Annotated in this window: 46 protein-coding genes and 1 CRISPR repeat array (1 of these 47 running past the window's edge); of the genes, 15 read left to right on the forward strand and 31 right to left on the reverse strand. The window is 55.6% G+C overall.

Annotated features, from left to right (window positions below):
- Positions 1–1,113 precede the first annotated feature (1,113 nt).
- From OUO13_RS04745 to urtA, 13 genes are all read right to left on the reverse strand, one after another.
- Positions 1,114–1,653 carry a HupE/UreJ family protein gene (locus OUO13_RS04745; RefSeq protein WP_283172709.1) on the reverse strand — a complete coding sequence of 180 codons (540 nt, stop codon included), beginning with the start codon at positions 1,651–1,653 and terminating at the stop codon, positions 1,114–1,116.
- 31 nt (positions 1,654–1,684) lie between these two features.
- Complete coding sequence (gene ureG, locus OUO13_RS04750) at positions 1,685–2,320, reverse strand: urease accessory protein UreG (protein ID WP_283172710.1); 636 nt, start codon at positions 2,318–2,320, stop codon at positions 1,685–1,687.
- Positions 2,321–2,558: 238 nt separating this feature from the next.
- Entirely contained in the window at positions 2,559–3,257 is a 699-nt protein-coding gene (locus OUO13_RS04755; RefSeq protein WP_283172711.1) for an urease accessory protein UreF, read from the reverse strand.
- Positions 3,250–3,774 carry an urease accessory protein UreE gene (gene ureE / locus OUO13_RS04760; RefSeq protein WP_283172712.1) on the reverse strand — a complete coding sequence of 175 codons (525 nt, stop codon included), beginning with the start codon at positions 3,772–3,774 and terminating at the stop codon, positions 3,250–3,252. The genes OUO13_RS04755 and ureE overlap by 8 nt, the downstream gene beginning before the upstream one ends.
- 9 nt (positions 3,775–3,783) lie before the next feature.
- A complete protein-coding gene (gene ureC / locus OUO13_RS04765) occupies positions 3,784–5,490 on the reverse strand; it encodes an urease subunit alpha (protein WP_283172713.1) in 1,707 nt (568 codons plus the stop codon).
- Between the two features lie 45 nt (positions 5,491–5,535).
- The gene (locus tag OUO13_RS04770; RefSeq protein ID WP_283172714.1) at positions 5,536–5,841 is read right to left on the reverse strand and encodes an urease subunit beta; all 306 of its coding nucleotides are present in this window, start codon (positions 5,839–5,841) and stop codon (positions 5,536–5,538) included.
- 29 nt (positions 5,842–5,870) lie between these two features.
- Positions 5,871–6,173, reverse strand: coding sequence for an urease subunit gamma (locus tag OUO13_RS04775; protein WP_283172715.1), 303 nt, complete (start codon positions 6,171–6,173; stop codon positions 5,871–5,873).
- 27 nt (positions 6,174–6,200) lie between these two features.
- Positions 6,201–7,094 carry an urease accessory protein UreD gene (locus tag OUO13_RS04780; RefSeq protein ID WP_283172716.1) on the reverse strand — a complete coding sequence of 298 codons (894 nt, stop codon included), beginning with the start codon at positions 7,092–7,094 and terminating at the stop codon, positions 6,201–6,203.
- Positions 7,091–7,786: an urea ABC transporter ATP-binding subunit UrtE gene (gene urtE, locus OUO13_RS04785; protein ID WP_283172906.1), complete on the reverse strand. Its 696-nt coding sequence runs from the start codon at positions 7,784–7,786 to the stop codon at positions 7,091–7,093. Before urtE ends, OUO13_RS04780 begins: the two co-directional genes overlap by 4 nt.
- Before the next feature lie 10 nt (positions 7,787–7,796).
- The gene (gene urtD, locus OUO13_RS04790) at positions 7,797–8,627 is read right to left on the reverse strand and encodes an urea ABC transporter ATP-binding protein UrtD (RefSeq protein ID WP_283172717.1); all 831 of its coding nucleotides are present in this window, start codon (positions 8,625–8,627) and stop codon (positions 7,797–7,799) included.
- The gene (gene urtC, locus OUO13_RS04795) at positions 8,624–9,784 is read right to left on the reverse strand and encodes an urea ABC transporter permease subunit UrtC (RefSeq protein WP_283172718.1); all 1,161 of its coding nucleotides are present in this window, start codon (positions 9,782–9,784) and stop codon (positions 8,624–8,626) included. Before urtC ends, urtD begins: the two co-directional genes overlap by 4 nt.
- Before the next feature lie 3 nt (positions 9,785–9,787).
- On the reverse strand, positions 9,788–11,341 hold the full coding sequence (gene urtB, locus OUO13_RS04800) for an urea ABC transporter permease subunit UrtB (RefSeq protein WP_283172907.1): 1,554 nt from the start codon (positions 11,339–11,341) through the stop codon (positions 9,788–9,790).
- Positions 11,342–11,502: 161 nt separating this feature from the next.
- A complete protein-coding gene (urtA, locus tag OUO13_RS04805; RefSeq protein WP_283172719.1) occupies positions 11,503–12,798 on the reverse strand; it encodes an urea ABC transporter substrate-binding protein in 1,296 nt (431 codons plus the stop codon).
- A gap of 1,495 nt (positions 12,799–14,293) precedes the next feature.
- Here urtA and OUO13_RS04810 point away from each other — a divergent pair.
- The 11 genes from OUO13_RS04810 (at position 14,294) to OUO13_RS04860 (ending at position 34,481) form a co-directional block, all read left to right on the forward strand.
- On the forward strand, positions 14,294–14,731 hold the full coding sequence (locus tag OUO13_RS04810) for a hypothetical protein (protein ID WP_283172720.1): 438 nt from the start codon (positions 14,294–14,296) through the stop codon (positions 14,729–14,731).
- Positions 14,732–14,950: 219 nt separating this feature from the next.
- Entirely contained in the window at positions 14,951–18,364 is a 3,414-nt protein-coding gene (locus tag OUO13_RS04815) for an ATP-binding protein (RefSeq protein WP_283172721.1), read from the forward strand.
- Positions 18,354–19,268, forward strand: a complete 915-nt coding sequence (locus OUO13_RS04820) for a response regulator transcription factor (RefSeq protein WP_283172722.1) — start codon at positions 18,354–18,356, stop codon at positions 19,266–19,268. Before OUO13_RS04815 ends, OUO13_RS04820 begins: the two co-directional genes overlap by 11 nt.
- 381 nt (positions 19,269–19,649) lie before the next feature.
- A complete protein-coding gene (locus OUO13_RS04825; RefSeq protein ID WP_283172723.1) occupies positions 19,650–20,498 on the forward strand; it encodes a BrxR family helix-turn-helix transcriptional regulator in 849 nt (282 codons plus the stop codon).
- Positions 20,499–20,622: 124 nt separating this feature from the next.
- Positions 20,623–21,651 carry a type I-F CRISPR-associated endonuclease Cas1f gene (gene cas1f, locus OUO13_RS04830; protein ID WP_283172724.1) on the forward strand — a complete coding sequence of 343 codons (1,029 nt, stop codon included), beginning with the start codon at positions 20,623–20,625 and terminating at the stop codon, positions 21,649–21,651.
- Positions 21,648–25,076, forward strand: a complete 3,429-nt coding sequence (cas3f, locus tag OUO13_RS04835; protein WP_283172725.1) for a type I-F CRISPR-associated helicase Cas3f — start codon at positions 21,648–21,650, stop codon at positions 25,074–25,076. Before cas1f ends, cas3f begins: the two co-directional genes overlap by 4 nt.
- Before the next feature lie 53 nt (positions 25,077–25,129).
- A complete protein-coding gene (csy1, locus tag OUO13_RS04840) occupies positions 25,130–26,440 on the forward strand; it encodes a type I-F CRISPR-associated protein Csy1 (protein ID WP_283172726.1) in 1,311 nt (436 codons plus the stop codon).
- The gene (gene csy2 / locus OUO13_RS04845; protein WP_283172727.1) at positions 26,437–27,501 is read left to right on the forward strand and encodes a type I-F CRISPR-associated protein Csy2; all 1,065 of its coding nucleotides are present in this window, start codon (positions 26,437–26,439) and stop codon (positions 27,499–27,501) included. The genes csy1 and csy2 overlap by 4 nt, the downstream gene beginning before the upstream one ends.
- A 15-nt stretch (positions 27,502–27,516) precedes the next feature.
- Positions 27,517–28,542 (forward strand): type I-F CRISPR-associated protein Csy3, encoded by a 1,026-nt coding sequence (gene csy3, locus OUO13_RS04850; protein WP_283172728.1) that lies wholly within the window; start codon positions 27,517–27,519, stop codon positions 28,540–28,542.
- 9 nt (positions 28,543–28,551) lie between these two features.
- A complete protein-coding gene (gene cas6f, locus OUO13_RS04855) occupies positions 28,552–29,106 on the forward strand; it encodes a type I-F CRISPR-associated endoribonuclease Cas6/Csy4 (protein WP_283172729.1) in 555 nt (184 codons plus the stop codon).
- A 129-nt stretch (positions 29,107–29,235) separates the two neighbouring features.
- Positions 29,236–33,344: a CRISPR direct-repeat array (repeat unit 28 nt; unit sequence GTTCACTGCCGCACAGGCAGCTCAGAAA).
- 195 nt (positions 33,345–33,539) lie between these two features.
- Entirely contained in the window at positions 33,540–34,481 is a 942-nt protein-coding gene (locus tag OUO13_RS04860; RefSeq protein ID WP_283172730.1) for a DUF808 domain-containing protein, read from the forward strand.
- Positions 34,482–34,664: 183 nt separating this feature from the next.
- Here OUO13_RS04860 and fnr read toward each other — a convergent pair whose 3' ends face one another.
- From fnr to ccoN, 10 genes are all read right to left on the reverse strand, one after another.
- The gene (fnr, locus tag OUO13_RS04865) at positions 34,665–35,423 is read right to left on the reverse strand and encodes a fumarate/nitrate reduction transcriptional regulator Fnr (RefSeq protein WP_283172731.1); all 759 of its coding nucleotides are present in this window, start codon (positions 35,421–35,423) and stop codon (positions 34,665–34,667) included.
- A 93-nt stretch (positions 35,424–35,516) separates the two neighbouring features.
- The gene (locus tag OUO13_RS04870) at positions 35,517–36,176 is read right to left on the reverse strand and encodes a sulfite exporter TauE/SafE family protein (protein ID WP_283172732.1); all 660 of its coding nucleotides are present in this window, start codon (positions 36,174–36,176) and stop codon (positions 35,517–35,519) included.
- A gap of 67 nt (positions 36,177–36,243) precedes the next feature.
- Complete coding sequence (gene ccoS, locus OUO13_RS04875) at positions 36,244–36,441, reverse strand: cbb3-type cytochrome oxidase assembly protein CcoS (protein WP_283172733.1); 198 nt, start codon at positions 36,439–36,441, stop codon at positions 36,244–36,246.
- Between the two features lie 3 nt (positions 36,442–36,444).
- Positions 36,445–38,910 carry a heavy metal translocating P-type ATPase gene (locus OUO13_RS04880; RefSeq protein ID WP_283172734.1) on the reverse strand — a complete coding sequence of 822 codons (2,466 nt, stop codon included), beginning with the start codon at positions 38,908–38,910 and terminating at the stop codon, positions 36,445–36,447.
- Complete coding sequence (locus OUO13_RS04885) at positions 38,907–39,407, reverse strand: FixH family protein (RefSeq protein WP_283172735.1); 501 nt, start codon at positions 39,405–39,407, stop codon at positions 38,907–38,909. The genes OUO13_RS04880 and OUO13_RS04885 overlap by 4 nt, the downstream gene beginning before the upstream one ends.
- Before the next feature lie 255 nt (positions 39,408–39,662).
- Complete coding sequence (ccoG, locus tag OUO13_RS04890; protein WP_283172736.1) at positions 39,663–41,069, reverse strand: cytochrome c oxidase accessory protein CcoG; 1,407 nt, start codon at positions 41,067–41,069, stop codon at positions 39,663–39,665.
- Between the two features lie 231 nt (positions 41,070–41,300).
- A complete protein-coding gene (gene ccoP, locus OUO13_RS04895; protein ID WP_283172737.1) occupies positions 41,301–42,221 on the reverse strand; it encodes a cytochrome-c oxidase, cbb3-type subunit III in 921 nt (306 codons plus the stop codon).
- A gap of 2 nt (positions 42,222–42,223) precedes the next feature.
- A complete protein-coding gene (locus tag OUO13_RS04900; RefSeq protein WP_283172738.1) occupies positions 42,224–42,403 on the reverse strand; it encodes a cbb3-type cytochrome oxidase subunit 3 in 180 nt (59 codons plus the stop codon).
- A 5-nt stretch (positions 42,404–42,408) separates the two neighbouring features.
- A complete protein-coding gene (ccoO, locus tag OUO13_RS04905; RefSeq protein ID WP_283172908.1) occupies positions 42,409–43,014 on the reverse strand; it encodes a cytochrome-c oxidase, cbb3-type subunit II in 606 nt (201 codons plus the stop codon).
- 15 nt (positions 43,015–43,029) lie between these two features.
- Positions 43,030–44,466 (reverse strand): cytochrome-c oxidase, cbb3-type subunit I, encoded by a 1,437-nt coding sequence (ccoN, locus tag OUO13_RS04910; protein WP_283172739.1) that lies wholly within the window; start codon positions 44,464–44,466, stop codon positions 43,030–43,032.
- Between the two features lie 306 nt (positions 44,467–44,772).
- Here ccoN and OUO13_RS04915 point away from each other — a divergent pair, with 306 nt between their 5' ends.
- The gene (locus tag OUO13_RS04915; RefSeq protein ID WP_283172740.1) at positions 44,773–45,465 is read left to right on the forward strand and encodes an alpha/beta hydrolase family protein; all 693 of its coding nucleotides are present in this window, start codon (positions 44,773–44,775) and stop codon (positions 45,463–45,465) included.
- On the opposite strand, the gene OUO13_RS04920 is transcribed toward OUO13_RS04915, so the two are convergent.
- The 8 genes from OUO13_RS04920 to OUO13_RS04955 form a co-directional block, all read right to left on the reverse strand.
- Positions 45,457–45,876, reverse strand: a complete 420-nt coding sequence (locus OUO13_RS04920) for a roadblock/LC7 domain-containing protein (RefSeq protein ID WP_283172741.1) — start codon at positions 45,874–45,876, stop codon at positions 45,457–45,459. The genes OUO13_RS04915 and OUO13_RS04920 overlap by 9 nt on opposite strands.
- Positions 45,877–46,007: 131 nt before the next feature.
- On the reverse strand, positions 46,008–46,289 hold the full coding sequence (locus OUO13_RS04925) for an antibiotic biosynthesis monooxygenase family protein (protein ID WP_283172742.1): 282 nt from the start codon (positions 46,287–46,289) through the stop codon (positions 46,008–46,010).
- 92 nt (positions 46,290–46,381) lie between these two features.
- Positions 46,382–46,816 (reverse strand): roadblock/LC7 domain-containing protein, encoded by a 435-nt coding sequence (locus OUO13_RS04930; protein WP_283172743.1) that lies wholly within the window; start codon positions 46,814–46,816, stop codon positions 46,382–46,384.
- A 110-nt stretch (positions 46,817–46,926) separates the two neighbouring features.
- Entirely contained in the window at positions 46,927–47,334 is a 408-nt protein-coding gene (locus tag OUO13_RS04935; protein ID WP_283172744.1) for a hypothetical protein, read from the reverse strand.
- A gap of 86 nt (positions 47,335–47,420) precedes the next feature.
- Entirely contained in the window at positions 47,421–48,767 is a 1,347-nt protein-coding gene (locus OUO13_RS04940; protein WP_283172745.1) for a phosphatase domain-containing putative toxin, read from the reverse strand.
- Positions 48,767–49,297, reverse strand: a complete 531-nt coding sequence (locus OUO13_RS04945) for a GTP-binding protein (protein WP_283172746.1) — start codon at positions 49,295–49,297, stop codon at positions 48,767–48,769. Before OUO13_RS04945 ends, OUO13_RS04940 begins: the two co-directional genes overlap by 1 nt.
- A gap of 577 nt (positions 49,298–49,874) precedes the next feature.
- Positions 49,875–50,480 carry a hypothetical protein gene (locus OUO13_RS04950; RefSeq protein ID WP_283172747.1) on the reverse strand — a complete coding sequence of 202 codons (606 nt, stop codon included), beginning with the start codon at positions 50,478–50,480 and terminating at the stop codon, positions 49,875–49,877.
- Between the two features lie 1,026 nt (positions 50,481–51,506).
- The gene (locus OUO13_RS04955) at positions 51,507–53,204 is read right to left on the reverse strand and encodes a beta-ketoacyl synthase (RefSeq protein ID WP_283172748.1); all 1,698 of its coding nucleotides are present in this window, start codon (positions 53,202–53,204) and stop codon (positions 51,507–51,509) included.
- Positions 53,205–53,325: 121 nt separating this feature from the next.
- Between OUO13_RS04955 and OUO13_RS04960 the strand changes: the two genes are divergently transcribed.
- The 3 genes from OUO13_RS04960 to aceF form a co-directional block, all read left to right on the forward strand.
- The gene (locus tag OUO13_RS04960) at positions 53,326–54,315 is read left to right on the forward strand and encodes a GlxA family transcriptional regulator (RefSeq protein WP_283172749.1); all 990 of its coding nucleotides are present in this window, start codon (positions 53,326–53,328) and stop codon (positions 54,313–54,315) included.
- Positions 54,316–54,744: 429 nt separating this feature from the next.
- Positions 54,745–57,396: a pyruvate dehydrogenase (acetyl-transferring), homodimeric type gene (gene aceE / locus OUO13_RS04965; RefSeq protein WP_283172750.1), complete on the forward strand. Its 2,652-nt coding sequence runs from the start codon at positions 54,745–54,747 to the stop codon at positions 57,394–57,396.
- A gap of 15 nt (positions 57,397–57,411) precedes the next feature.
- Positions 57,412–57,671: the 5' end (the start) of a dihydrolipoyllysine-residue acetyltransferase gene (aceF, locus tag OUO13_RS04970; RefSeq protein ID WP_283172751.1), read on the forward strand. The gene runs 1,732 nt beyond the window's last position; the window shows 260 of its 1,992 coding nt (coding positions 1–260); it begins with the start codon at positions 57,412–57,414; its stop codon lies beyond the right edge, outside the window.

Below are 57,671 nucleotides of genomic sequence, written 5' to 3' on the forward strand. Positions count from 1 at the left end.
CTCATCTCAACGGCTGATCGCTTGAATTCCAGTGAGTACTGCTTTGTCTTTTTCTGGTTCTTGTAGGCTGGCATTGGGCACCTTCTGTAACGTCAAAAGGTGTCCGTTAAAACGGGGCAAGATCACTCCCATGCTCATTGACGCGGTTAGAAGGGCAGGTGTGCCATATTGTATGAATAGTAGCGGCGTAAGAATATGGGGTTACTTACGCCCCGGCGTCAGTCCCGAATGGGCCGGCACTTAACCAGGCGTTGCAGTGGATGGCCTACACTTCGCGCCTTCTTGCACAATGTGTTGCGCACATTTTATTGTGTAAGCTGGCACTCCGTTCCGGCCACCACTGAACTTGGCGTTAATTGTCTTTCTAAGTATGACTAATATTTGTGAGAAATTTGCGATTGTCTTGGCAATGATTATGTGTTTGCCAGTTTGTGTTGCTATTTCGGGGTTTGTTGCTTTCCTGAGTAAAGATAATCCAGTGTATTATGAGGGGTTGTATGTAGTTGGTTATATGGTTGTTTTTTCCTCGGTAATTTGGATTCCGTATCTAATATTGAGTGCATTAAAGTGGAGAATAATAAGTAGAAAAGTTCAGGTGGTAACATTTATACCTATTGGCTTAATGTTGGTTTTAGCTCTTTTGGCAGAAATCAATGGTGTGCCGTGGTAAAAATAATTAACAAACGCATGTTGGCTCAGCGGCTACGCCGCTTGGACCTCCGGTCCGTTGCACCGCAACTGCACTACGGCCCCAAATGCGGACGTTATAAGTCATGAATACGTATGCGTACTGCAATCACTAAAGGGCTTATTTTTCAGCATCAGTTCGTTCTGGCTTTTCATGGGGTGTGCCATAGCGTCATTGGTCATAATCCGCTTCTATCGTGGGAGTAAGAATGCCTTTTAACATCATAATCCAGCGGATCTTTGGCAAGCTGCGCTTAACTTCGTCCGGTGATTTTCAACGCTTCCCCCAAACCCAAATAACTCATAAGCAGTAAGAACCAAATCCTCGATTCACCATCCGCTCCTCAATCCCCCACATTCCGGCAACAGGCTGATCGAACAAAGATAAAACCCCGCTACCAGTCTCGGCCGGTAGCGGGGGAGGTATCAGTCTTTACGTACAACGGCCAGTTGCATGCGTTGTTTCAGGGCGAGGCGGGTGATGCCAAAGCCGCCGAGCATCAGCAGGCTGCTGGACAGTACGAGGCCTACGACGGCCATGGTCATGCCGGCGGATTCTGCGCCTTGTACCGCGCCGTGGGCGAGGCTGAACAGCAGGGCGGCGCCGATGGCGCTGTTCTGTACGATCTGGTTGCCGCGGTGGCTGATCAGCAGTACTGGCATGGCCAGCAGTGACAGGCCGAGCATAAATTCCAGTGCCAGCGCGGAGGTGGTCATGAGGCCGCCGATGGCGCCAGCGGCGACGGTGGCGATCAGGGCCAGCAGCAGCTGGTGGACTTTGCGAGTGGCTGCCAGTGCGGCCATGGCACCGAGGCCGGTGAGGGCGAGCATGTGGTCCATGCCGGTGAACGGGTGCAGCAGGCCGTTGAGCAGGGCATTGCCGGTCACTTCGTGGCCTGGGTGGGCCAGTGCCTGGGAAGAAATCAGGGTCAGGGAGCCCAGTGCGGCGTAAGTTGCAACTTTCATGTTCAGTCTCCTTGGGGCAGACAACAGCGGCTTATGCCGCTGGCAGGGTTACGTCGCGACGGGCCAGCATGCCCTCGGTGACAATAAAGTCGATGATGGTTTTAAGGCCATCAGCGCGGATCAGGTTGGTGAATACAAATGGCTTTTCACCACGCATCTTGCGGGCGTCGCGGTCCATGACATCCAGTGAGGCGTTTACCATCGGTGCCAGATCGGTCTTGTTGATGATCAGCAGGTCGGAGCGGGTGATGCCGGGGCCACCTTTGCGCGGAATCTTGTCGCCAGCACACACGTCGATCACGTACAGGGTGATGTCGGACAGCTCCGGGCTGAAGGTGGCGCTGAGGTTGTCGCCGCCGCTTTCGACCAGTACCAGTTCGAGGTCTGGATGGCGTTCCATCAGTTCGTCGATGGCGGCGAGGTTCATGGAGGCGTCTTCACGAATGGCGGTGTGCGGGCAGCCGCCGGTTTCTACACCCATGATGCGGTCGGCCGACAGGGCTTCGTTGCGCAGCAGGAATTCGGCGTCTTCCTTGGTGTAGATGTCGTTGGTGACCACGGCGATGTTGTAGTGATCACGCATGGCCAGACAGAGCTGGCGCAGCAGGGCGGTTTTACCTGAGCCCACTGGGCCACCGACTCCGACGCGCAGACATTGTGTACTCATGTTTTCTCCTCGCAGTTCCGGCCATGGCGCGTTGGCCAGTGCCTTTTCAATTGGGTTGTATTCGTTTGAGCGGGATGGGCCGCTCGTGCCGTCAATGTTGCTCCGAGTCGGATAACGCCTTCGGCGCTTCCGACCTGCGGGTTTATTCGTCGGATAACGCCTTCGGCTCTTCCGACCTACGGGTTTACCAGTCGGATGACGCCTTCGGCTGTTCCGACCTGCGGTTTGTGTTTTGGGGCTAGCTCCGGAACAACCGCGAATACTGGTATTCGTGGCGGGCGGAGGCCATTACCAGTCCCGGCAGGGTGTTGCCGATGTCGTCGTCCGCCAGCTGGCGGCTGAATTCACAGCTGCGCACCAGTACGGGCAACATGGTGTTTAACACCTGCTGGGCGTGGGTCTGGCCCAGCGGGATGGTTTTGCAGGCCACCAGCACCTGATTTTCCAGCCAGCCCCAGCACCAGCCGAGTTGGGCGGCGGCGATGCTGATGCCGCGCTGACTGGCTGCCAGTGCGTAGTAGCCGCAGTAGGTTGACTGTTCCGGCAGCTGGTCGGGCAGTTGGCCCAGCTGTTTCAGCAGGCGCTTGAAGGTGCCGCCGATCTGGGTTTCTTCGTCCAGCAGCTCGCGGGTTTCGCGGCTGGCCAATAACCACTGTTGCCAGTGATTGACACTGTCGACGTCGTGGCGCTGCCAGGCGTCGTAACAGCGCGCCATGATCGGTAATTCCAGCCAGGCCAACCCCTGTTCACAGACAGTGGTCAGCCAGGCTTGCAGCTCTTCGGCGTTGCTGACCTGGCCCTGATCAATCGCCGCTTCCAGACCCTGACTCCAGGCAAAGGCACCAATCGGCAGAGACGCACTGCTCAGCTGCAACAGCTGCAATAACTCCAGCGGGCTGGTGGTTGCTGCAGACAGGCACAGCAGGCTGTCAGTCATGACCAAATTCCTGTCCCAGATTCACCACGCCCTGAGAGCGTTGCTGGCCAAAGTCCATGCTGCCGACCGTATTGGTATCGTGATGATGGTGATGGCCGCCGCTGTAAGCGCCTTCTTCCGGGTTAAAACCGGCTTCAACACTGCTGGTTTGCAGGCCCAGCAGTTCCACCATTTCCTGCAGCACATGATCCGGCTGGAAGCGCACCCACAACTCGCCGATTTGCAGTGGCACATGGCGGTTGCCGAGGTGGTAACAGACCCGGCTGAAGGTTAACCAGTCGTTGGCGCGTGCTTCGGTAAGGCGTTCCGGACGTGCGCGCACCTGCAGCACCTTGCCGCATTCGGTTTGCAGCAGTTCACCTTCGCGTAACACGCCGCCGCGCGGCAGGAACACACCGGTTTCTTCACCCGCATCGGTAAAGGTGCGGAAGCGACCTTTCTGACGAATTTCCCACGGCAGGGTGAGAATGCCGCTGATCTCGGCCGGGCCGGTGTGTTTATCAATTACCTTGAGCATGAAAAATCCTCAGAACAGGCTGTACAGCTGTGCCAGCGGCAGACGTTCAGCCGGTTCACAAATCAGCGGAATACCGTTGGCCTTTACCTCGTAGGTTTGCGGGTCAACTTCCACGGTTGGGCGCCAGGCGTTGTGCACCATGTCTTCCTTGGTCACGGTACGGCAGCCTTTTACGGCTTCGAGCTGACGGTTCAGTTTCAGACGCTGGCCGAGGCCGTTATCAATGGCGGCCTGGCTGACAAACGCCAGCGAAGTTTTGCCCGCAGTCACTCCAAAACCACCAAACATCGGGCGGTAATGCACCGGTTGTGGGGTTGGAATCGAGGCGTTGGCGTCGCCCATCGGCGCGGCGGCGATAAAACCGCCTTTGAGGATCAGCGATGGTTTGACGGCAAAAAACGCCGGTTTCCATAGCACCAGATCCGCCAGCTTGCCGACTTCGATGGAGCCAATTACATGGCTGACACCGTGGGCGATGGCCGGGTTGATGGTGTATTTGGCGATGTAACGTTTGGCGCGGAAGTTGTCGCAACCCAGCGTCTGGTCTTCGTCGAGCAGGCCACGCTGCACTTTCATCTTGTGGGCGGTTTGCCAGGTACGAATGATCACCTCACCGACACGGCCCATGGCCTGGGAGTCGGAGGAGATCATCGAGAACGCGCCGAGGTCATGCAGGATGTCTTCGGCGGCAATGGTTTCCTTACGGATACGGGAATCGGCAAAAGCCACGTCTTCCGGAATCGCCGGGTCGAGGTGGTGGCACACCATCAGCATGTCGAGGTGTTCGTCGATGGTGTTGATGGTGTACGGCCGGGTCGGGTTGGTGGACGACGGCAATACGTTCAGCTCGGCACAGGCCTTGATGATGTCCGGCGCGTGGCCACCACCGGCACCTTCGGTGTGATAGGTGTGAATGGTGCGGCCTTTGAACGCGGCAATGGTGTCTTCCACAAAGCCGGATTCGTTGAGGGTGTCGGTGTGAATCGCCACCTGCACATCGTACTGGTCGGCCACGGTCAGGCAGCAGTCGATGGAGGCCGGAGTGGTGCCCCAGTCTTCGTGCAGCTTGAGGCCGCAGGCACCGGCTTCGATCTGTTCGGCCAGTGCTTCCGGCTGGCTGGCGTTACCCTTGCCCAGAAAGCCGACGTTCATCGGGAACACGTCAGTGCTTTCGAGCATACGCGCCAGATGCCAGGCACCCGGAGTACAGGTGGTGGCGTTGGTGCCGGTGGCTGGGCCTGTGCCACCACCAATCAGCGTGGTGGTGCCTGCCATCAGCGCTTCTTCGAATTGCTGTGGGCAAATAAAGTGAATGTGAGCGTCGATGGCTCCGGCGGTCAGAATCTGGCCTTCACCGGCAATCACTTCGGTGCTGGCACCGATGTCCATGGTCACGCCATTCTGGGTATCGCTGTTACCGGCCTTGCCGATGGCGGCGATTTTGCCGTCCTTGATACCAACGTCGGCTTTGACGATGCCCCAGTGATCGAGGATCAGGGCGTTGGTGATTACCAGATCCATGACCTCGGCGCGGGTCAGCTGGCCTTGGCCCATACCATCACGAATGACCTTGCCGCCGCCGAACTTCACTTCGTCGCCGTAAACAGTGAAGTCTTTTTCGACTTCGATAATGATCTCGGTATCGGCCAGACGCACACGGTCACCAGTGGTGGGGCCAAACATGTCGGCATAGGCCTGACGGGAAATGGTTACCATACAATTCTCCTTGAGCGGGTTATCCGGTTAGGGGCTGGGGGCAACTTACAGGTCGCCCATCACCTCGCCACGAAAGCCGAATACCCGGCGTTTGCCGCCAAGGGCAACCAGTTCAACGGTACGGGTCTGACCCGGTTCAAAACGCACGGCGGTGCCAGCGGCAATGTTCAGGCGCATGCCACGGGCAGCTGCGCGATCAAAATCGAGCGCCGGATTGGTTTCGAAAAAGTGGTAGTGCGACCCCACCTGAATCGGGCGGTCGCCGTGGTTGATCACACGAATGGTGCAGGTTGGCAGGCCTTCGTTCAGTTCGATGTCGCCACTTTGCAGAATGTATTCACCGGGAATCATGTTCGCTCCTTGTCCGTCGGGCCTGAGGCTTATTGCAGCGGGTCGTGGATGGTCACCAGCTTGGTGCCATCGGGGAAGGTCGCTTCCACCTGTACTTCGTGGAGAATGCCGCAGACTTCCGGCATCACCTGATCGCGGCCCAGAAACTCACGGCCCTCACTCATCAGTTGCGCCACGGTTTTGCCGTCGCGGGCACCTTCCAGTACCAGCATCGAGATGTAGGCGACGGCTTCCGGGTAGTTGAGTTTCAGGCCCCGGTTGAGGCGACGCTCGGCCACCATTCCTGCGGTGAACAGCAGCAGTTTGTCTTTATCGCGTGGTGAAAGCTCCATGCAGGGGCTCCTTGAAAAATGGGTTAATCAGGTGTTCCAGATACGCGGCGCGCAAGGTGGCTTGTGCCACAGCAAAGGCCGCAGCTGCGCCCATACCCGGCGCAGAATCTGGTTACCGTATTCACTGTTATTACCGAGATAACGCACCAGTAACAGGCCCAGACGTACGCTGATGCTGAACTGTTCCGGCTGCTTTAGGGCTGCCAGTTCGGGAATCTGTTCACGCAGGGATTCAGCGATTTGTTGAGGCTGGGGCAGACCGGCGGCCACCAGAGTGGCGGCAACGTGGCAGCCGTTAAAACCGGCCGCCTGTTGCCAATGCGGTTGATTGGCGTCGAGTAACAGGCGTTCGATCAGTACCGGTTTGCCGTCTTGCAGAATGTGCAGGCGCTGTTCGGCGCGGCCACTCAGAAACGGCAAGGCACTGTGCGGGCGGCCAATACAGATCATGTCGAGGCCAATAAAGCGGGCACCTGTGGCCAGTTCCACCCGGGTGGATAACTGGCCATTGGCACCGTCGTAAATCAGGGTTTCCATCGGCAGCCATTCGAGGCTGGCACCGGCTTCGAGAGTCAGCTGTACCTGTTGGCGCTGTTGGCCATTCTGGCTGTCGGAGCGGTAAATCTTGCCCGCAGAAGGGGTGGTGATCAGGCCGTGGGCACCAGCAGTGACATGAACATCAATGCCCAGGCGGTCACCGGATACCAGCCCGCCGGGCGGATGTAACAGATACAGATGGCAAACATCGCCTTCCGGATAAAAAGGGCGCTGAACCCGTAATGGGCCATGAAATGCCATACGGGCCAGACGGGTGCGTTGCTCGCCCGCTTCCAGACGCAAGTGCAGGGAAGCGGGCCAGCTGCGTTCAGCAACTTCGGGTACAGCAGGTGGCAGCTCGGCGGCTGCACTCAGCAGGGTCATACCGTGAGGTACTCCTTGACCAGGCGTTCATCCAGTTCATCCATTCGACCGGCGGCAACCGCGCGTCCACGGTCGAGGATGCAGAAGGTATCTGCCACCTTACGGGCAAATGGCAGCTTTTGCTCGACCAGAATCACGGTCAGGCCGATTTCGCGGTTAAGTCGGCGGATAATGTCGGCAATCTCGGCCACCACGTTGGGCTGAATCCCCTCCGTGGGTTCATCGAGAATCAGCAGCTTGGGATTAATGGCTAACGCCCGTCCAATTGCCAGCTGCTGCTGTTGACCGCCCGACAGGTCTCCACCACGACGATGCAGCATTTGCTGCAACACCGGGAACAATTCAAAAATAAACGGCGGAATGGTTTTCAGACCATCGCCACGGGCAGGCAGACCAATCAGCAGGTTTTCTTCTACGGTCAGTAGTGGAAAAATCTGGCGGCCCTGCGGCACAATCCCGATACCCAGCGGGGCGCGAGCCTCGGCGCTGAGTTTGTGAATGGGCTGCCCGTCAAACTCGATGGAGCCCGACGCCAGTGGCAACAAGCCCATGATGCTTTGCATCAGGGTGGTCTTGCCGACGCCGTTACGGCCCATAATGCAGATACAATCGCCTTTGTTGACCGTAAGGTCAAGATCCCAGAGGGTGTGGCTCTGTCCGTAAAACTGGTTCAGGCCCTTGATGGCTAACAAACTCATGCCGTTATTCCCCCAGATACACTTCAACAACTTTCGGATTGGACTGCACCTGATCCATGGTGCCTTCCGCCAGCACGCTGCCCTGATGCAGCACGGTAACGTGGCGGGCAATGGAGCGTACGAAGTCCATATCGTGTTCCACCAGCACAATGCTGTGCTCACCGGCGAGGCTGGTTAACAGCTCTCCGGTGCGGTCCATTTCCTGATGCGTCATACCCGCTACCGGCTCATCCACCAGCAGCAGACGCGGCTTTTGCATCAGCAACATGCCGATTTCCAGCCACTGTTTCTGGCCGTGTGAGAGGGCACCGGCATTCAGGAAACGCTGATCCTGCAGGCCGATCAGGGTCAGCACCTTGTTGATCTGGTCACGCTGTTCACCGTTCAGACGGGCTTTCAGGGTGGTGAACACGGTTTTTGGGGCGGCCATACAGAGTTCGAGGTTGTGCCACACCGACAGTTGCTCAAACACGGTCGGTTTCTGGAACTTGCGGCCAATTCCGGCTTTGGAAATGGCCGGTTCGTCCATTTCCAGCAGGTTGATGTTCTGGCCGAACCAGGCGCTGCCGCTGTCGGGGCGGGTTTTACCGGTGATGATGTCCATCATGGTGGTTTTGCCCGCACCGTTAGGGCCGATGATGCAACGCAGCTCGCCCTCGCGGATGTAGAGGTTGAGGTTGTTGATGGCCTTGAAGCCATCAAAACTGACACTGATGTCTTCCAGATACAGAATCACACCCTTGTCGATGTTGAGGTTGGTCGCCCCCTGCGGTTGCATGAAACTGAACACCTGATCGGTCTGGCGCAGTTCGTTAAACAGGCTGGAAACACTCATGCGGCTTTCTCCTCAACCTTGTCAGCACCACCGTTATTGCGGGCGGCTTGCTGGCGCATATCGCGGTACTGCTGCACCAGACCGGCAATACCTTTTGGCATAAACAGGGTAACCACCACAAACAGGGCTCCCAGTGCGAATAACCAGGCGTCGGGCAGGGCACCGGTCAGCCAGGTTTTGGCGTAGTTCACCAGCAGGGCACCAATCACGGCACCGTACAGCGTGGCACGACCACCCACGGCCACCCAGATCAGCATTTCGATGGAGTTCAGCGGCGAGAACTCCGACGGGTTGATAATGCCCACCTGCGGTACGTACAACGCACCCGCCACACCGGCCAGCATGGCCGACACACAGAACACAAACAGCTTGATGTGCTCGACCCGGTAACCAACAAACCGTACACGGTTTTCAGCATCCCGCACCGCCATGGCCACGCGGCCGAGGCGGCTGATGATGATTGCCCGGCAGATCAGATAACCCAGTGCCAGTGCCAGCACGGTCGCGCTGAACAGGGCAATGCGAGTGGTATCTGCCTGCAGGCTGAAGCCGAGAATGTCCTTGAAGTCGGTGAGGCCGTTGTTGCCACCAAAGCCCATTTCGTTACGGAAAAACGCCAGCAGCAGGGCATAGGTCAGGGCCTGGGTAATGATCGACAGATACACCCCGGTGACCCGTGAGCGGAACGCGAACCAGCCAAATACAAACGCCAGCACACCCGGTGCCACCAGTACCATCAGCATGGCAAACCAGAACTGGTCAAAGCCGTGCCAGTACCATGGCAGCTCGTTCCAGTTCAGGAACACCATAAAGTCCGGCAGGTCGGGGTTACCGTACACACCACGATCACCAATCTGGCGCATCAGGTACATACCCATGGCATAACCGCCGAGGGCAAAAAACGCACCGTGACCCAGGCTCAGAATGCCGAGGTAACCCCAGACCAGATCCACAGCCAGCGCCAGCAGCGCATAGGCCAGATACTTGCCCAGCAGGGTAACGGTGTAGGTCGACAGGTGCAGGCCACTGGATTCCGGCACCAGCAGGTTGAGCACTGGCACCAGTACACCCACGGCGATGAGCACCAGCAGAAAGCGCTGGCTGCCTTTATCCAGCAGACGCGGCTGGATCAGGTTGAGTTCGTTTGCTGCAGTCATGGATTAACCCTCCGCCGACCGGCCTTTTTGCGGGAACAGGCCACGCGGGAATTTCTGGATAAACAGAATGATAAAAACCAGCACCAGGATCTTCGCCAGCACCGCACCGGCCGTAGGCTCCAGCACCTTGTTGGCAACCCCCAGTGACAAACCGGCCACCAGCGTGCCCCACAAATTGCCGACTCCACCAAAGACCACCACCATAAAGGAGTCGATGATGTAGGCCTGGCCAAGGTTCGGACCAACGTTGGTGAGCTGGCTCAGCGCCACCCCGGCGACCCCGGCAATACCGGAACCCAAACCAAAGGTGAGTGCATCCACCCGCGCCGAACGCACACCCATGGCGCGCGCCATGGCACGGTTCTGGGAAACCGCACGCACCTGCAAACCGAGGCGGGTGCGCTTCAGCAGCACAAACAGCAGCGCAAATACCATCAGGCAGAAGATCAGGATGTAGATACGGTTCCAGGTCAGCGACAGCACCGGGCTCAGCTCCAGCGAGCCGGTCATCCAGTCCGGGGTTTGTACGGTGCGGTTTTGTGGTGACACAAAGGTGCGCACCAGCTGTTGCAGGATCAGGCTGATACCAAAGGTCGCCAGCAGGGTTTCCAGGGGACGGCCGTACAAAAAGCGGATCACCGACCGTTCAATCAGAATGCCCATCAGCCCCGACACCACAAACGCTGCCGGAATCGACACCAGCACCGACAGGCCGATATGGTCGGGCATCAGCAGCTGGATACCGTAGGTGGTGTAAGCGCCGAGCATGATGAGTTCGCCGTGCGCCATGTTGATGATGCCCATCACCCCGAAGGTAATGGCCAGACCAATCGCCGCCAGCACCAGCACCGAGCCGAGGCTCAGGCCAAAAAACAGGGTTTCGATATAACCGGACCACAGAATCTTGCGTTCGATATTGGCCAGCGATTTGGCCGCCAGTTTGCCTTCGGCCGCTGCCGGGTTGCGGTCGTGTAATTGCTGCAGGGCGTTACGGGCTTCCGGTTCGAGGCTGTCGCCCAGCACTTCAATGGCATTACGGCCCGGTTTGCTGGCGTTACGCACTTCGTTGATGGCCAGCGCTACGGTCATGGCGTCACGCACATCGCTATTGGTTTCCTGCAGCTGCAGGCTGGTCAGGCGTTCGGTCAGCGCCGGGTCGGGGCTGCCCATCAGTGAGCGCACGGCGGTCAGACGCACCTGACTGTCGGCGCTGGTGAGTGCCAGCGATGACAACGCCACCCGCAGTTCCTTGCGCAGGGCGTTGTTGATCATGATGCGTTTGAGATCACTTTTGCTGGAGCTATAGGTGCGGCCACTGACCAGCTCCTGCACGGAAAATTCGGGTTGTTCGGCCACCAGCAGAACCACCTGGTTGCTGGCTTTATCGGTATACAGATTGCCGTCGAGCAGGGCTTGCAGCCATACCGAGGTCTGGTCATGACCAACGCTCATCAGGTTCTGAACGGCGGTGGATTTGTCGTTGAAGCTGCCATTCAGCAACGCCACGGATTCATCCAGAGTGGCGGCGCGGCTGCCAAAACTCAGGCATAACAGCATCAGGGTGAGTACCAGCTGACGCCAGCCGGTGAGAGCAGGATAAGTCACAAGGGACCTCCTTCCAGGGTTTTTCCGAGGGTGTTGTCCGGCTTGAGCCGGGCTAACGAATACGCGGGTAAGCAGGGAAACGGCAGCCGCAGGGCGCGGCTGCCGGTGCCGGATCAGAAGTTCTGACCAGAGCAGGTTTTGGTAACGGTGTTGTAGTTGCCGCACTTGATTGGAGCAGTCCAGTCGGCAATCAGGTCTTTGGAGCCTGGCAGGAAGTCAGACCAGGCATCACCCGGAACCACACCTTCGGTTTGCCATACCACCGAGAACTGGCCATCGTCCTGGATTTCGCCAATCAGCACTGGCTTGCTCAGGTGGTGGTTCTTGTTCATCACCGCAGTGCCACCGGTCAGGTTTTTCACTTCCTGGCCAATCATGGCTTGCTCAACCTTTTCGACTTCAGTGGTCTTGGCTTTTTCAACGGCCTGGGCCCACATCTGGAAGCCGATGTAAGTGGCTTCCATCGGGTCGTTGGTTACGCGATCCGGATTCTTGGTGTAGGCCTGCCATTGCTTGATAAAGGCAGCGTTTTCCGGGGTATCCACGCTCTGGAAGTAGTTCCAGGCAGCCAGGTGGCCAACCAGAGGTTTGGTATCGATACCGGACAGTTCCTCTTCACCCACGGAGAACGCTACCACCGGAATGTCTTCGGCGCTGATCTGCTGGTTGGCCAGTTCCTTGTAGAACGGTACGTTGGCGTCACCGTTGATGGTGGACACTACCGCGGTTTTCTTGCCTTCAGAACCGAACTTCTTGATGTCGGAAACGATGGACTGCCAGTCGGAGTGACCGAACGGGGTGTAGTTCACCATGATGTCGGATTCCGGCACGCCCTTGGCTTTCAGGTAGGCTTCCAGAATCTTGTTGGTGGTACGTGGGTAAACGTAGTCAGTACCGGCCAGAACCCAGCGTTTTACGCCGACATCGTTCATCAGGTAATCCACGGCTGGAATGGCTTGCTGGTTAGGCGCCGCACCGGTGTAGAACACGTTTTTGGAAGACTCTTCACCTTCGTACTGAACCGGGTAGAACATCAGGCCGTTCAGTTCTTCCAGAACTGGCAGGGCTGATTTGCGGGATACAGACGTCCAGCAACCGAAGATCACATCGACTTTGTCTTTGGTCAGCAGCTCGCGGGTTTTTTCCGCAAACAGCGGCCAGTTGGACGCCGGGTCAACCACCACCGCTTCCAGTTTTTTGCCGAGCAGACCACCTTTCTTGTTTTGCTCTTCCACCATCATCAACACGGTGTCTTTCAGAGTGGTTTCACTGATGGCCATGGTGCCGGACAGTGAGTGCAGAACGCCCACCTTGATGGTATCGGCTGCTTCTACCAGGGTGCTGAACAGGGTGCCTGTCATCACAGAGGTCGCCAACAGCACGGACTGTACGGAAGTCTTCAATTTCATCCGGTAATTCCTCTTCTCGGTTGCGGTCTTTGCGTAAATAAGCGCGTGAATAGACGCGGAAATAGGCGTCTGGACTGCCTTCCCCACCGACCGTATGCGGGCGCATCAACACAGGAGCGCAGGAGTGTCGGGGGCAGAGCCTGCCGGTCGGGGCAGCCAGACTGTCGAGGTTCATAGTGAGGGGCAGGGCGGATTTACCCAATGCGCAGAAGACGCGCGGGGATGGGGTGATGTGCGTATACGTCAAATGACGTAGTTTGGTCGGGCCGCGATCGGATCTGGCGTCTGGTGTCTATCTCGTTCCAACGCTCCTGCGTTGGAATGCAACGGTGTCTGCGGGGTCATGTTTGATGTTGTTCGTCCGACTTCTGGCGGCCACTCGGCTTGTTAAATAGCCTGGCCGTTTGCCCTCTTGGGGGACCTTGTCCCCCGGCCGGGCGGGCCTCCCCCTGCTTTTGCCCTGCTGGGCTCGTGTCTCCGGTTTTCACCGACAACGGCGTTTCGACCCCGGCCCGATGGCACATCCCTGTGCCAACGGGCCTTGCGGGGCATCCATGCCCCTGCTGGGTCGGCCGTTGCGGTGAATCCCGGCTCGCCCAGATGGGCAATTAACGGCAGCCAGCTGCGCTGGGTGAAAGCGGTGTGCTGGTGGATGCTGTTCTTCCGACGTCCGGCGCTTTGCGGCTACTCGGCTTGTTAATTGGCCAGGCTGTTTGCCCTCTTGGGGGACCTTGTCCCCCGGCCGGGCGGGCCTCCCCCTGCTTTTGCCCGACTGGGCTCGTTTATCCGGTATTCCCCGACAACGGCGGTTCGACCCCGGCCCGATGGCACGTCCCTGTGCCAACGGGCCTTGCGGGGCATCCATGCCCCGGCTGGGTCGGCCGTTGCGGTGAATCCCGGCTCGCCCAGATGGGCATTCCGTAGCCAGTTGCGCTGGGTGAAAGCGGTGTGCTGGTGGATGCTGTTCTTCCGGCGTCCGGCGTCCGGCGTCCGGCGCTTTGCGGCTACTCGGCTTGTTAATTGGCCAGGCTGTTTGCCCTCTTGGGGGACCTTGTCCCCCGGCCGGGCGGGCCTCCCCCTGCTTTTGCCCGACTGGGCTCGTGTTTCCGGTTTTCACCGACAACGGCGTTTCGACCCCGGCCCGATGGCACGTCCTTGTGCCAACGGGCCTTGCGGGGCATCCATGCCCCGGCTGGGTCGGCCGTTGCGGTGAATCCCGGCTCGCCCAGATGGGCAATTAACGGCAGCCAGCTGCGCTGGGGAAATCCGGTGTTAATGGATGCTCTGTTGTAGTGTGGGCATTTATGCCCACAAGAACGGCCCCGATGCCCGATGCCCGATGCCCGATGCCCGATGCCCGATGCCCGATGCCCGATGCCCGATGCCCGATGCCCGATGCCCGACGCCCGACGCCCGACGTCCGACGGTTACTCGCTGTCAAACTGGCTGGGGCGTTATGATGGCGCCGTTTTTTCAGGAACCAATGGAGCGGGATATGGTTGGCAAGCTGGTGGGGGTGTTGTTGGGCAGTTTGTTTATGGTGGCTTGTGCGGGTAATCGCCCGGTCGAGACGCTTGCTGTCACTGTCGATAAACCGCTCGAAGCAACGGCCGATATGCTGTTTACACGGGGAATGTTGTGCTGGTCGCGGAACGAAAGCGATCGGGAAGGACGGTTGGTTCAATTGGTTGGTGTTTCAGCGAATGTCGCGTCGATTTCGGTATTGAACTACACCCGGGAAAATGGACCCGGAGACAGCGTATTCTCGATGAATCTGTCCCGTCAGGGCGATCGTTCCTCTCTGGCGATGTATGAAAATCGTCATGACTGCTCGTTGTTCAAAGGCTGTCAGACCGGAATTTACACGGCCGATGTCAAACGCTGGATCACAGGTGATGCCACTTGTTCGTCCATCGATTTGCCGCTTCGCTAAAAGAATGCGACTAAAGTACTTGTCTGGTTAACATCACTCTGCGTGGTTAATTTCGCTGCCAAAAATCCATTGCATAAGGTTTGTGCAATGCTTTTTTGATAATCAAAAGCCTTTTCTGAAACCCTGGTCAAATCACGGCTACGTTAAATAACGTAGTGACCGGATTGCGCTGGCGTTATTCCCTGCCACAGGCGTTAGAATCCGGATACCCAGGGCCATATGACTTCCGACTCCCGCATGAAAGCCAACACCGTGGTGGCGCCGCGGCGTACCTACAACAAACTCATCGCCAACGAGATGATGGAAGATTTTGCGCTGCGCTTTACTGCCCGGCGGGTTCGGCGCTGGTCGATGGGGTGGGTGGCGAACACCGCGTTGGGCACTGTTGCGTTTTTGGTGCTGGAGGCGCTGGGCGGGGCGATTACCCTCAGTTATGGTGTGCCGAATGCGCTGGCTGCCATTGCCGCGGTGAGCCTGATTGTGCTGCTGAGCGGTTTCCCGATCAGTTATTACGCCGCCCGTTATGGCGTGGATATCGATCTGTTAAGCCGGGGGGCCGGTTTTGGGTATTTGGGCTCGACCATCGCCTCGCTGATTTACGCCTCGTTCACCTTTATCTTTTTTGCCCTCGAAGCCGCGGTAATGGCGACGGCCTTACAGCTGTTGCTGGGGTTGCCGCTGGTGGCGGGGTATATCTTCAGTGCACTGGTGGTGATACCGCTGGTGACCCACGGTATTACCAACATTGGCCGTTTTCAGCAGTTGTCGCAGCCGCTGTGGTTACTGCTGCAGTTGGTGCCGCTGTATTTTGTGTTCACCCATCCCGACAGTGGTGTCGGCGAATGGCTGGATTACACCGGATTGGGTAGTCAGGAACAGGCGGCGCATTTTGATTTTCTGCTGTTTGGCGCGGCGTCGGCGGTGTTGTTGTCGATTGTGGCGCAGATCGGCGAGCAGGTGGATTTTCTGCGGTTTATGTCGCCAGCGCGGCCGGGGCGCGAGTGGCAATGGTGGGTATCGGTATTTGCCGCTGGCCCCGGCTGGATTGTGGTGGGTGCCGCCAAAATGGTGCTAGGGTCTTTCCTCGCTTATCTGGCCTTGCAGCATGGGCTGGCGGCGACCGAAGCCGGGCAGCCCGCCTATATGTACCAGATGGTGTTTGGTTACCTCACCGACAACAAAACCCTGGCGTTATGGCTGGCGGCCTCGTTTGTGATTGTGTCGCAGGTGAAGATCAACGTCGCCAACGCCTACGCCGGATCACTGGCCTGGTCGAACTGGTTTTCACGTATTACTCATAGCCATCCTGGCCGAGTGGTGTGGGTTCTGTTTAACGTCACCATCGCCCTGATGCTGATGTTGTTGGGCGTATACGAGGCGCTGGAACGCACCCTGCAGATTTATTCGGTGCTGGTGCTGGCGTGGATCGGCTCGATTGTGGCCGACCTTGTCATCAACAAACCCCTCGGCCTCAGCCCTAAACACATCGAGTTCAAACGCTCGTGCCTGTACGACATCAACCCGGTGGGGGTTGGTTCGATGCTGCTGGCATCGGTGGTCGGCCTGCTCGGACACCTGTCGGTATTTGGCGACACCTTCCGCGCTGCCGCCTCGTTTGTGGCGTTTTTCCTGCCCTTTGTGACTGCGCCACTAATCGCCTGGGCCACCGGCAGCCGTTATTACCTGTTGCCTCAAGCCCCCGAGCCAATTGCCACTGACAGCCCGATTCAGGAACAGACCTGCAGCGTTTGTGAGATGGCATTTGAACCGGAAGACATGCACGCGTGCCCGGCTTACGGCCAGCCGATTTGCTCCCTGTGCTGTTCGCTGGACGTGCGTTGCAACAACGGTTGTCGCACCGAAGCCACCGTTTCCAGCCAGTTCCGCCAGTTGCTCAGCCCGTGGATGCCAACACGCATCATGAGTTGGTTGTGGTCGTCGTCGGGGCAGTTTGTGATGATTCTGGGCGGCCTCAGCCTGCTGGTGGCCTTTATCCTGATGCTGGTATACGTACAGATTCCGCTGCCCATGGACGAACACCAGTTGCTGGGAGCGGCGTTTGTCAAAACCTTCTTCCTGCTCACCATCCTGATTGGTGTGGTGAGCTGGCTGTTTATTCTGGCGCGCAGCAGCAACCAGGCCGCCGTCAATGAATCGCGCCTGCAGACCATCCTGCTCAACCAGGAGATCGAAGCCCACGAACGCACCGCCGCCGAACTGCAAAAAGCCAAAGAGACCGCCGAAAACGCCAACCAGGCCAAGAACCGTTATCTGGCCGGGATCAGCCACGAGTTGCGTACACCGCTGAACATCCTGCTGGGGTATGCCCAGCTGCTCAAGAACGATGGCACGGTGACCACCGACAAACGCCAATTCGCCGACATCATTCATCGTAACGGTGAACACCTTGCCGATCTGATTGAAGGCCTGCTGGAGATTTCCAAAATCGAAGCAGGACGGCTGGAGCTGGAGCGCGATGATATTCCGCTGCGCAACTTTATCGACCAGATCGCCGACATGTTCCGCCTGCAAGCGGAGAGCAAAGGCCTGACCTTCGAGTACGTGCGTCCGCAGAACCTGCCGGAGCGGGTCAGTGGCGACAAAAAACGCCTGCGCCAGATTCTGATCAACCTGCTGTCGAACGCCATCAAGTTCACCCCCAAAGGCAATGTCAGCCTGCAGGTGCACTACCGCAACGAAATCGCCAGCTTTGTGGTGCGCGACACCGGTATTGGTATCGACCAACACGACCTCGACACCATCTTTGTGCCGTTTGCGCGGGTACGTTCGGAATCAACGCGGTCGATACCCGGCACCGGCCTTGGGCTGACCATTTCGCGGGCGTTATCGCACCTGATGGGTGGTGATATTGCCTGCCGTAGCGAAAGCGGCAAAGGCAGCGAGTTCACCCTGACCCTGTTGTTGCCGCGCCAGCTCAATACCCGCCAGCCGGTGATCAGCGACTTCAGCCGCATTACCGGCTACCTCGGACAACCGCAGACCCTGCTGGTGGTGGATGACGACCCGATACAGCGCCAGCTGGTGGCCGACATTCTCGAACCGCTGGGCTTTGTGATTGTGCAGGCCGAAGACGCCACCAGCGCCCTGAGCGTTCTGGAACAACGCAAAACCGAACACCCGATAGACCTGGCCTTGCTGGACGTACTGATGCCCGGCATCAACGGCTGGCAGCTGGCTATTCGGATACGCGAACTGGGCTACCGGATGCCGATAGTGATGCTGTCGGCCAACGCCACCGAAGCCGACCAGCACCAGCTGCGTGGCCGGTATCACAACCATTACCTGGCCAAACCGCTGGACATCAACCAGCTACTCGACACCCTCAGCACTTTCCTGAATATCGACTGGCAACTTCGTGCGCCGGAGCCGTCTGCCTCTGGCCAGCAGGCCGACCATCCGGTTAATCTGCAGGCACCCGATAGTCGCTATCTCAACGAACTGAAACGCTGGGCCGAGATTGGTTACCTGACCGCCTTTAATGAAAACCTCGACCAGCTCGAAGCCAGCCAGCGTTGCAGCCCGGAATTTGCCAGCTGGATGCGCAAACTGGCAGCCCAATGCGACTTTGAAAAAATCCTCAGCAGCCTGGATACCCTGATTGATGAACAATGACCCTTCACTCAGCACCATCGTACTGGTGGTGGACGACTCACCGGATTCTCTCGGCCTGCTGAACCAGACATTAAACGCCGCTGGCCTCACCGTACTGGTGGCCCTCAGTGGCCAACAGGCACTGGCGATCCTGCAACGCATCACCCCCGATGTCATCCTGATGGACGCCCTGATGCCGGGCATGGACGGTTTTGAAACCTGTACCCGCATCAAACAGCAACTGCCCATGGTGCCGGTGATCTTTATGACCGGCCTCACCGATGTTGAACACGTTGTGAAAGGGTTTGATGCGGGAGGGGTGGACTACGTCACCAAGCCGATCAAGGCCGAGGAAGTGCTGGCGCGCATTCGTGTGCACAGCCAGAACGCCCGTTTGATGCTGAGCGCCCACAACGCCCTCGACCAGGCTGGCCAGTTTCTGCTCTGTATCAACCAGACCGGACAGCTGTTATGGGCCACACCCCATGTGCACGGATTGGTCAGCCAGGCCGAAGGAGAAGACAGCGACCTGTGGTTATTCCTCGGCCAGCAGCTGGTGAACTGGTTACAACAAGGCCCACAACCGGCACCGGTATGGCTCGAAGGGTTCGGCAGCCCGGTGCAAGCGCACTTCGGCGGCGAACACCAGAACGGCCAGTATCTGGTACGCCTGGAAACCTGCTCCGACGAAGGCAAACCCGAACAACTACGTGAAAAACTCGGCATCACCCGCCGCGAATCAGAAGTGCTTTATTGGCTTTCTTACGGCAAAACCAACTGGGAAATCGCCCAGATCCTCAACATGAGCCCCCGCACCGTCAACAAACACCTCGAACTCATGTTCCGCAAACTCGGCGTCGACAACCGCACCGCCGCCGCCGCCATGTCGATCCGCATCCTCGGCGATAGCGCCGTTGACCTGTAAGAGCGGCGCAATAACCGCCGCTCTTCGGTACAGACAACTGTTCATGTGTAAGAGCGGCTGTTAGCCGCGAAAGTATTACGGCATTCACCGGCGTCGGTACAAACAACCATTCATGTGCAGGAGTGGCTGTTGGCCATGAAGGCGTTACGGCATTCACTGGCGTAGGTACAGCCAACCGCTCATGTGTAGGAGTGGCTGTTAGCCACGAAAGCGTTGCGGCATACACCGGCGTTGGCACAGACAACCGTTCGCCACTTTGGATGGACTGGCGCCCGCAACATTCCTTCTTCTGCCAACAACCAATCCGCTGATGTAAATCGTTGCCAGCGTAAAGAAAACACCGATACAGTGTGCTCTGGTTCACAACAAGGATGTGCTGAATTGACCACTGCCTCTGGCGCTAACGCGCCGCATGTAACCCCCAACCCGCGCTGGTGGTTGATTGAACTGCTCGCCTGGTGGGAAGGTGGTATCAACACCACACATATCACCAGCACCTTTGACATAGGCCGCCAACAGGCCAGCAAAGACATCAACACCTACCTCACCAGCTTTCCGCAACAGCTGTGGTACGACAACCGCAGTAAATGTTATCGCCCTGCACAGACGTTTCAGCCGGTGATCATCAGCGGTGACGTCGACGAATACCTCAACCATATCCATGGCTGGCAGCAGTTACCAACGCATACCAACCTGCCCATGGAAGCCTTGCCTGTCGCCAAACGCACCATACCGGTCGACGTCATCCGGCCAATGGTCAGCGCCCTGCGCCAGCAGCAACGCCTGGAAGTGGAATACCTGAGCGTCAGCAACCCGGAACCTCATGGACGGGTAATTGTTCCCACCTGTTTCGTCAAAACCGGCTTGCGCTGGCATCTGCGTGCCTGGTGCGAAAAAAGCAGCGACTACCGCGACTTTGTACTCAGCCGCTTTCGTGGCAACCCGGAGCTTTCCGGCCCGCCAATAGCGCCACTGCCAGCCGATGAACGCTGGAACACCTTGGTTGAAATTGTTCTCAAGCCCGACCCGCGACTACAGCCACTGCAACAAGAAGTCGTGTGTGTGGACTACAGCATGACCAACGGCGAACTGCGCATTCCAACCCGCGCCGCACTTGCTCATTACCTCCTTCGCGACATGCAGGTGAACTACAAAATGCTCGACGGCAACGCCGCCGCCCAGCAACTGGTGCTGGCCAACCTCAATGAAATCCGGCAGTGGCTGCCGTGAATGTAGTTTGGACGGTGTCGAGATGGGATGAGTTGGATATGTCGCCTGAAGCGACATGTGCAGACATACAGGATTGGCAGGAAGTTTAAGGTCGGCAACAGTAACGGAATATGAGGAGTACGAAATGGACGATTTCAGCCCATCAGAATTAAAAACCATCCTGCATTCAAAGCGGGCCAATCTGTATTACCTGCAGTATTGCCGGGTGTTGGTGAATGGCGGTCGTGTTGAATACGTCACCGAAGCTGGTAAAGAGTCTCTTTACTGGAATATCCCCATCGCCAACACCACGGTGATTCTGCTCGGAACCGGCACTTCGATTACTCAGGCCGCTGTGCGTGAGTTTGCCAAAGCGGGTGTACTGATCGGATTTTGCGGTGGAGGTGGAACACCGTTGTTTGCTGTGAATGAAGTACAAGTCGACGTGGAATGGCTGACCTCCCAAAGTGAATATCGTCCGACTGAGTACCTTCAGCTCTGGTGCCGGTTCTGGTTCGACGATGATTTGCGCCTCGATGCAGCCATTCACTTTCAGACCGAACGGTTGAAAAACCTCAAGGAAATCTGGGGCAAACTCTCGAAAAGCCGCGAGCTGGAGTTTCCGGTATCCCTGTCGCAACTCGACGGCGTTATCCAGTCCTTCGAGCAACGCCTGGCGGACTCCAACAACAGCAACGACGTGTTGAGTACCGAAGCCAGCATGACCAAGGCGCTGTACAAGCTGGTCTGTCAGGCCACCAATTACGGTGACTTTACCCGCGCCAAACAAGGCGGCGGCACCGACCTTGCCAATCGTTATCTCGACCACGGCAACTATCTGGCGTATGGCCTCGCGGCCACTGCCTGTTGGGTGTTGGGGCTGCCGCATGGCCTGGCGGTTCTGCATGGCAAAACTCGCCGGGGCGGCCTGGTATTTGACGTTGCCGACCTGATCAAAGACGCCATCGTTATGCCGATTGCTTTTACCTCGGCAATGGCTGGCCACGACGAAACAGAGTTTCGCCAGCAACTCGTCAGCCAGTTCCAGAAATACGATGTGCTTGACCGCATGATCGACGCCATCAAGGCCGTTGCGGAGCAAACTGGCAAGACAGAGCAAACTGGAAAGCCAGAGCAAGCTGGCAAGCCCGAGCAAGGAAGCAGCAAAGCATGATCGTTACCATCAAATCCCAATGCGGTAAAAAAGCCCTGATCGAAACCCGTCGCGTGCTTGATCAGTTTTTTGAACGGGCAGGTGACCGTACCTGGGAAGGGCCGGTCACTCTGGAAGGGCTGCAAACCGTACGTATGCTGCTGCGCAAAACCGCCCGCAGAAATACCGCCGTTGCCTGCCACCGGGTTCGCGGCACCCAGCAACTGGAGCTGGAATGGATTGTCGGCAACGCCCGCAGATTCAACGCACAGGGCAGGGTGCCGACCAACTCGACGGAGAGGGATGTGTTGAAATCCGATTCTGAAAACCAGTGGCACACCGCCGAAGTCATTGCCTTGCTGGCGGGCATTGCCGGGTTATTTCATGATTTTGGCAAGGCCAATGCGTTGTTTCAGCTCAAGCTGCGTGGACAACGTGGAATGCAGGAGCCTTTGCGTCATGAATGGTTATCGCTGCTGATGTTTGTGGCCTTTGTACGTGGCAAATGTGACCAGCAATGGCTGGCTGCTCTGGCCAGTGTTCAAACCGCTGACGACCAACGGTGTCTGGATCAGCTGGCTGAGTTCCGGAAAAATCGTGAAGCCGCCCTGAAAAATCCGTTTGTTCAGCTGGAAGGCAAACCTTTGGCGCAGACCATTGGCTGGTTGATTCTCAGTCATCATCGTTTGCCGGTATATCCAACTCGTGAAGCCAGCAAAGCCGATGAAATCGAAGACGAAAGCTCAAGAATCCCAAAGCTCGAACTCACTGGAATCACCCTTGACCACCGGGATTGGTTTGCGCCCTGGAACTCCTCCCAATGTCTGCGTAATGACTGGACTGCCGACGAGTGGGAACAGCTGTTTACCTTCGCCAGAGGCACGCCAATCGCCAGTCAGCGCTGGTGTGATAAAGCACGGCAATTGGCCCAGCGGGCGCTGAAATTACCGGCCTTGATTGATGCTGAGCATCATTGGCTGCTGCAGGATCACTTCAGCAGTCATCTGGCACGCTTGTCGCTGATGCTGGCGGATCACAGTTACTCCGCTGCAGACAAACAAACCAAATGGTGGGACGACAGCTACCAGGTGTATGCCAATACCGATAAACGTGATGGCAATGGCAAGCGTCCACTCAAACAGCGGCTGGATGAGCACAACATTGGGGTTGGCCAGAACGCCTTGTTACTGGCGCGCCAGCTCCCTAACTTGCGTTCTAGTTTGCCGGTGCTGGTATCACATAAAACCCTGAAAGCCAGATCCAAAAAACCGGCCTACCGCTGGCAAGACAAAGCATTTGATGTGGCTGTGGGGTTGTCGGTCGCATCGGCCAGACAGGGTTTTTTCGGCGTGAATATGGCATCCACCGGCAAGGGCAAAACCTTTGCCAATGCCCGCATTATGTATGGCCTTGCATCAGAGCAGCAGGGTTGTCGTTTCAGTGTGGCGCTGGGCCTCAGAACCCTGACTCTGCAAACCGGCGATGCATTAAAAGAACGGCTTAAGCTGGATTCGGATGAACTGGCGGTGCTGGTCGGTTCTCAGGCGGTGCAGGAGTTGCATCGTCGCCGTAGCGAGTCGGATAAGCCGACCGACGCGCAGCAAAGTGGCAGTGAATCCTCTTCGGATCTGCTCGATGATACCCAGCACGTCAGCTATGACGGCACCCTCAATGACGGTCCGCTGCGGCGCTGGCTGGGGCAGAGCCCGGATGGCAAACCCTCCAAAGTCCTTCAGCTGCTCAGTGCCCCCGTGCTGGTGTCGACGATCGATCACCTGATGCCCTCAACGGAAGGCGTGCGCGGTGGCAAGCAGATCGCTCCGATGCTGCGCTTGCTGACGTCTGATCTGGTGCTCGATGAGCCCGATGACTTTGACTCAACGGATTTGCCCGCCTTATGCCGTCTGGTGAACTGGGCGGGCATGCTGGGCAGTCGTGTGTTGTTGTCATCCGCCAGTATGCCGCCTGCCATGCTGACGGCCTTGTTCAGTGCCTATCGGGCCGGTTGGGAGCAATTTGACAAAGCCTGTGGCAGCCCTGGGCAAGTCACTCAAATTTGCTGTGCCTGGTTTGATGAGTTTGATTCATCGTCAGCACAGTGTCTGGATCAGCAGGCCTTCAAGACAGCCAACGCCGGTTTTGTTGAACAACGGGTGAAGCATCTGCAAGCGGATTTACAGCCCGGCAAGGCGTTACGTTGTGCCGAGGTGCTGGATGTTGCAACGGCTGCGGATAAAAACGGCATCATCGCGGCTATAGCCGAGAGCTGCTGGCAAGGCATGCAGCGCCTGCATCAGCAGCATGCAGAAACTGACCCGAAAACTGGCAAGCGGGTATCTCTGGGCCTGATTCGTATGGCCAATATCAACCCGCTGACCGCTGTGGCCAAACATCTGATTGAGGGTGACGTTCCGGCGGATGTACGTCTGCATCTTTGTGTGTATCACAGTCAGCATCCCTTGCTGGTGCGATCCCAAATCGAGGCGCGGCTCGACAGTACCCTGAGTCGCCATGAGCCGGAAAAGCTCTGGGAGCAACCGGAAATTCGAACAGCGCTGGATACCTATCCGGAGCAAAACCACCTGTTTGTCGTGCTTGGCTCCCCGGTTACCGAGGTTGGGCGCGATCACGATTATGACTGGGCGATTGCCGAACCCAGCTCCATGCGTTCGCTGATTCAGCTGGCCGGGCGGATTCAGCGCCATCGCAAACAGCCACCTGCAACAGTCAATATGCTGGTGCTGAATTACAACTACCGGGCTCTTAAACAGCTTGTTGATCACCGCTCCGAATCCGGATTGGTGTTTACCCAGCCAGGCTTTGAAGCCAGGGCAGCAGGACAAGCAAACCGGTTATGTCTTGATGCCGATCACCGGGCAATACGCCGTTGTGTGGATCAGCAAGACTTGCAGGCGGTTTCATCCATCCCCCGGATTGTGCAGCCTGCCAGAGCTGAGGACGGCACCAGTCTGGTTCAGATCGAGCACCTGCATCTGATTGCCTCCCTGTTTGAAAACAAGGCCGTTCAGATTGCAGGCAGAACCCCCGCTGATCGCTGGTGGCAGTTATCTCCGTCCCCGGGCTGGCATGCCGAAATGCAGCGGCGGACACCATTCCGCAAATCCAGCGCTGATGATGCATATGTGCTTTTTCAGGAAGACGAAACCGCAGAACCTGAATTTCATCGTATTCGTGAGAGCGACGGGCTACTGCTGCCCAGCCACAGCACGTTCGACTACCCGGAGCTCAATGCCAATAAACGTTGCTCGGCATGGATCGAAACCGATGTAAAACAGCTGATCGCGCAGTTGGCCGAAGACATGGGGCGGGAAGTTTCAGGCATCAGCAAACAGTTTTGCGAGATTCGGCTGCGCAGGCTCAACGACAGCGGGGCTGAAGTGTGGCAATACCATCCGTGGTTAGGGGTCTTCCGCGAAATTCAGTAACAAGCGCTATATCAAACGACATTTCAAACTCCAGGGACCTGAAAGGAGGTGCAATGGAACTGACCGATAAAATCCGCCAATACATCGCTGAGCGATGTGCGGCCAAACTGGAAGCCTTGGAAAAAGAACTCGCCAAGGCTGAAAAAGAACTAAGCGCTGATGCGTTTGCTGTGTTTCGTCTGGACTGGCAGCAGCGCAAGCAGGCTTTGCTGGATTCGTTCAAGCCGGATGCATGGCTGACCGATGCTGCAAGCCGAGCCAAGCAGATCAGCCTTGTCAGTCATGCCATCAAATACACCCACAGTGATGCCAAAGGCACCAGCCTGATGCTGGTGGCTGACAAAATCTCTGCAAGTGGCTATCTGTCATCCTGCAGCCTTGATGCACTCAAGGCGGATGTAGTGGGTAACGCAGCGGCGCTGGACGTGGCCAACCTGTTATTGCTGGAGTCCGATGGCGTTCGTTTGCTGGATATGATCAGCAAGGATGACGTGGCGGCTCTGCAAGCATTCGGCTCCACTGAACAACAGGCCGGTTGGCTACAAGGCTTTAAAGAAGCGCTCAAAGTGCTTGATCCGGCCAGCCATACATTGGCCAAACAGCTGTATTTCCCGGTTCCGGAATCTGAATCCGGTTATCACTTGCTGGCACCGCTGGCGGCATCGTCCCTCAATCACGCGGTTTATCAGCAGATTCAGCACAGCCGCTTCAGTGACGAAGCAAAAGCGGCCCGTGATGCCCGACGCAAGGACCTGTATTGGCACGAGGGTACTTGCGATTACCTGTCGCTGGCGATTCAGACCTTTGGTGGCACCAAACCCCAGAATATTTCCCTGTTGAATAGTCAGCGGCGCGGGCGCAGCTATTTGTTCAATGCCCAGCCTCCAGTCTGGAAAACTCTGGATAAACCGCCCAAAAGTATCGAAGACTTCTGGTTCAAATACCGTCGGCATATTCGTGCTCAGGTACGGGATCTGAAAGGTTTTCTGGAGTGGGCGGATGTACAGCAGCTCAACAACATCCACATTCGGGAAAAACGGGCAGAGATGGTGTCTGCTCTGGTGGATGAGTTTTATCAGTATTCGGCGCGCATCCAGTTGATGTCTCCGGGCTGGAGTGCCGAAGCCTTTGGCGTAAAACCTGAAGCCTGCTGGCTGGACCCCGGCCGTACTGATGATGACTTCTTGTGTGAGCGCGAAGGTAAAGGCTGGTGCAAGCCGCTGGCTTTGACCTTCGGCCGTGTACTCAGTAAGGCGATGGAAACCAAAAAGCTGTCGATGACGGATGCCGAAACAGCGCATTTCAAACAACAGATTCAGCGCGAAGCCTACCGTTTGATGATCGACCTGGAGGAGCTGGTATGAAGCATTTGCTGTTACTGAAAAATATCCGGGTCGAAAACGCCAACGCCATTTCCGGCATTACCTGGGGCTTCCCGGCTCCAACGCATTTTCTCGGCTTTGTGCATGCCTTGTCGCGCAAGTGCCAGGCGCGCTGGGGAGAGCATGCCAGTTTGGGAGGCGTCGGCATTATTTGCCATTCCCATCAGGTGCAAACCCAGCAGCCCAGCGGTTATGAACATGTGTTTGCCCTGAGCCGTAATCCTCTTGTTCAAGATAAAAAAGACACAACGAAATGGATCCCAGCTCCCTTTAACGAAGAAGGCCGCATGCATATGACGGTCAGCTTGCTGGTGGAGTGCGAGTTTAATCCGCTGGATCTCGACCTCGGTGATGGCATGCCTGAGCAGCGGATTCGGGATCTGGAAAACTGGCTGCTCGACAAGCTGGTTACCCAGCGTTTGGCGGGGGGCACCATCACCCATATCGAACGGGTGCGCTACTGGTCGGTGGATGCCGATACCGACGATGGCGCCCGGTTTTTCCGTCGTCAGATGCTGCGGCTGATTCCCGGCTTTGTGCTGCTGGATCGTTCCTCACTCCTGACTGAGCATCATCAGGCCCGCCAGGAGCAAAGCCCGGACACCTCATTGCTCGACAGCTGGCTCGACTTTGTGGCGCTCTGTTATCAGCCAGAGCCTGTCGGACTGGAGGAGGGAGAGCAACCGGTCCCAGGAGAAACCAAAGCCGAATGGCAACGTAAAGCCAAACCAGCATCCGGTTATCTGGTGCCCTTGTCGGTCGGTTATCAGGCCATTTCCGACCTGTACGAACCGGGAGCCGTGGCGCGAGCAAGAGACAACAGCGTGCCGTTCCGCTTTGTTGAAAGTGCCTACAGCATTGGCGAGTGGTGCAGCCCGCACCGATTGCAAGCCCCCGAGCAACTGTTATGGCGCTACCGCTACAGCGGTGATGCCTACTTGTGTGAAATCCCCGACCCGGCGCTGGCCGTTACGGAAACCAACGCATCTGACGAAATTGATATTCCAGATAGCGACTTCAACTCATTAGACGAATTGTATTAATCAAGGAGAGACCTCATGGCAGCTAACAAATTGAAAACCGCCTCCGTACTGGCCTTTGAACGTAAACACGCCAACTCGGATGCCGTCATGTTCGCAGGACGCTGGGATAACAAGCAGCAGCAAGAAGGCTGGAGCCCGATCAATATTCTGGAAAAATCCGTGCGGGGCACGATTTCCAACCGTCTGAAAACCGCCATTGCCAATGACCCGCTCAAGCTCGATGCCGAGATCCAGAAGCCTAACTTGCAGACCGTCGACATTGCTGCGCTGCCGCAAGACTGCGACACCCTCAAGGTCAGCTTTACCCTGCGTGTTCTGGGCGATCTGGCGACACCATCGGCTTGTAACGATGCGGAATACCAGCAAGCTCTGGCGGATGTTATTAACGGCTATATCGAGCGTGAACAGTTCAGCGAGCTTGCGGCTCGTTACGCTGAAAACCTCGCCAATGGCCGTTTCCTGTGGCGTAACCGGGTCGGTGCAGAACAAATCGAGATTCAGGTGTCCCAACTGGCAGGCAACAAGGTTGCCAATAGCTGGACCTTTGATGCCCACAGCTTCGATCTGCGCAAATTTGGTACTCAACCAGCAGCCATCAAACCACTGGCGGATTTGATTCAGACCGGTCTGAGTGGCAAAAGCTTTGTGTTGCTGCGCGTAGAAGCCTTTGTGCGTCTGGGGGCAGGGCAGGAGATCTTCCCATCCCAGGAGCTGGTGCTGGATGGCTCAGGTAACAGCAAAAAGAGCAAGTTCCTGTATCAGGTCGATGGTCAGGCGGCCATGCACTCCCAGAAAATCGGTAATGCCATCCGCACCATCGACACCTGGTATCCGGAAGCAAGTACCTATGGCCCGATTGCCATCGAACCCTACGGCTCTGTCACCAGCCGAGGCTCTGCTTACCGTCAGCCGAAAGACAAGACAGACTTCTATAACCTGCTCGATAAGTGGGTATTGAAAGATGAGGCTCCAGAATTGGGTAACCAGCATTATGTGATGGGGATTCTGATTCGTGGTGGCGTCTTCGGCGAAGCGGGTTGAGGAGAGTGTATGGATTATTACCTCGACATAACCCTCTTACCCGACCCTGAGTTTGAAGAACAGGTGCTGCTGAATGCCCTGTTCTCCAAGTTCCATCGAGGAATGAGCCAGACCGTACCCGGCCAGGTTGGCGTCAGCTTTCCGGATTTCGGTAAACGGCTGGGTGCTCGTCTGCGCTTGCATGGCAGCGCCGCAGCGCTCGATAAACTGATGGCCGCTGGCTGGATGAAAGGGCTGGGGGATTACACCCAAATCTCTGGCATTCAGGCTGTACCGGCAGTCTGCCAGTATCGAACCGTGCGACGGGTTCAGGCCAAAAGCGTCTGGAACAAGCGCAGGCGTTCCATCGCCAAAGGCTGGCTGACCGAGGAAGAGGCTGAAACCCGCATCCCCGACAGTCAGCAAAAAGACCTGAAACATCTGCCTTTTTTACAGATTAAAAGTCTGTCGAATGGCAACAGCATGCGCGTGTATATCGAACATGGTGAGATTGTCACGGCTCTGGTGGATGGCACCTTTAACAGCTACGGACTAAGCACTACCGCCACCATCCCGTGGTTCTGACCCTTTTTTGAGGGCAATTGCCAAGTCCTTGATTTTAAAGGGCTTGGTAAACTGCCTGAAAAATAGGGTTTTGGAGTTAAAAGCAGGGAAGCTCTTTAACAAACAGGAAGTTAGGTGTAACTTGCTGCAGTTCACTGCCGCACAGGCAGCTCAGAAATACATCCGATTTCGGAGCAATGCACGTCAGATGTTCACTGCCGCACAGGCAGCTCAGAAATGATCCTGACTGAGCTTGAGCTCCTTGGTGGCGTTCACTGCCGCACAGGCAGCTCAGAAATGGAGGTTGATTAGTGACAGATCAAATTGAACGTTCACTGCCGCACAGGCAGCTCAGAAAAGCAGAGCAAACCACAACAACCGGAGCAAGCCGTTCACTGCCGCACAGGCAGCTCAGAAATGTTCGGCCATGTTGCGCAGTTCGCCGGTACCCGTTCACTGCCGCACAGGCAGCTCAGAAAAAACAACGATCAACAGAATCGTGAAAGGCCAGGTTCACTGCCGCACAGGCAGCTCAGAAATGCACAACCAGCAGATCCAGCGTGCAGCGGTAGTTCACTGCCGCACAGGCAGCTCAGAAAGCCCGCACCCGTGGCACTCAAACACCAGGCAGGTTCACTGCCGCACAGGCAGCTCAGAAAATCATCTACCGCGCAGCCACCTGCAACATGGGGTTCACTGCCGCACAGGCAGCTCAGAAACAAGTGCTCACCAATCACCTGCACCTGAGTAGGTTCACTGCCGCACAGGCAGCTCAGAAAGCTGTGCCCAGGGGCCAGCTCTGGCAACCCCCGTTCACTGCCGCACAGGCAGCTCAGAAACTGACGGCTGCTATGTTGCTGAAAGACACCACGTTCACTGCCGCACAGGCAGCTCAGAAAAGTGCAGTGCGCGGGTGGTTTCTGATTCAAAAGTTCACTGCCGCACAGGCAGCTCAGAAAATTGCAGTGCCATCAAACCGCAGATAGTCAGTGTTCACTGCCGCACAGGCAGCTCAGAAAAATGCCGAAGCCGACCGCATGGCCGCTGAACTGTTCACTGCCGCACAGGCAGCTCAGAAAATAACCGCTAGCCGGAGACGCCACATAATTCAAGTTCACTGCCGCACAGGCAGCTCAGAAAGCCAGATCAAACACCAGCGGCTGCAGCGGCGAGTTCACTGCCGCACAGGCAGCTCAGAAAAGCAGGTGCCAACAAACAACACTGACTCGCAGGTTCACTGCCGCACAGGCAGCTCAGAAAGTGATCGAAGAAGCCCAGGACAGACTTAAAGAGTTCACTGCCGCACAGGCAGCTCAGAAAAAACGCCTGCCGCCGTGTCAGCAAAACTGGCCGTTCACTGCCGCACAGGCAGCTCAGAAAAACAAGCCTTTTGTAGGCTTCTACACCACCAAGTTCACTGCCGCACAGGCAGCTCAGAAAGGTGACTGTCCGGTTATCACAATTGATCTGTCGTTCACTGCCGCACAGGCAGCTCAGAAAAAAAACCAAAAGGTTTCCTGGCCTACACCCTGTTCACTGCCGCACAGGCAGCTCAGAAAACAAACGGCAGAGCGTTAGCTGTGTCTACAGAGTTCACTGCCGCACAGGCAGCTCAGAAAAAACGATGATGCAAACCGAGATAGCCGACGCCGTTCACTGCCGCACAGGCAGCTCAGAAAATGGACTACGCAAGCAAACTGGAGGATGAAGCGTTCACTGCCGCACAGGCAGCTCAGAAAACTAACATAACCATCAGTGCAGTAAAGCAACAGTTCACTGCCGCACAGGCAGCTCAGAAACCGACTGATCCAACGACTCCGACTGATCCAACGTTCACTGCCGCACAGGCAGCTCAGAAAAAGGTGCTGTGGGAGCAGCATCATGGCCACAAGTTCACTGCCGCACAGGCAGCTCAGAAACGTGAAACGGACACAGAGCCGAGTATTCATTTTGTTCACTGCCGCACAGGCAGCTCAGAAATGTGCAATGTCTACAACATCAACGACTATCAAGTTCACTGCCGCACAGGCAGCTCAGAAAAGTTCGCTGCGCCGATCGCAAGTTCGTCATCTGTTCACTGCCGCACAGGCAGCTCAGAAAAAGGCGCGGCACGACCAAGGCTGGCGAAAGGCGTTCACTGCCGCACAGGCAGCTCAGAAATTCTGAGTAACTGCCGGTAACGGCCACTTTCCGTTCACTGCCGCACAGGCAGCTCAGAAATCCCAGTTCTTCAAGACCCTGAATTCCTTATCGTTCACTGCCGCACAGGCAGCTCAGAAATTGATCCGATCGAACTGATCACGAGTCATTGGGTTCACTGCCGCACAGGCAGCTCAGAAAGTGGTGAAAGCCGGAGCGCATCGATTCCAGCTGTTCACTGCCGCACAGGCAGCTCAGAAAAGCATCTGACGCAGTGGGCCAGTGCCGGTGATGTTCACTGCCGCACAGGCAGCTCAGAAATGCGCAGCGCGCGGCATCATCCGCCGTTCAGCGTTCACTGCCGCACAGGCAGCTCAGAAAACAATCTCAAACAGCCTGGCCTTTTTCTCGGAGTTCACTGCCGCACAGGCAGCTCAGAAAACTGCAGTAGGCAGCGTAATGGCACACGTTTAGTTCACTGCCGCACAGGCAGCTCAGAAAACTGGCGCTGATGCGCAAGCAGCGCCAGCTGGGTTCACTGCCGCACAGGCAGCTCAGAAAATCATTACAAACAACTGGCTGACACGATGTCCGTTCACTGCCGCACAGGCAGCTCAGAAACTGTAGGAAAACCGGACTGGTGCCATACGCGAGTTCACTGCCGCACAGGCAGCTCAGAAAAACAGGACAATTGTTTGCATGCGCACTCGCAGGTTCACTGCCGCACAGGCAGCTCAGAAAAGACTCGGAGCCATCACCGCACGGAGTTTCAGGTTCACTGCCGCACAGGCAGCTCAGAAAAGAAGTTGTGCCAGTGGCTGGCGGATAATCACGTTCACTGCCGCACAGGCAGCTCAGAAAGATGGCTGCGCCATCAATCGCAGCTTTCGCAAGTTCACTGCCGCACAGGCAGCTCAGAAATTCTGAGTAACTGCCGGTAACAGCGACCTTCCGTTCACTGCCGCACAGGCAGCTCAGAAATGCCGCGCACCAGACGTACCATCCGCCTGCTCGTTCACTGCCGCACAGGCAGCTCAGAAAGCTGTTGTCGCGGTAGCAGGCAAAGTAAAACCGTTCACTGCCGCACAGGCAGCTCAGAAAGCAACGCGCGCGCGATTGATGTTGCTGTAGTCGTTCACTGCCGCACAGGCAGCTCAGAAATACCGACTGGATGTTTTACCCTTAAACTACAGGTTCACTGCCGCACAGGCAGCTCAGAAATGCCAGACTCGTGGAAAGTCTGGTATATGCTCGTTCACTGCCGCACAGGCAGCTCAGAAATTCAACCATGGCCTGCACCTGGTCGTAGCTGTGTTCACTGCCGCACAGGCAGCTCAGAAATGGTGTCGCAGCCAGCGGTACCGCGGCGCATGGTTCACTGCCGCACAGGCAGCTCAGAAATCAGCGAAAACGGGGCCCTGCAGGTCCAGACCGTTCACTGCCGCACAGGCAGCTCAGAAAAGACGATCACCGGCCGTACCGTCACGCACAATGTTCACTGCCGCACAGGCAGCTCAGAAATTCTTGTGAGCGACATCTGCTGCCCGTTGCTCGTTCACTGCCGCACAGGCAGCTCAGAAAGTAGGCCGACGCTCCCTGAACTGGACCAGCTGGTTCACTGCCGCACAGGCAGCTCAGAAAGTATGAACAGTGGAAGGATCTGTAATGGAACTGTTCACTGCCGCACAGGCAGCTCAGAAAAGTATCGGACAAGCTGTTCACCTTTGTGGACGGTTCACTGCCGCACAGGCAGCTCAGAAACGATTTGGCAGAAGCTTCGCGATGATGTGCGGGTTCACTGCCGCACAGGCAGCTCAGAAAACTGGTTGCATATACCAGCGACTGGAACGACGGTTCACTGCCGCACAGGCAGCTCAGAAAATTGCCATCGTCGATTACAGAGTTAACAACGGGTTCACTGCCGCACAGGCAGCTCAGAAAATGAATGATGACGCATTCAGAAGCCCGTGCTGGTTCACTGCCGCACAGGCAGCTCAGAAAGATACAACCGGCCTGCAAGCTGCGCTCGACGGGTTCACTGCCGCACAGGCAGCTCAGAAAATCCAAACACGTCTTCCTCAGCACCCTGAAAGTTCACTGCCGCACAGGCAGCTTTGCAATCCTCAGCCATTACCCTGCGACATCGGGCTTCTGTCATTCCTCCGCACCTCATCCCCAAGCCCCATTCTCCGTTGCCATTTCTTCCGATACTGTGCCGTTGCTACGCCTTTGTTTTCTGGCTTGCGGGTATGCTTGTTACCCGGTCGGGAATTCTTCGGGCCGTTGTTTTACCCATACACTCAGGAGTTTTTACCGTGGCTGGAGCCAGTCTTCTTACTTTGCTGGATGATATTGCGACTTTGCTGGATGACGTGGCGGCGATGACCAAGGTGGCGGCGCATAAAACCACCGGGGTGTTGGCGGATGATCTGGCGCTGAATGCGCAGCAGGTGGCGGGTGTGCGTGCCGAGCGTGAGTTGCCGGTGGTGTGGGCGGTGGGTCTTGGTTCGCTGCGCAACAAGGCGATTCTGGTGCCGGCGGCGTTGTTGATCAGTGCGGTGATGCCGTGGCTGATTACGCCGTTGCTGATGCTGGGTGGTGCGTTTTTGTGTTACGAGGGTGCGGAAAAGCTCTGGCATCTGTTTGCGCACTGGAAGTTCGGTGCGGCGGAGGCTGATCACAGTCATATCCAGGCGTTGGCTGATCCGGCGGTCGATCTGGTGGCGTTTGAGCGTGAGAAGATCAAGGGGGCGATCCGTACGGATTTTATTCTGTCGGCCGAGATTATTGTGATTACGCTGGGTACGGTGGCGGATGCCGGGTTCTGGTCGCAGCTGATTGTGCTGGCCGGTGTGTCGGTGCTGATGACGGTGGGTGTGTACGGTATTGTGGCGGCCATTGTGAAGATGGACGACGTGGGGCTGTATCTGAGCCGTAAGCCGTCGGCCGGTTTGCAGGCAGTGGGTGGTGTATTGCTGGTAGCAGCTCCCAAGCTGATGAAGCTGTTGTCGGTGGTGGGTACGGCGGCGATGTTTATGGTGGGTGGGGCGATTCTGGTACACGGTGTGCCGGTGTTGCATCATCTGATTGGTGATTCTGCGGATGCGGCGGCGGGTGTGTCGTATCTGCCGGTGTTGTCGATGGTGGTGGGCGAGCTGGTGACGGTGTTGCTGAATGCGTTCAGTGGGCTGTTGGCGGGGGCGTTGCTGGTGGCCGCTCATATGGGTTTTGAGCGGGTGCGTGGTTCCCACGAGTAATGTGTTGTGACCGGTTGGCGTTATTGGCGGCGGTGTAGCTGTTGGTTGCCAATAATGCTGCTGAACAGGCTGGTGTGAATGCCAGCCCAATAAAAAAGGGCCTGAATGTTCAGGCCCTTTTTATTTGCGTTTACACGCTCGCACGCTTAAACGTTTTCACGGTTGGCAGCGGCGGCGAGGCGATTATTTGTGTTCGCACTCGTCTTCGGATACCAGGCCAGCCATTTCGTACAGTTTTTCCATGTCGAGGATGATGACTTCCTTGCCCTGGGTGTCGATCAGCTCGTTTTTCTGGAAACGGGTGAATACGCGGCTGATGGTTTCTACCGCCAGGCCCAGGTAGTTGGAAATATCCACGCGGGACATTGGCAGGCGGAAGTGGCTGGAGCTGAAGCCACGACGCTGGTAACGGTTGGAGATGTCAATCAGGAAGGAGGCTACGCGCTCTTCGGCGTTTTTCTTGCTGAGCAACAGCATCATGTTCTGGTCGTGACGGATTTCAGTGCCCATGGTGCGCATCAGCTGTTTGCGCAGGTCTGGCAGTTCGTCGGTCAGGCTTTCCAGCTGGTGAATCGGGATTTCACAAACGGTGGTGGTTTCCAGTGCTTTGGCGGTGAGCGGATAGTTGCCGGCATCGTAGCCAGCCAGGCCGATCAGTTCGCTGGCGAGGTGGAAGCCAGTGATCTGTTCTTCACCGTTGGAGGCCAGGGTATAGGTTTTCAGGGCACCGGTGCGCACTGCAAATACGGACTGGAACTCGTCGCCTTGCTGGAACAGCAGCTGTCCTTTCTGGATCGGACGGCCGCGGCGAATGATGTCATCCAGACGTTCCATGTCGCTGTCGCTGAGCGACAGTGGCAGACACAAGGCGTTGAGTGAACAGGTCTGGCAGTGGGGTTGGTTGCCGCGCAGTGGCGGATGAGCAACTGGAGTCGTTTTCATGGTGTTCACCGTGTCTGTCCGGCTTTGTCAGAATGCCTGACAAGGCCGGTTTCCTTAAAAGATTCCGTATGGTCTTCCGTCACTGGTTGCCTGTCAAGGCAGCCATAAGGCGATAAGTGTCCAGATGCCGTAACTGATAAGCAGCAAGCCAGCCACGTTACGGGTTGCTGTTCCGTTCAACCATTGCGAGAGGCTGGTGGAGGCCAGTTGCGCGGCGAACAGGGCAGGCAGGGTGCCGAGGCCAAAGGCCATCATGGTGAGTGCGCCTTGTACGGGTTGGCCGTTGGCGGCTACCCAGCTGAGGGTGCTGTAAATAAGTCCGCAGGGCAGGAATCCCCATAACAGGCCAAGGCGAAAACGTGCGCCTGCGCTGTGGTTGCCCATCAGGGTTACGGTGGCGGGTTGCAGGCGTTTCCAGAGTATTTGGCCAATCTGTTCAATACGTGTTAACCAGGTGGCCCAGCGGGCGATGTAGAGGCCCATGAGTACCAGTAGTACACCGGCGAGAGTGCGCAGGCCAAACATCAATGACTGGTGCAGGTCTTGTAACCACAGGCCGAGGCTGGCCACGGCAAGACCGGCGAGGCTGTAGCTGGTGATGCGGCCGAGGTTGAACAGGATCAGGCCGCTCAGCGGTGCTTGTTGGGTGCGGCTGCCAAGGGCGGCGGCAATGCCGCCACACATGACCAGGCAGTGGCTGGAGCCAAATAGCCCTAGGAACAGGGCGGTGATCAGGGATAGGGGTTCAGTCATTGGAATTCTGTTGTGCGATGGTTCGATGACCGGGCTGGGGTGTCAGGCTCAGCCCTGGTTCTTTGGACTATTTTGGTTTTTTTGGGGAAATACTGGTGTCGGCATCAGATGACTTTTGGCCGTTGTCGTCTTCATCAAACAGGATGCGGTGAGCGGGGGAATCCATGTCATCGAATTGTCCGCTACGAACTGCCCAGAAGAACACCACAATGGCGATGCCTAGAAGCACCAGCGAAAACGGCACGAGGGTGTAGAGCAAATCCATAAATCAGTTCTCCGCGGTTGAAATGGCCTTCATGCGCAGCAGGCGCATGGCGTTGGCAACCACCAGTACGGAACTCAGGGACATGCCAATAGCAGCTTGCCAGGGTTCGACCAGTCCGGATGCCGCAGCGGGCAGGGCAAGAATGTTGTAACCAATCGCCCAGGCGTGGTTTTGGGTGATGATGCGTCGGGTTTTGTGGCCGGTATCAATACTTTGCAGCAGCACTTCCAGCTGGCCGTTGGTCAGCAGGGTGTCGGCGTTGGTTTTGGCGAGGTCTGATGCTTCGTTGACCGCCAATGACAAATCGGCACCGGCCAGTACTGGTACGTCGTTGATGCCGTCGCCGACCATCATGACTTTTTCACCGGCTTGCTGCCAGGCGGTAACCGCTGCCAGTTTGTCGGATGGTGTCATGCCGGTACGCAGGTCGGTAATGCCCAGTTGGCTCGCAACCAGTGCGCCAGAATCGCTGGGGTCGCCAGTCAACAGGGATACAGAAATTCCACGTTGTTGCAGACCTTTTACGACAGTGGCTGCACTTCGGCGCAGTGTGTCGTTCAGCAGGAACCATCCGAGTGGCTGATCATCACGGGTCAGCAGCAGCCATTGGCCGGAACCGGAGGGGGCGTTGACGGGGTGGCTGCAGGCGAAGTCGGCGCGGCCCAGGCGCAGTTGTTGGCCTTGCCAGATGCCTTGTACGCCTTGGCCGGAAATCTGTTCCGGTTGTTCTATCACAACACCTTCAAAGCTGCTGAAGGCTTTGGCGATCGGGTGCGTGCTGTACTTTTCAAGGCCAGCGGCCAGTGCCAGCAGGGTATTGCGGTCCACATCGGTAATTTCGACTACCTGATCAAGGGTCAGGCGGCCCTGCGTCAGGGTGCCGGTCTTGTCGAAGACGACGCGGTTAATTTGCGGCAGTGTTTCCAGTACATGGCTTTTGCTGATCAGCAGGCCGCGTTCGCGCATGGCGGCAGTGGCGGCCGTAAGGGCTGTTGGAGTAGCCAGTGCCAGTGCACATGGGCAGGTGATCACCAGCACCGACAGGGCAACAAAGAAGGCGTGTTCAACGCCGCTTGGCATCCATAACAGGAAAACCAGCAGGGAAATGACAAGAACGGCCATTACGAAATAACTGGCCACCCGGTCGGCAATCAGGGCTGCGCGCGGTTTTGCCTGTTGGGCGCGGTCGAGCAGGCGCATGATGGTGCTCAGCTGGGCGTCGGCTCCGGTGGCGGTTACTTGCATCAGTAATGGGCTTTCGACGTTAACCGTTCCGCCGATGACTGAGGCGCCTGGGCCTTTTGTCACAGGCATGTATTCTCCGGTGAGGGCGGCTTCGTCAACGGAGCTGTTACCTTCGAGGACGACGCCGTCGGCAGCGATGGCCTGACCCGGTTTGACTCGCAGGATGTCTCCTACGTTGATGTCGGTGGAGGCAATCAGGATGTCTTCGCCGTTTTCGACTCGAATCGCGAGGTTGGGCAATAGGGTTAGCAGGTTGTTACCGGCACGGCTCATCCGGTGGCGGGCGCGCATTTCGAAGTAGCGGCCAACCAGCAGGAAGAAAATAAACATGCAGATTTCGCTGAAATACACATCCTTGCCGTTGTTGAATGTGCTCCAGATACTGGCTCCAAATGACAGACTGATGGCAAGTGTAACTGGTACATCCATAGTCAGGTGGCGGGCTTGAATGTCACGGTAGGCGGCGCGAAAGAAGGGCGCGCCACTGTATAAAATCACTGGCAGTGCGAGCACCATTTCAGCCATACGCAGGAAAAATTCCTGCAGTACTGTCATGTTGGAGTAGGTCGGGATGGCCATCATCATGATTTGCATCATGCCAAAACCGGCCAGTGCCATACGACGAATAGCGGTTTTGTTTTCTTTCTGGCGGCTTTCTTCCTGAGAGCTTGCCGAAAACGGTGTGGCTTTGTAGCCAAGGCGCAGCAGGGTTTCGATCAGACTGGAAACCTTGATGTCGTTGTATTTCCAACGCAGGAACAGGCGGTGGTTCGAGAGGTTGAGGGTGGCTTTTTCTACACCGGGCAATTGTGTCATACGGTGTTCGATCAGCCAGCTGCAAGCGGCACAGCTGATACCGTCAATCACAAAGGTAGCTTCGGCGCCGTAGTCCGATGAGTTCGGGGCTGTGCTGTCAAAACCCCGGGATTCTGAAGGTTTGTCAAACGCGACGAACTGTTTCTGCAAGGCGTCGCTGTCGTAAAACAGCAGAGTTTCGCGAGCTTCCAGCGTGCTGTTGTCAAAATCGGCGGGGGATACATCCGGCAGCTCGGTACGGTGTCGGTAGTAGTCCTTGAGGCCACTGGCAACAATGGTTTCAGCTACTGCCTTGCAGCCAGGGCAGCACATGGTCTGCTCTTCGCCGTTGATCAGAGCTGTCCAGCGCTGGCCGTCTTTGACGGCTTCACCACAGTGGAAACAGTTGGAGGTCGCGTTGATGGTCATTGTGCAGACAGCTGAATAACCTGATCAGGCTGGATAGTGTCGGTCAGACGTACGCGCCAGCCTTGCTCCGGGCTTTGCAGCCAGATGTGGCGACGGGATGGCAGTTCGATTTCTGGCATGCCAACGTAGGTGCCATCTTCGGTACGCTGCAGGAGAACCGTTACGTCACGGTCTTGCAGGGTCGGATGAATCAGTTGCAGTGTCAGTACATCCGGGTATTGGTCAAAATAACCGGACAGTTGCAGGCGGGCTTCGTCATTGGTTAATACCAGTTGGGCTTTTACCTGCAGGCGTTTTGCTTTTGCGTCGATTTCGACGTTTTCAGTGTAGCTGACACCATCCTTGTAATAACTGTCACTGACCAGTGAGTCCTTACTCTTGACCGCGAGGGTCAGCATCACACCTCCCCAGAACACGGCGATCAGCGGAATGCCGGCGACCAGCAGCATGATGGGTTCTTTGTACCAGGGACGATGAGTTGGCTCTTGAGGGGTCATGCGATTCTTGTTTCCTTGGTTGGACGCGAGATGCGTTTGGAAGCGGAGCCGTACTGCCATCGGAAGCTGAAAAGTATGCAGGGCAGGGCGGGTCGAAAAAAGAGGCACAAGTTTAACGGCAACTATCCGGAGTCTCTAGGGGTATCCGCAGCAGGTCAGGCTGCGGATAACGGTGAATTGCTGGCTCAGAGTGGCTGTGCGGCAATATGTCGCACAGCCGTGGTGGTGTGTAGCTGTGGTGGTGTACAGATGCGCTTACAGCTGTGGTGCGATAAAGCGGCTTTCTGAGCGTGCTACTTCTTCTCCGGTAGTTTCATCAACCACAACGAAGTCGATATCCACTTTGCCTGGTTTGATACCGGCTTTGACCGGATCAATTTCCAGGTTCAGAGACACTTCTTTTACTTCGTTTACGCGTACTTCGTATTCATCTGGTACGTCCATGGTCACTCCAGGCAGACCGTCAACACTCAGGCGGTAAGTCTTGGTGGTCTGACTCATGTTCAGAAGCTTCAGGGTGTAAGCGTTCTGGACAGTATCGTTTGGTGTTACACGGTACAAAGCGCCACGATCACGTTCGATATCCAACTGGAACGGAGTCCGTGTGGCGATGGCGTAAACCAGGGCGCTGACCATTACCAGTAACACGGTGGCGTAACCGATCAGTCGTGGGCGCAGGATGTGGGTTTTGCCTCCGTCCAATTCGGCTTCGGTGGTATATCGGATCAGCCCTTTGGGCTTTTCCAGTTTCTCCATGATGGAGTCACAGGCGTCGATACAGAGTGCGCAACCAATGCATTGGTATTGCAGGCCATCGCGGATGTCGATGCCGGTTGGGCAAACCTGTACACACAAGGAACAATCCACACAGTCGCCGAGACGGTCTGTATCCGTTTCTTCCTTGGCTTTTTTACTGCGCTTGCCTCGTGGTTCTCCACGGTTGAAATCGTAGGATACGGCCATTGTGTCGTGGTCGTACATGACAGACTGGAAGCGGGCGTAAGGGCACATGTAAATACAAACCTGCTCACGCATCCAGCCTGCGTTTACATAGGTGCCAACGGTGAACATCCCGATCCAGAACAGGGCCCAGCCACCGACTTCAAGTTGCAGCAGGTTGGGTACCAGTTCGCGAATAGGGGAGAAATAACCAACAAAGGTCAGGCCGGTCAGAAAGGCGATAAAAATCCATGCCAGGTGTTTTAACGCCTTTTTGCGCAATTTCTCACCGGTCATAGGTTCTTTGTCGAGTTTCATACGGGCGTTACGGGTGCCTTCAATGCGCTCCTCGACCCACATGAACATAAAAGACCATGCGGATTGTGGGCAGGTATAACCACACCAGAGTCGCCCGGCAAGGTTGGTCACCGTAAAGAGTGCAAATGCTGAGATGATGAGTGTCCAGGACAGCAGCATGAAGTCCTGTGGCCAGAAGGTGATGCCAAAAATGTTGAACTGGCGCGCTGGCAGGTTGAAATACACTGCCTGGCGACCATCCCACTGCAGCCATACTACGCCGTAATAGGCGAGCATCAGTGCCCACAGGGTCTTGGTTCGTAATTTCTGGAAGAAACCGATGATCTCTCGCACGTAGATCTTTTCGCGCTTGGCGTAAAGACTGTCGGATTTGGGCGTGACGTCTTTGACAGGAATATTACTCATAGCGGCTCATCACTTTGGTTGAATGGGGTGCTGGCGCTGTTCGCGGAGCCTCTGACTTGAAGCAGGCAACGGCTTGTTGGCCAATCTATATAACGCTGCGATTATATAGTTGTTGTTACAGTTGTTAGAATGAAAAAAAGCGGCCTAAAGCCGCTTTCTTCGTGTTTATTGCCTCAGCTCAAACTTGTGGCTTTTTGAGCCTTGGGTTGTGTGCATGAGGCAATGTCCACCTTACTTGTGAGACAGGGAGTACACGTAGGTAGCCAGCAGGTGAATCTTGGCGTCAGCGTTGTCGCCCAGAATTTCCTTGTGTGCTGGCATCTTGCCGGCACGGCCGTGACGCAGAGTGAACTCGATCTGTTTGCTGGAGCCACCGTACAGCCAAATGTTGTCAGTCAGGTTGGCAGAACCAACCATGATGTTACCTTTGGCGTCAGCACCGTGACACATGGCACAGTTCTGCAGGAACAGTGGTGCAGCAGCGTCAGCAGCGGCTTTGTCATGTTCCAGACCAGACAAGCTGCGAACATACTGAACCATGTTCTTGATGCCTTCGTCACCCAGGATAGCTTCCCAGGCTGGCATGGCGCCCTGACGACCGTTGGTGATGGTTTGTACGATCTGGGCAGGTTCGCCGCCGTACAGCCAGTCACTATCAGTCAGGTTAGGGAAGCCCTGAGCACCTTTGGCGGTAGAGCCGTGGCACACGGAACAGTTGCTCTTGAACAGACGCTGACCAGTTTGTACTGCATCCTGGTTTTTGATCAGTTCTTCAATTGGAGTGGCAGAGTATTTGGCGTACAGAGGAGCAATTTCCTTTTCGAACGCCTGTACTTCTGCTTTCCACTGGTTTTGAGAGGTCCAGTTAACTTCCTGTCCATCAACTGTAACAGTCAGGAAGCCTTTGAAGTTACCCAGACCGTAAGAGGCCAGGTAACCAAAGCCAAACACAATGGTGCCCCAGAACATAAACACCCACCAGCGCGGTAGCGGGTTGTCAATTTCTTCAATGCCGTCGTAATCGTGACCAGTTGTTTGAGTGGTCTCTTCTTTACGCATGCCTTTGCTGGTGTACATGATGAGTACACCGCAACCGATGATGGATCCCAGCACGATGGCGGAAATCCACAATTGCCAGAAAGTAGTTAACATTTTTAATTACTCCGATCTTTATCGCCGCGCGTGACAGGGGATTCGTCATCTTCAAGGAAGGGGATTTCCGCATCCTTGTCGAAGCGTTGCTTGCGGCTGGAGCCATAGGCCCACCAGAAAACACTCAGCATTGCAGCAAGTGCAAATACCGAGCCCAGACCACGCACGTCGTTAATATCCATTGGGATTACCGTTTAGTGACCACAGTGCCCAGGTGCTGCAAATAAGCAACCAGAGCTTCGATTTCACGCTTGCCGTCTACGGCAGCCTTGGCACCTTCAATGTCGGCTTCAGTGTAAGGAACACCAACGATGCTCAGGGCTTTCATCTTCTTCGGAGTCAGACGACCATCCACGGTGTTTTCGAACAGCCATGGGTAGGAAGGCATGATGGACTCAGGAACCACGTCGCGCGGGTTGTACAGGTGAGCGCGGTGCCACTCGTCAGAGTAACGACCACCAACGCGTGCCAGGTCTGGGCCAGTACGTTTGGAACCCCACAGGAATGGGTGTTCGTAAACAGATTCGCCAGATACAGAGAACGGGCCATAACGCTCGGTCTCGGCACGGAATGGGCGAACCATCTGGGTGTGACATACGTGACAGCCTTCACGGATGTAGATGTCACGGCCTTCGAGCTGGAGTGCATTCAAAGGCTTCAGGCCTTCAACAGGCGTAGTGGTTGGTTGGTGCCAGAACAGTGGAACAACTTCCACCAGGCCGCCCCAGCTCAGTGCGATAACAATCATCACCACCATCAGCGGGAGGCTTTTCTCAATAGTATCGTGCTTGATCATTCTCAGAACTCCTTAAGCCTGCGGTGCCAGAGTGCCTGCGGCAGCTGCCTGGTTGGCAGAGCGCACAGTCATGTACACGTTGTAGGCCATGAACAGCATGCCCAGCAGGAACAGAGCGCCACCCAGTACACGAGCTGCATAACCCATGTGAGAAGCTGCTACAGAGTCCACGAAGCTGTAAGTCAGGGTGCCGTCAGCGTTAACTGCACGCCACATCAGACCTTGCATGATGCCGTTTACCCACATGGCAGCGATGTACACAACGGTACCAATAGTAGCCAGCCAGAAGTGAACGTTGATCAGAGCCTGGGAATACATGTCGCCAGCCTTGCGGCCGAACATAACAGGGATCAGGTGGTACATAGCGCCGATTGACACCATGGCAACCCAGCCCAGAGCACCAGAGTGTACGTGACCGATGGTCCAGTCAGTGTCGTGAGACAGAGCGTTAACAGTCTTGATAGACATCATCGGGCCTTCGAAAGTAGACATACCGTAGAAGGACAGGGATACAACCAGGAAGCGCAGGATAGGGTCGTTGCGCAGTTTGTGCCAGGCACCAGACAGAGTCATCATACCGTTGATCATACCGCCCCAGCTTGGAGCCAGCAGAATCAGAGACATAACCATACCGGCAGTCTGAGCCCAGTCAGGCAGCGCGGAGTAGTGCAGGTGGTGACCACCGGCCCATACGTAGATGGAAATCAGTGCCCAGAAGTGCACGATAGACAGACGGTAAGAGTAAACAGGACGACCAGCTTGCTTTGGAACGAAGTAGTACATGATACCCAGGAAGCCTGCAGTCAGGAAGAAACCTACTGCGTTGTGGCCCCACCACCATTGGATCATGGCGTCGATAGTGCCAGGCCAGATAGAGTAGGATTTGGTCAGGGATACTGGGATTTCCAGGTTGTTACCCACGTACAGGATCGCAATCATGATCATGAATGCAGCGAAGAACCAGTTGGCCACGTAGATGTGACTTTCTTTACGCTTGGCAACAGTACCCAGGAAGTTTACTACGTAGGAAACCCAAACCAGAGTCACCAGAATGTCGATTGGCCATTCCAGTTCGGCATATTCCTTGGCGGAAGTCATGCCGAGTGGCAGGGTGATGGCGGCTGCTACGATGACAACGTTCCAACCCCAGAAGGTAAAGGAAGCAAGAGTGTCAGAGAACAGACGGGTGCGGCAGGTGCGCTGAACGATATAGTAGGAGGTGGCGAACAGGGCGCAACCGCCGAAAGCGAAGATAACCGCGTTGGTATGCAATGGACGCAGACGTCCGAACGATAACCAAGGGGTATCAAAGTTCAGAGCAGGCCATGCCAGCTGGGCAGCGATGAGAACACCGGCTGCCATGCCAACAATGCCCCAAACTACGGTCATGATGGCAAACTGTCTTACCACCTTGTAGTTGTATTCGGGATGGTCAAATGCTGTGCTCATGATTGGATTCCATTAAACAGCGAGGGATTGAGGGTTTTAATTTTGGCGGCACATTATCGGGCGCTTACTTGCTGTTTGCAAATATTCTCCCGGCAACTGCCTGATTCTACTGCGGAATATACGCCTTCAGTCGTACGTTCTGCATGGCGCCACCAATGAAGCCGTCCTGGCACTGTGGTTTTGCCCTACTTTCCCTGCATCCTTGCTGAATCGGGGGTTTGTAGTGTTGCTAATGATAAGGTGCACCTGTCAAACAGCCTTGATTTGGCGCAATGAACAAAAACAGCTTCTACCAGAGTTCCATAAATGGGCGAAAAAATTTTGGAAAACAAATACCAAAGAACGATAAATGAACGTTTTTTTGTCGATGGATATTTGACGGATCCCTGCGTGTTGCTCCTTCATGGCTCTGGGGCTGGCTGTGAGCATGAGTGGATGGTTTCGATGGCACGGCGATTGGCTGCTCAGGGACTGCTGGTATTACGCACCAATTTTGCCTGGATGGAAAAAGCCGTAGCGAGAGGCAAGCCTTGCCCACCACCCAGGGCAGACAAGCTGGTTCTGGAACTGGAGTTGCTGGTGCTGGAAATTGGGCGGCCTCTGGTGATTGTTGGCAAGTCGTTGGGAGGAAGGATTGGTTCAATGCTGGTGGCGGAGTCTGCCTCGGCTGCGAGTGGCTATATAAGAGGAACTGTATGTCTGGGATATCCGTTTCATTCTCAATCAAAACCGGAGCAGTGGCGTACGGCACATTGGCCTCTGGTGGGTGTTCCGATGCTGGTGATGCAGGGCGAGAGCGATCCGTTTGGCAGGCGTGACGAGGTGGAAGCGCATCTGGGCTCTGGGGAGTGTGGGAAGAATGCGCACATCCAATTGCAATGGTGGCCGGATGGTGATCACGACTTGTTGCCGCGCAAGCGTTCGGGCATTTCCGGGGAGGGCCAGCTGCAAGCCTGCGCGCAGCAGATTGGGGATTTTGTGCGGGCATTGTCAGTTTGAGTTGACGGCTTCAACAATCGGTGTTTCGAGAATATCCTGCAGGCGCACGGATACCCGACGGGTTTGCAGTACGACGGAGCCTATGTTGGCATTAACGTCTGTGGCAATAGCCAGAACGGCGTTATTGCCAATGCAGGTCAGGTGCATCACTCCTTCCGTACCCAGGACCATGACCTGACGCAGTTCACCAATGGCAATTTCACGCGAGGAACGTTGCGCCAGAACCAGCAGGGAGGCGTTCATGGCCGCAAAGACATCCTGATTGGTGTCGTCACGTAACGCTGAACCAATGATAAAGCCATCGGTACTCATCACGGCGGCGGCAACCATTCCACAATCGTTGTGACTGATCAAGCTACGCAGGGTAGCGGTGATTCGGGGGGCTAGTTGTTGACGGGTGCTGGTGTTCATAGTGAGAGTTCCTGAAAGTTTCTCTGGCCACTGTACGGAATGTGACTACTGTCGCTGTGAACCGTTTCTCACCACAGAATTGGCTGCTACGCGTTGCCTTGAAATGAGGATTGGTTCACAGCCGTTGGAGGTTATGCGCTGAGTATGGTAATTCGTTCTTCGCGCATCAGGATGGGCTGGATGGAGGCTGTTACGGAGCGGCGCGAATCGGATGTCGACCAGTGGTTCCAGGCTTCAACACTGGCCCAGTTGGTCATGATGATTCGGTGATTGGGATCTTTTTCGTCTTTATAGGACGCGCCGGATATGTATCCGGGGGCTTCGAGAATGGCGCGAAGTGTTTCCTTGATAGCGGCTTCGTAAGTGGTTTCCATGCCATCGGCGATCTGACGATCGATGAGTACCTTGATCATGCGTTGGAGTTTCCTTGTCTGATTATTATTGGAAACTCCGACGTTAATTCCTGATTTCTACGGGTGCAAGGATTCAGATCAATCCATTGGTCTTAATGTTTGGGCCATGCCATGCCGGTTGCTCGGGCCGGTTTGTCGTCCAGGATTTCATATAACTTTTGAACGGTACGGTTAGCATCCAGCAATACTTTGCCAAGATTGGCGGATGGATCTGTCGCCAATGCCAGAACTGCATCAAGGCCTATATGGGTAAGCAGCATGACGCCGCGAGTGCCCATTACCATTACCTGTTTCAGTTCGCCAATATCGACTTCACTTGAGGCTCGGTCTGCCAGGACCAGTAACGAGGCATTCATGGCTGCGAATACGTCTTCGTCAATGTTGGCTCCAAGAGCGGATCCGATAATCAATCCATCGGTTGTCATGGCTGCAGATGCCTGGATGGCTCCACCTGAGCCACTGATCAGTCCTCGCAGAGTGGAGCGAACCTGGCTGGCCTTTGGATGGCCGTTATCCTGTGTACTCATATTGTGTTTTTCCTTGCTTGTGCTTGGGGGTATTTGAGTCGGATAAAACGATGGCGGCTATTATGCCGCCATCGTTGAATCAAAATACCTGTCCCAGGTAGAAGCTGTTATCAGACAGATGCTTCCAGTAGTGGCATGGCTGAACGGGACTTGCTCAGTACCATACCCAGGTTTGCAGTCAAGCGGCATACAAAACAGGCTACGTGGTCAGGGTAGGTTTTGCTACGAATGAACACGTGGATCAGATTGTCAGAGTTAACAATTATTTCCTGAAAGTAATGATAGTTGTCCAGAGCCAGGCCGCGGGCTTTTTTGAAAATATGCTCAATGGTCATGACGTTTGACCCTTGGAACAGGTCGGCTGTTGCTGCAGCTAGCAGATCCAGAACGTCATTAGGGTGAGAATCGACAGTTTTGATACCCAGCAGCATGCCGCTGGACAGATCTACATAGCCGGCAGCAACGCATTCAGGAATGCTGACGGTGGCTTTCTGCAGTGCTTCGTTGAGGCTGGACATTGTTATGTTCTCCACTAGTAAAACGATTGCGTATCTTGCCGTTTGTTGTTTTGGATAACCCGTTGAAAAGACAGGAATATCAGTAATTATCGAGCATGTATTCGAGACAGATAGTCCTCGTAGGCCTCCAGAAAATCAACCTGTTTCTGGGATTGAACCCATCTGGGCTCAATATTTCTTACGGTCTCCAGTGCTGAAAAAGCATCGAGTCCCTGCCAGATGAGATAGGTCGCCAATATGGTTCCCGTTCGCCCCATTCCTGCTCGACAATGTACGGCGACCGCCTCGTTTGTACTGAGATGCCTGTATATGTGTTGGCATAAGTCAAGTGCCTGTTGTGGTGTAGGGGCGTCCATGTCTGGGATAGGGCACCAGTGGGTGCTGATGCCATACCGGTCATTTTCTTCTATAGGGGGGGCTTGTTCCAATAAACACACCAGATGTCTGATGCCAACCCGTTGTAATGCCTTGAGGTCGTAGTCAGAGTCGAAAAAAATACCGGGCATTGGAGTGCCGGCCAGTACACCCTTGATCAGCCATAAAAAACCTCGTGGTCCAAAGCTTTCGCTGACGTAGGAGCGAGCTGCTTCCGGGAGTGGTGGCGGTGGTGGCACATCATCGGCTAATGCTTCTGGTGGGGTGTCGGGAGCTGGAACTGCGCAGGAGCCGGTAGCAACGTATTTCTGTGCCACTGTTGTTTCTGGTGTGGTGAAGAAGGCAGGGGTGTCCGCTTCTTCCTGAATTCTGCCGCCCGCCAGCAATGCCGTGCGTCCGCCAAGGCGGCGCGCGTGTTGTTGGTTGTGAAGAGAAATCAATATGGATCTGCGTTTGCCTTGTAGTGCTATGTAATCAAGCACCAGGGATTCGTCGTTGCTGGACAGTCCGCTAGTGGGTTCATCCAGGCAGAGCAGGCGAGTGCCGGTAGCGCAGAGGCGAATAATGGCAATCAATCTTTGAATAGCCAGTGGTTGGTCAATCACGGATGTGGACAGGTTGTCCGCGAGATGACCAATGCCGGCTTCCTCCAGCATGCGCGTTGCCAAATCGCGTTGTTGAGCAACGGTCAGTGAGCTACGTTCCGGCAGGTCGTGAATCAGATTTTCCAGCAGGCTAGACATCAGCAGGCGTGTGCTTTGCTGCACCATACGGGGGCGACGTCCTCCGCTCCCCAGTGTTTCACCACAATAGATAGCGGTGCCCCAGGTGCGAAAGTTTGGGTTGGCTTCGTTAAAACCGGCAAGGGTGCGCAATAGCGTGCTTTTGCCAACACCGGTTGGTCCCATCAGGCACGTGATCTGTGTGGGATATATGTCGAGATCAACGGAGCTGAGTATAATCCGGTCGGCGAAGCCTGTTCCAAATTCACGCAATTGTAGCAGGGGTTGTTTGGTGACGTTGGTGTCTTGCTGTTCCGCCTGATCCGATGGCTGCATTATTTCAGGCCCAGCTCCAGAATGGAGAGCAAGCTCATTAACAGGATTTCTACGTCCTCTGCCTTGCGTGCATCAACCTCATACACTGGTGCATTAATGCCCATTTCATGCAGTTTGTTTATATAGGTTGTGAGCGGTGGCTGGGGAGCCAGATCCATGCGAGTTATCCCTACGACCACTGCATTGCGATCAATAAAGGAGCGGAATGCATTGATATAGAACTCCATATCCGCAACAGGGTCAGGCTGTTTGTTGTCAATCAGCAAAACCAGGCCCAGGCCACCGACTGTCAGAACATCCCACATAAATGAGAAGCGGGTTTGACCAGGAGTTCCAAAGAGGTGGACTTTTTCTCCTCCTGGTAGCTTTAGCATGCCGTAGTCCATGGCAACGGTTGTGCTTTCCTTGCGTTTGGCTACGTCATCAGAGGCTTTTGCTTCGGTCGTGGCAACCGGTACGTCACTGATGGCGGCAATTGCTGTGGTTTTTCCTGCGCCTACCTGGCCGCCAAAAATAATCTTGTAGTCCATTCCGAGCGGGTTTCCCAATATGTTGCTGGAGTAATAAGTGTGTTCTTGCGAACTGTACGCGAATAATCGACGCACTCTTGTGCAGATTCAAGCAAATTTGCCATGAGGCCTGATTTGACGTCTGAATTGGTTTTGTCTGATGGTTGTTGATATGTCGGATGGTATCGAGCGTTGTTCGCAGAGTGATTGTGTGCATCCGGTCCGGATGAAAAGCGTTTGGCAAATGAGCGGATATGGTTTGTTGGTGGTATGTGTGCTGTGGCCGTTTTTGCTGATGACTTGGTTGTATTGATGATGTTGTGACTGTTTTTTGCTGGTGGAGAGTGTTCTTTGTCTGACCCAATCCGGTGCGGCGACATTGCGCCAGAGTGTCCCCAGGATTCAGGTATTCGGGCTATCAAGCCGACTTTGTGATTCATCACCATCCTGATAGGTCAGAGCGGACACCGAATTATTCAGAGGCCCTGGTGGTTGCCAATACGTGTGTCAGTATTGGCTTCTTGATGAGTTGCAGTGCTTGATGGTGTGTTCGATATCAAGGAAGCGCTATCCGATTTGAGGGGGCTGCCAGGTTTGATTATTTTGACAGGAAGCGAGTGATTAATTTGCCAATAATGGACTGGTGTTTATGCTCTTGGCGCTCAATAACGGCTGGTGTTGTACGGTTGATAATGCGGGTGTATCCGGCAGCATTGGCGGCGCTGTAAAAACGGTTCAGTTCCGGCTCGTCGGTTTTTAGTACGCGTGATGCCAGTACCAGAGATGTTGCCCGGCGCGTAAAAAGTGCGGCAATACGCTGGTCTGCCAGTTCGTGTGGCAAACGAGTGAAGTTCGGCCAGCGGATCAGTTTGACTACGTCGTCTCGGCGGCATTGACCCAGCAGCGATCCATTGGATTGGTAATAAGCGAGAATCCATTGCAGTTCACTAATGGGATGCTCGCGATTCAGATGTGCCGGAGGGGATTGGCCAGGAATAAAGCTCAGGTTGCGGTAGTCATTACCAGTCGCTTTGAGGTGTTCATTGTCCTGGGTGAAAAAACTGCGGCGAGTGCCATTCAGGAAAATGTCGCAATTATTACCCAGCTTGATTAACAGGCTCTGCTTTTGTTCGAGCGCGCGAGTAACAACACTCAGGTGATCCTGTGTCGGGATTGAGGGCTTCAGGGTGGTTTCGACGCTCATCAGGGTTCAATCCTTGGGTTGAGTGGCTGCACAATATGAGTGCGGTAGATCCTATCGGAAAGCATGAATTCTTCAATGCTGTGATGAATGTCGCATTACAGGTATTTCAGATTTCAAGAATGAGATAGAGTTTGGTTGTGTTGCATTTATGAATGTTTTTTCTGGTGTATGAGGGAGTTATTGTTGCGGTTCACAATGATTCGACCTTAAATGCACGCTTTTCCCATGCGTTGAGGTTTCAAAGTGTTGCTTTGGGGTGGTTGTTTGTGATCTGTGGCAAATCTCTCGTTAGAGAGTCAGGTGGATATTTTTAATGGATAGCATTGTGGCTACTCAAGAAATGATGATTATTTTGTATTGAGGTTGCCATTGTGGTACCAGGGACACTCTGAATAACTCTGCACAGCTTTCGGCTCTGGCTCCTGCTTCGCTCTGCATCCATGCAGTCGTGCGCGGGTGCTGCAGAGTGTGTGAGCGAGGCGACGAACGCAGCGAAATGACGAACCAACCTGGCCGGGGCCTTTTCAAGTCGGGCCGCGCAGGTTCGTCAACACCGCTCAAACCTTGAGTTCTGAAAATAAAAAAGCTCTTGGATGTCATGCCGATCAGTTAAGAACATTTCAACACTGAGCGGCACCTTAACTATCCTCTGCGCAGGTTTTTATGGTCGCGAGGATGTCGGGCTTGCGATTGTGTATCCGATTCTTTCCTTCGGTCATTGCCTGATCATTGATTGTTGAAGTTGCACGGCGTTGCTGGCTGCATCATGCCCATTTGGTTGGGGGCGAAACGCCGTTGTCGGTGACAACCGGAGACAGGAATCCAGTCGGCAAAATCAGCGGGAGGCCGGTCAGGCCGGGGGGACAAGGTCCCCCATGAGGGGCATACGGTTGTGCCCATTAACAAAAGCCGTGCAGATTGTGCGGCATTCGACGCTGGAGCGAGGCGTAAGAATGCCCACGGGTGCTTGACTGATCGGTCCTTTGGATGGGCTTTTTGTTTTGTCTGCAGTTGTGTTCAGGTTTGTCAGAGCTCGACAGGCTTGTCCCAGCCACGGATATAGATGTGGGTATCGCTGATGGTCAGATCATGCGGTTCCAGAACATCGGTGCCGAAGTGGTAACGAGGGCTGGTGTTGCCTGCGGTGGTTTCGGCATCAAAGCGCTCGCTGGCGGCAACGATGGCTTCGTTGCGGCCTGCCCAGGCGCTCAGTTCCTGTTCGGAGTAGCGATTTTTCAGCAGGGTGCGGGTCATGTCCGGAGAGATGATGCTTGCTGAAGCGTTGTTACCACCAAAACCTTTGGCATTAATAAAGGCTATCGGCAGGCTGGTTGGATCGATTTCGCGGTGCTTCAGAACGAAATCGAGGCGCTCGCGGTGTACGTCATCGGCTATGCGTTCGGTGGTGGTAATGCCCGGCATGATACCTTCCGCCCATGTCCCCAGCGTCAGAGTCAGCTGGTCGGCAGATGCAGCAGCCAGAGAGTGGCCCAGATGTGCCTTGGCGGCAGTGATGGTCCAGTCTTCGATACCAAACGCTTTTGCCAGTTCGGCGTAAATGTGCGATTCGGTTACGCGGTTCTGTGGGGTGCTGCTGCCGTGAGCATGAATAAAGGTGCCGCGACGCAGGGTTTCTTCACCCAGCAGGCGACGCGCAGATGCAACGGCTTTGCCCATGGTCAGGTAGTTGCCAACTCCGGGGTTGGAGATTGACTTCTTGTAGCCGTCGGCGTTAACGAACACGTCACCAATACTGCCGTGAATGCTCAAGCCCAGTTCGACGGCCAACTTGTCGTCGGTCAGTACAAAGAACTGTGCAGATTCGGCGATGGTGAAGCCGGCGTTTTCGCCAAATGGACGACTGGCACGACGCAGGTCGGCTGGTTCGTCAGCGCTGCGGTTGTCCAGTGCGCGGATGTTCTGTTCGGTAGCCAGTGCGGTCATGGCGTTGTAACCCTCGACAATCTCCGGCACCAGCGGTGCTTCGGCGTTGCCAACAATCACAATACGGCGACGGCCGCTTTCGATGTCTTCTTTTGCCAGGCGCAGGTTATAGAGGAAGGTGGCGCAAGCGGCGGTCATGCTGCCGGTGTTGCCAATGTTGCCCAGAACATAGGCATTGATAAAGTCGGCTGGCATTTCGCTCAGGCCCATGGCGCACTGTTTGGATGATGTGCGTTTGCCGAGCAGGGCTGCTTGCATCATACCGCCATGAGAGTTGTAGTCTTGCTGCCCCATGGCAGAGCCGGCGTAAACGCCAATTTCATCCGGGCCTACATGACGGCTCAGGGTTTCCCATTCGATCCCCAGTTGGCCAAGTGCGTCGCTGGCGGCATAAACCGCCATCTGCAAACCGCGCGGGTGATGCAGGGAGCGGTACAGTTTGGCCGGGTCAAAACCTTTTGGCATCTGGCCCGCGCTTTGTACGGCAAGGCGCTTGTGGCCCTGGCGCCAGCATTGGACTCCATTCTCATCCTTGAAGGGCTCGTGGAAAGGGACGGCTTTGGCGTCCCAGTCGACGTTGTCCCATTCCCGTACCAGGGTGCCATCCAGAATGGCTTGTTCATCGCTGGTGCCCATCATGGCGGCGAGGCTGGCAAGGGTAGCATTGCGCTTGTCGGCGCTGAGGGCATCGAGCACGATGCGGCGGAAAGCATGGTGGCCAGAGCTGCGGCCGGCGGCATTGATGCCACCAAAAGCGGTAATAACGGCCAGGTTTTTCATTATTCGGTAATCCAACTGGTGTTTGGGTGCATCTTATCGGCTGTTTTTTATTGAATAGTAGTATGATCCGGTCAATTCATAGAAGTTTCCTGTCGTTTGCTGGTGTTAGAGGAGAGACAACATGTTGCAGCATGTGACCGTATTGGTGCTGGAACAGATGCTGAGCTCCAGTGTCGCCATTCCCATGGAGATGGCGGAGGCTTTGCGCGCGCGATTGCGGGCGAGTCACCGGGATGATGCTGATTTTGTTATTCAGCTGGCGGCGGTGCGGGAAGGGGAGGTAACGGCGCTGGGCGGCTTGCGATTGCAGCCAGATTGTCTGCTTTCGGATATTTCCCATACCAGTCTGGTGGTAGTGCCAGCGTTGTGGCGTAACCCCAGGCGCACGCTGGCCCGTAATGCGGAAGCAATTCATTGGCTGGCAAGGCAGTATCGCCTTGGCGCAAGTGTGATAGCGGTGGGGACGGGGGTTTGTCTGCTGGCGGAAGCTGGCATTCTGGATGGCAAGCCTGCCACGACTCACTGGCATTACCAGGATCAATTTGCGCGGGATTATCCGGCGGTGCAGTTGCAGCGTCGACATCTGCTGACTCAGGCTGGGCGAATCTACTGCGCCGCGAGTGTTAACTCGGGTGCCGATATGGTGATTCACCTGATAGGCCAGATGTACGGTCGTGAGTTAGCGTTACAGGTTGAACAGCAGTTTTCTCCGGAGGTTCGTAACCCGTTTGAGAAGCAGGTGTATTCAGCCGAAACCAGTGCACGGCATCCGGATGAGGAAATTGCACTGGCACAGGCATGGATGCAGCAGAATTTGCGCGAGCCCGTTACTCTGGCCCAGTTGGCGCAGCGTAGCGGGTTGAGTGAACGTCAGTTTTCACGTCGATTCCGTCAGTCGTGTGGAGTTGCGCCGATCGAGTACCTGCATGGATTGCGCTGCAATGCGGCGCGTGAGTTGTTGCAACACAGCAACCTCAGTGTGGCGGATATTGCTGCCAGTGTTGGTTTTTCAGACAGCAGCTACTTCATTCGCATCTTCAGACGGCTGGCAGGGCAAACGCCCGGTGCTTACCGAGACAAGGTGCGCGGTAAATTATTTACCAGTAGCTAGTTTTTGCACGCCTTTATTGTTGCCAGTTGCGACATCGGCATGCCGGAATCGTCCATGTATATCGTTTCCGGAATAGGCTTTTATTCGAAACTTTCCCATTTACCCCAGTGTTTTCAGGGGTTTGGGTGGGGTGTTACCCATTTCTTTCATAACCTTGCAGCAAAACCTGTCAGGCTGTAAAAAAACTACAGGAAGCCGTTGTTTTCTTTTTCCGGACAGGTCAGACTGTCGCCCGTCTCGGTACTATGCTCCTTTGGACGAGCCCTGGGAGTAATACCAAAGACCAGAATTTCAGGCCCATAAATGGGTTTAGTTATTGTCACTTACCGTAAAGGGATAATAGGTAAGACCAATTTGGGGTTCACAGGCTCAAAAGGCCTCCACCCGCGCCTGATCCGGGCGCATGTATAAGAAGACCGGGAGTTCCGTATGACACAAGATGTCGATATCTACGAAACACAAGAATGGCTGGATTCCCTGCATGCCACCATTCGTCACTCTGGCCCAGAGCGTGCCGCTTTCCTGTTGAAAGCCCTGTTCGACCACGCTATGGCCAAAGGTGTGGATCTGCCAGCCGCCATCACCACTCCGTACCGTAATACCATCCCAGTCGACAAAGAAAAGCGTATGCCAGGCGACCTGTTCATGGAGCGTCGTATTCGCTCTCTGATCCGCTGGAACGCTCTGGCGATGGTTATGCGTGCCAACGATAACGACGAAGGTCTGGGCGGCCACATCGCGTCATTCTCTTCCGCTGCGACTCTGTACGACGTTGGCTTCAACTACTTCTTCCGTGGTAACGAAGACGGTCATCTGGGCGATCTGATTTACTTCCAGGGCCACTCTGCTCCTGGTATCTACGCCCGTTCTTACCTGGAAGGTCGTTTCGACGAAGCTCACCTGGACAACTTCCGTCGCGAAGTCGATGGCAATGGTCTGTCTTCCTATCCACACCCATGGTTGATGCCGGATTACTGGCAGTTCCCAACCGTATCCATGGGTCTGGGCCCAATCCAGGCAATTTATCAGGCGCACGTGATGCGTTACCTGTCTGCCCGTGATCTGGTGGCTCGTGGTGATCGTAAAGTGTGGGCGTTCCTGGGTGACGGTGAGTGTGATGAGCCGGAAACTCTGGGTGCTATCTCTCTGGCTGGTCGTGAGCAGCTGGAAAACCTGGTCTTCGTAATTAACTGTAACCTGCAGCGTCTGGACGGTCCTGTTCGTGGTAACGGCAAGATCATGCAAGAGCTGGAAGGCGTGTTCCGTGGCGCTGGCTGGAACGTGATCAAGGTTGTCTGGGGTCGTCATTGGGACGTACTGCTGGAAAAAGACAAGTCCGGTCTGCTGCAGAAGCGTATGGACGAAGTTTGCGACGGCGAACTGCAGAACTACAAAGCCAACGGTGGTGCGTACACTCGTGAGCACTTCTTCGGCAAGTACCCAGAGCTGCTGGAACTGGTGAAAGACATGTCCGACGAGGACATCTTCAACCTGAACCGTGGTGGCCACGATCCATTCAAGGTGTACGCTGCGTACGCCAACGCGATGGAAAACAAGGGTTCTCCAACCGTTATTCTGGCGCAAACCGTTAAAGGTTACGGTCTGGGCGAAGCTGGCGAAGCCGCTAACCCGACTCACTCTGTGAAGAAACTGGATACTGCGTCCCTGCGTCAGTTCCGTGACCGTTTCGGTATCCCGCTGACCGACGATGAACTGGAAAAAGTTCCTTACTACCGTCCGTCTCCGGATAGCCCGGAAATGAAATACATGCGCGAACGTCGTGCCAAGCTGAACGGTGTTGTACCGTCCCGCCGCGCTGACTTCGAAGCCCTGAACGTGCCAGCTCTGGAAGCCTTCAAAGGCCAGCTGACCGGTTCCGGCGAGCGCGAAATGTCTTCTACCATGGCGTTTGTACGCGTGCTGTCCCAGCTGGTGAAAGACAAGGAAATCGGCAAGCGTATCGTTCCGATCGTTCCTGACGAAGCCCGTACTTTCGGTATGGAAGGTATGTTCCGTCAGCTGGGTATCTACTCTTCCCAGGGTCAGAAGTACACCCCGCACGATTCCAACCAGATCATGTACTACAAGGAAGACAAAAAAGGTCAGATCCTTGAAGAAGGTATCAACGAAGCAGGTGCTATGTCTGCGTGGGTGGCTCTGGCTACTGCGTACAGCAACAGCAACTGCCCGATGGTTCCGTTCTACGTGTTCTACTCCATGTTCGGCTTCCAGCGTATTGGTGACCTGGCATGGCTGGCAGGTGACATCCAGGCTCGCGGCTTCCTGATTGGCGCGACTGCTGGTCGTACCACTCTGAACGGTGAAGGTCTGCAGCACCAGGACGGTCACAGCCATCTGATGGCTCACACCATTCCTAACTGTAAGTCTTACGACCCAACCTATGGCTTCGAAATGGCGGTGATCATCCAGGATGGTCTGAAGCGCATGTACGAAGACAAGGAAAACTGCTTCTACTACATCACCGCGATGAACGAAAACTACGTTCACCCGGAAATGCCGATTGGCGCCGAAGACGGCATCATCAAAGGCATGTACATGCTGAAGGAAGGCAAGAAGTCTGATGCACCACGCGTTCAGCTGATGGGCTCCGGCACCATCCTGCGCGAAGTGGAAGCAGCTGCTGTCATCCTGCGCGAAGAGTACGGTGTAGAGTCTGACGTGTGGAGCGTAACTTCCGTGAACGAACTGGCCCGTGACGGTCAGGCTTGTGAGCGTTGGAACCTGATCAACCCTGAAGCGGCTCCAAAAGTTCCATACATCACCCAGATGCTGTCTTCCCAGGAAGGTCCAGTGGTTCTGGCTACTGACTACATCAAGGTATATGGCGAACAGCTGCGTACCTTCGTACCAGGCGACTTCAAAGTGCTGGGTACTGATGGTTTCGGTCGTTCTGACACCCGTAAGAAACTGCGTCACTTCTTCGAAGTGGATCGTGGCTTCGTGGTGCTGGCCGCCCTGACCGAACTGGCCAAACAAGGCAAGTTCGACAAGGCTCAGCTGCCAAAAGTGCGTGCCAAGATGGGCATCGCTGCGGACAAAGTTGACCCAACCACCGTTTAAGCAGGAGGCAGACACATGAGCAAGATCACTGTAACTGTACCTGACATTGGTGGTGCAGAAGAGGTTGATGTAATTGACGTAGCCGTGAAGGTGGGTGACATCATCGCGGTGGATCAGGACCTGATCACCCTGGAAACCGACAAGGCTTCCATGGACGTACCAAGCTCTCACGCTGGTAAAGTGGTTGAGATCCTGATCAAGGTTGGCGACAAAGCCAACGAAGGTACTGCCATTCTGGTAGTTGAGACCGAAGGCGGTGCAGCTGAGCCTGCACC

The sequence above is a fragment of the Parathalassolituus penaei genome (genome assembly GCF_026626885.1).
In the GTDB taxonomy this organism is placed as follows: domain Bacteria; phylum Pseudomonadota; class Gammaproteobacteria; order Pseudomonadales; family Oceanobacteraceae; genus Oceanobacter; species Oceanobacter penaei.

Excerpts from the sequence above, each read along its gene's own strand:
- OUO13_RS04745 (WP_283172709.1), bottom strand. The coding sequence starts at position 1,653 with ATGAAAGTTGCAACTTACGCCGCACTGGGCTCCCTGACCCTGATTTCT.
- ureG (WP_283172710.1), bottom strand. The coding sequence starts at position 2,320 with ATGAGTACACAATGTCTGCGCGTCGGAGTCGGTGGCCCAGTGGGCTCA.
- OUO13_RS04755 (WP_283172711.1), bottom strand. The coding sequence starts at position 3,257 with ATGACTGACAGCCTGCTGTGCCTGTCTGCAGCAACCACCAGCCCGCTG.
- ureE (WP_283172712.1), bottom strand. The coding sequence starts at position 3,774 with ATGCTCAAGGTAATTGATAAACACACCGGCCCGGCCGAGATCAGCGGC.
- ureC (WP_283172713.1), bottom strand. The coding sequence starts at position 5,490 with ATGGTAACCATTTCCCGTCAGGCCTATGCCGACATGTTTGGCCCCACC.
- OUO13_RS04770 (WP_283172714.1), bottom strand. The coding sequence starts at position 5,841 with ATGATTCCCGGTGAATACATTCTGCAAAGTGGCGACATCGAACTGAAC.
- OUO13_RS04775 (WP_283172715.1), bottom strand. The coding sequence starts at position 6,173 with ATGGAGCTTTCACCACGCGATAAAGACAAACTGCTGCTGTTCACCGCA.
- OUO13_RS04780 (WP_283172716.1), bottom strand. The coding sequence starts at position 7,094 with ATGACCCTGCTGAGTGCAGCCGCCGAGCTGCCACCTGCTGTACCCGAA.
- urtD (WP_283172717.1), bottom strand. The coding sequence starts at position 8,627 with ATGAGTGTTTCCAGCCTGTTTAACGAACTGCGCCAGACCGATCAGGTG.
- urtC (WP_283172718.1), bottom strand. The coding sequence starts at position 9,784 with ATGACTGCAGCAAACGAACTCAACCTGATCCAGCCGCGTCTGCTGGAT.
- urtB (WP_283172907.1), bottom strand. The coding sequence starts at position 11,341 with ATGCTGTTATGCCTGAGTTTTGGCAGCCGCGCCGCCACTCTGGATGAA.
- urtA (WP_283172719.1), bottom strand. The coding sequence starts at position 12,798 with ATGAAATTGAAGACTTCCGTACAGTCCGTGCTGTTGGCGACCTCTGTG.
- OUO13_RS04810 (WP_283172720.1), top strand. The coding sequence starts at position 14,294 with ATGGTTGGCAAGCTGGTGGGGGTGTTGTTGGGCAGTTTGTTTATGGTG.
- OUO13_RS04815 (WP_283172721.1), top strand. The coding sequence starts at position 14,951 with ATGACTTCCGACTCCCGCATGAAAGCCAACACCGTGGTGGCGCCGCGG.
- OUO13_RS04820 (WP_283172722.1), top strand. The coding sequence starts at position 18,354 with ATGAACAATGACCCTTCACTCAGCACCATCGTACTGGTGGTGGACGAC.
- cas1f (WP_283172724.1), top strand. The coding sequence starts at position 20,623 with ATGGACGATTTCAGCCCATCAGAATTAAAAACCATCCTGCATTCAAAG.
- cas3f (WP_283172725.1), top strand. The coding sequence starts at position 21,648 with ATGATCGTTACCATCAAATCCCAATGCGGTAAAAAAGCCCTGATCGAA.
- csy1 (WP_283172726.1), top strand. The coding sequence starts at position 25,130 with ATGGAACTGACCGATAAAATCCGCCAATACATCGCTGAGCGATGTGCG.
- csy2 (WP_283172727.1), top strand. The coding sequence starts at position 26,437 with ATGAAGCATTTGCTGTTACTGAAAAATATCCGGGTCGAAAACGCCAAC.
- csy3 (WP_283172728.1), top strand. The coding sequence starts at position 27,517 with ATGGCAGCTAACAAATTGAAAACCGCCTCCGTACTGGCCTTTGAACGT.
- cas6f (WP_283172729.1), top strand. The coding sequence starts at position 28,552 with ATGGATTATTACCTCGACATAACCCTCTTACCCGACCCTGAGTTTGAA.
- fnr (WP_283172731.1), bottom strand. The coding sequence starts at position 35,423 with ATGAAAACGACTCCAGTTGCTCATCCGCCACTGCGCGGCAACCAACCC.
- OUO13_RS04870 (WP_283172732.1), bottom strand. The coding sequence starts at position 36,176 with ATGACTGAACCCCTATCCCTGATCACCGCCCTGTTCCTAGGGCTATTT.
- ccoS (WP_283172733.1), bottom strand. The coding sequence starts at position 36,441 with ATGGATTTGCTCTACACCCTCGTGCCGTTTTCGCTGGTGCTTCTAGGC.
- OUO13_RS04880 (WP_283172734.1), bottom strand. The coding sequence starts at position 38,910 with ATGACCATCAACGCGACCTCCAACTGTTTCCACTGTGGTGAAGCCGTC.
- OUO13_RS04885 (WP_283172735.1), bottom strand. The coding sequence starts at position 39,407 with ATGACCCCTCAAGAGCCAACTCATCGTCCCTGGTACAAAGAACCCATC.
- ccoG (WP_283172736.1), bottom strand. The coding sequence starts at position 41,069 with ATGAGTAATATTCCTGTCAAAGACGTCACGCCCAAATCCGACAGTCTT.
- ccoP (WP_283172737.1), bottom strand. The coding sequence starts at position 42,221 with ATGTTAACTACTTTCTGGCAATTGTGGATTTCCGCCATCGTGCTGGGA.
- OUO13_RS04900 (WP_283172738.1), bottom strand. The coding sequence starts at position 42,403 with ATGGATATTAACGACGTGCGTGGTCTGGGCTCGGTATTTGCACTTGCT.
- ccoN (WP_283172739.1), bottom strand. The coding sequence starts at position 44,466 with ATGAGCACAGCATTTGACCATCCCGAATACAACTACAAGGTGGTAAGA.
- OUO13_RS04915 (WP_283172740.1), top strand. The coding sequence starts at position 44,773 with ATGGGCGAAAAAATTTTGGAAAACAAATACCAAAGAACGATAAATGAA.
- OUO13_RS04920 (WP_283172741.1), bottom strand. The coding sequence starts at position 45,876 with ATGAACACCAGCACCCGTCAACAACTAGCCCCCCGAATCACCGCTACC.
- OUO13_RS04925 (WP_283172742.1), bottom strand. The coding sequence starts at position 46,289 with ATGATCAAGGTACTCATCGATCGTCAGATCGCCGATGGCATGGAAACC.
- OUO13_RS04930 (WP_283172743.1), bottom strand. The coding sequence starts at position 46,816 with ATGAGTACACAGGATAACGGCCATCCAAAGGCCAGCCAGGTTCGCTCC.
- OUO13_RS04935 (WP_283172744.1), bottom strand. The coding sequence starts at position 47,334 with ATGTCCAGCCTCAACGAAGCACTGCAGAAAGCCACCGTCAGCATTCCT.
- OUO13_RS04940 (WP_283172745.1), bottom strand. The coding sequence starts at position 48,767 with ATGCAGCCATCGGATCAGGCGGAACAGCAAGACACCAACGTCACCAAA.
- OUO13_RS04945 (WP_283172746.1), bottom strand. The coding sequence starts at position 49,297 with ATGGACTACAAGATTATTTTTGGCGGCCAGGTAGGCGCAGGAAAAACC.
- OUO13_RS04950 (WP_283172747.1), bottom strand. The coding sequence starts at position 50,480 with ATGAGCGTCGAAACCACCCTGAAGCCCTCAATCCCGACACAGGATCAC.
- OUO13_RS04955 (WP_283172748.1), bottom strand. The coding sequence starts at position 53,204 with ATGAAAAACCTGGCCGTTATTACCGCTTTTGGTGGCATCAATGCCGCC.
- OUO13_RS04960 (WP_283172749.1), top strand. The coding sequence starts at position 53,326 with ATGTTGCAGCATGTGACCGTATTGGTGCTGGAACAGATGCTGAGCTCC.
- aceE (WP_283172750.1), top strand. The coding sequence starts at position 54,745 with ATGACACAAGATGTCGATATCTACGAAACACAAGAATGGCTGGATTCC.